This window comes from Microcoleus sp. D3_18a_C4 (assembly GCF_036702415.1).
GTDB lineage: Bacteria > Cyanobacteriota > Cyanobacteriia > Cyanobacteriales > Microcoleaceae > Microcoleus.
In genome coordinates, this window is the sequence record NZ_JAUBTI010000012.1 from 1 (window position 1) to 57,671 (window position 57,671).

Here is a 57,671-nt window from a genome sequence, read left to right on the forward strand (position 1 = left end):
TTTAGGATCGCAAATTAAATAACTTACAATTTTATTTGTTATTGTGGGTTGGGCGTCCCGCCCGTCAAACAAGGACGGGCGGGACGCCCATCCCACAAACTTGTGGAAGTTATTTAATTCTCATTCCTTAGTTCGGAGGAACTATCGGATCGTCCTCTCCAGAACTGCATTTTGTTCTGCGCTCAGCTTGGGCAATTTCCATCAAGGGATAACTACCAACGGCTGATACTAAACTTGCCTCTATATTCGCAATGATTTCTCCCGCAGCATTGGGAACCCCCATTACTAATAAAGTCAGGGGGGTAGATGAAACTATAGGTATCACAGCTCGTTTCTCCGTCAAAGAAAGGGATAAGGGAGAAGCTAGTTGGCCAACTGCGCTCTATTATTAACCAGGGGGTAGGGAAACAATTATGCAAAATTTTCAGAAAAAATTTCCCCTCATCAAGCTGCAAACCTTCTCAGTGCTTGCTTTACGGATTATTAAATTTTCTGTAAATCTTACATTGAGAGGCAATTAAATCCTAGGCCGAGTACATCTCTGAGGTAAAATTCAGTCTAATCCTTTAATTGATCAGGCATAGTCTCATGCCAATTCCCAAACTTAGTGAAGCGACGATCCAGCATAATACCTCTGCCGCATCCCTCAAGCACGGTGAAACTTACTATTTAGCGGGTAATGTTACTAGCGCTGTCCTGCGTGGCAATTATCGTGCAAGCCATAGTGGAGGGTTCTGCTCTGCAACCTTACCGTATTACGATAAACTTTGATGACGCTAATGTGGCATCATCAAATTGCACTTGTGCTTACGATCGCGTTGGGTGGTGTAAACATATTGTTGCTACCATGTTATTATGTCTGCGACAACCACAAATAATTGAGCAGCGCCCCACACTGGAACAGTTACTCGATCGCCTCAACGATATACAAACCCAGCAATTAATACAACATTTAGTAGAAAAGCAACCCTCACTCATCGATCCGATCGAACGATACGTTAACTTAAGTGCTATTCCTACGCCTCCACAGCAACCTACTAAAGCACCCCGTCGTACCTCCATTAATCCGGCTCCTTTTCGACAACAAGTACGACAAATTTTGCGAAATGCTGTGCGTTATTTCGACGAGGGATGGGGGGAAGAAGACCCCATTACAGAAGAACTTTTAGATGTGATTCAGCAAGCGCAGGAATTGATCGCAGAGGGAGATGGTAACAACGCCTTAGTAATTTTACAAGCCATCACCGCAGCTTGCGTTGAAGATTGGGATGATGTAGAAGAATATGGCGCTGAAAGTTCTGATATAGCTAACGCTTTGGATGAAGCTTGGACAGAAGCCATTTTAACGGCTGAACTAACTGCTGAAGAAGAGATCGATCTCCAGGTGATGTTAGAAGCTTGGCAAGATGAATGGGATTGCGATTTCAGCATGAGCTTGAAAGCATTACGCCAAGGTTGGGATGACCCCCTAATTCAAGGAAATATTACGGGGCAAGAAATAGGAGCTAATGACGCACCAGAATGTGCTAAAAGCTTAGCATTAATTCGCTTGCAAATCCTCGATCGCCAGGAACGCTATCAAGAATACTTATACTTAGCGCAAGCAGAAAACTGCCCTCAACAATACTTGACGATGTTAAGTCGTTTGGGGAGAGTAGAAGAAGCAGTAGAATCTGCTGCTACTCAGATGAAATCAGCGGAAGATGCTTTTGCTCTCGCTCAAAGTTTACAAGCACAGGAAGCCCAAGCTGAAGCTCTCAAAATTGCTCAAACTGGGTTGAATTTGTCAGGTAATTGCCTTTATAAACTGGCAATTTGGACGAGTGAGTTGGCTGTTGAGTTGGGAGAAAACGAAGTTGCATTAAATTCTAGAATGCTAGTCTTTGAAATCAAACCATCCTTTGCCGATTATCTTTTAGTGAAGGAGTTTGCAGGAGACAGTTGGTCAACTGTGAAAGCAAATTTGTTAGCAACTCTGAGAAGTGATAGAAGTTGGGGAGTTTCTGAAGCACAGGTTGATATTTTTCTCTATGAGGGACTTATTGAAGATGCGATCGCTGTTGCTGATGGCTTGAGTGGCTACGAATCGGCACTGATTCACCGAGTAATGGGGGCTGCGATCGCCCACCGCCCCGATTGGACGATCGCCAATGCTTGTCGGCTTGCTGAATCGATTATGGATCGGGGAAAATCAGAGGACTACGATCGTGCAATTAAGTGGTTGGAAAAAGCCCGCGCTGCCTATTTACAAATGGGGCAAAATCTTCAGTGGTGTGCTTATCGTTCTCAACTTATGCAAGTACACAATCGGAAGCGGAAGTTAATGGGAATGCTGAAGAGTCCAGATTTAGATTGAGGCTGAAGTTTACCGTAAACCGGAACAAGTGAAAGCGGCCCAATAAAAAGGGTCAGCAAAAGGGAAATCTAAGCAACTAATTATTTGCAGTCGTTCCAAAGTTTTGTAATTGCGTGTTGCTGTTTCGGCCCGCTTTTCTTCCTCTTGTAGCCATTGCAGGTAGTCGGGGGAACCTTCGGGATAGGAATTACGCTGGTTTTCTGCAAACTGGCGATCGCCCTCCGCCTCTTCAAATTTGCGTTCTAATAAATCAGCAAGTTGGGGAGAATAGCAAGCGACAAATTCCGATCCAGAGAGCGATCGCAAATTTATTTGTGCTTGCTGCAAGGCTTTTAGGCGACTGCTTCCTTGCTGCCGAAGTTTGTGATAAAAAATTGAAAATAAGGCTGTTGCTAAATCATCTACAGCCCACAGCGTACTCACAACACTCCGAGCACCCGCACATAAAAACCCCGTCGATAATGTCAAAATATCATCAGTAATTTCCGTAGTTCCTAACCCAGTTTCACAACAGGATAAAAACACATCAACTAGATGAGGAAGCCGCCAGCCCGGTGTCATTAACTGCCCCAAAGTAATGCTACCATCTGCCAATTCCAGTCGGGATTCTAACGGATTATCAAGGCGAGATTGAGCATGATGGCTAGAGATAATTCCCTGGACTTGTAGAGAAAGTTGCCGATAGTTGCTGACCGTTGCTTGGCTACGTCCTCGTAAGTGTTGTTCATTGCGAATATTATACAGTTTGGCAATTTGTTCACCCTCAAAACTTGCACAGGGTAAATCTTCCGTTGCATCTTCCACAATACCATACATCAGTCGATCGTTAACAGGTGGACGTTTGTGGCAAAATTCTAAAACTTGACAACTAGGACTGTAACGAATTAGAAATTTATCTCCTAAATATTGACCATTTTCTAAGGGTAAAGCAGCAAAAGGAATTTGGTGTAGGCAAAGGTGAGGAACAATAATCAGTTCCTCGATATTATTAAGGTACTGACTAATCAGGTTATCGATTTGCAGGCGGCGGGAAAGTTTCGATAAAAACTGCGGAATTCGATTTCTCCACTTAGCTTTACATTGTAATTGCTCTTGGATTAATTTACTTGAATCGCCAGCCTCCAAGTAGGGTTTTAGCCAACCTTCATGAATCCATTGTTGTAAGTTTTTCCCTCGTTTTCTGGTTATTTTGTACAAATTAACTTCGGCTTGTCGCAAAACAAATATATATGTATCTTCATCAGTAGTGTAAAAATTAAGTATTGCTGTAGTAGGGCGATCGATGAGTTCTTGGATCGCCGTTAAATTAGGGGGACTGACTTGAATTTCGCCCGCTAAAACCGGATCTAAACGTCTTAGTTGTTCCCAAATTTGTTGTTTTTCACTTTCTAAACCTTGGATATTTTCACTAATGGCTTCTAAAGCTGCTCTATTGCGTGTACAATCCATATCAATTAGATCCTTAGCTCTAAATGCAATTAACTTCTGCTTTTTACTTGATTTCTTTAAACCGGAACGTTCGCAATCAATCTGTCGTTGAATTCCTTCAAATTCTGCTAAATATTCTTCTACTTCAGAAGGTATATCTCCCTGAGAGTAAAGGTCATTACTGGCAATTAAATCTACTAAGCGACGAGAGCGGGAACGTTCTACATATTCAAAAGCTTGTGGAAAATTTTTCGTATTAACTAATGCTTGTACAATATGTTCATAAAGATATATATCTTCTCCTAAAATTTCTTGGCGGCGTCGATCGGTATTAGCCCAAACTCGCAATTGTTCTAAAGCTTCAATAGCAAGACAATACCCTTCAATGGCTTCTCTCCATAGTCCTAATTTGAAGGCAATTTGACCTAAAACTTGTCCCGAAATCAGACAAAGTTGGGGGAAAGCTTGAGGAGTTCTGACTTTTAATGCTAACTTAAAGTATTGCATTGCTTCGGTAAACTGCTCTAAATTGTGGTAGAGATAACCTAAATTATTTTGTACAGTTGCCCAATTTTCCGGAAAATCTTTGAGAGTATAAACTTCTAAAGCAGCTTGGTAATAGTCCCGCGCCAGTTTTAGGTTTTCGTCAATACTTCCTTGAGTGCGATCGCTATAAGCATAACCTAAGTTTAATTGCACCATAGCCCAATCTTCAGGAAAATCTTTCTGAGTATAAACTTCCAAAGCTGACTTATAGTAAAAAATCGCCATTTCTAAATTTTCAACTTCATTTTCAATACTGCGACTCCTATAGGCATTTCCTAAATTATTTTGCATCATTGCCCAATTTTCCGGGGAAATTTGACGGGTATTTACTTGCAAAGCCCTTTGATAGTAATTAATGGCTACTTCTAAGTTATTATCCTCATCTCCTAGCCGACGTTCGCTATAAGCACTACCAATATTATTTTGCAGCATTGCCCACTGTTCAGGGAAATCTGAACGAGTATATATTAATAAAGCATTTTCATAACATTTGATAGCAGTTTCTAAATTTTGTAAGGAATCGCCATAAATTCGTTCACTATGAGCAACTCCTAAATGCTGTTGTGTTTCCGCCCACTGTTCGGGATAATTTTCAGAATTACGAACTTGCAAAGCATTATTAAAAGCTTCAATTGCTAATTCTATATTTTCGAGACGGCTACCATATTTGCGATTGAGGTAAGCAATCCCTACATTATTTTGAATCATCGACCATTGTTTACGATTAAATGCTTTTTGATAAGATTCAAGACAGGTAAGATAAAGAACAATAGCTTCTTCTACATTTTCTGCTTGATTCCCTTGAGCATTTCTTAAATAAAAAGTTCCTAAGTTATTTTTGAGCAAACCCCAAATTTCAGGAAATTGACTATAACAGCAAGCATCTAAAGCAATTTTATAATAGCCTAGAGCTCGATCGAGGTTATCAAGTCGCTCTCCTTTAACTCTATTTTGATAGCCATACCCTAAATTATTCTGAATTTTCAACCAATTTTCTAAATAACTCTCTGGATTATAAATATTTAAGGCATTTTGAGAAGCAGCAATTGATGCTTCAATATTTTCGGAAAAATCTCCTTTTAGTCTCTCTAAATAAGCAACTCCTAAGTTAAGTTGTATCAGTCCCCACACTTCTGTAAAAGTCTCAGAATTATACACTTGTAATCCTAATTCATAATATGCAATTGCCCGTTCCAAGTTATCCGAATATTTCCCCGTTGTAGAAAGATAATAGGAAAATCCTAAATTATTTTGAGTGTTTGCCCAATTGTCGGGATAGTCCTCACGATTATAAACTTGTAAAGTAGCCTCTATCAAACTCCTACCTAATTCTATATTCTGTTCTTGACTTCCCTTGAATCTGCTGAGATATGTCGCCCCTAAATCATTATGAATAAAAGCCCATAATTCAGGAAATTCTTCTTTTTTACAAAATTGTAGAGCAGTTTGATAACACTCAATCGCTTTCTCAAGATTATCAGCACGATTTTCTATTTTTTGACGGTAAGCATCTCCCATACAAAATTGGATCGTACTCGATTGTTCGGGGAAGTCTTCAGCACTATAAACAGTTAAAGCTGCTTGATAACACTCAATTGCTTTTTGGAGATTGTCGTCTCGATTCTCTTCAATTGTAATATAAGCATTACCTAAGCTCTCTTGAGTTTCTGCCCACTGTATGGGAAAATCAGTATAAGTACGGACTTGTAAGGCATTGTGAAAAGCGGCGATCGCCCTTTCAATGTTATCTAATTTTTCTCCTTGAATACGATTATAATAAGCTAGACCCAAATTATTTTGAATTCTTGCCCAATCTGTAGGATTATCCTCTTTTGGATAAACAGCCAAAGCAGCTTGGTAATATTTAATTCCTAGTTCTATATTTTCCGATTCATCTCCCTTAATACGGTGGAGATAAGCCAAACCTAAATCATGCTGAATTTCCGCCCATTTTAATGAAAAGTCTTGACAATTCCACAGTTTTAATGCTAATTCAAAAGCAGCGATCGCCCTCTCCAGATTTTCTTCTAAATCACCTTCAACTCTGTCAAAATAAACTAAACCTAAGCGATGTTGAATCAAACTCCATAATTCCGGTTCATCGGTATCATTACAACATTGTAAAGCTAATTCATAACACTCTATTGCCCTTTCTAAATTCCTGCTACGGTTCCCAGCAAGGCGAATTTGATAAGCAAACCCCAAATGGTTTTGAGCAATCAACCAATCATCCTGGTAATCTTCCCGATTGAGCGCCGTCGCTACTTGTTGATATCCCGCGATCGCAATTTCAATATTGTTTACACAATCGCCCAGAGTAAATTCTTGAATAAGACTACTAAAAGTGCCAATTACAGTGGCTATATCGTAAGCTTCTTCAGACTCTAATTTCATTAAAACATCAGTTGCCCAACTTCGCAAAAACCAATCAAAATTATCATCTAATTTATCTAAATTTTTCTCTAAAATAGGATACACAACTTCTGCATCTCCTTCACTTGCTTCGATTGCTGCCAAAACTTCTAGGAAAAAATTTAATAACTCTTCAGAATTAGCTAATTCCGACCTAATTTGAATTAAGTCTTTTATCTTCGCCACCGCACTCCGCAGCCACTCATATCCCTCTTCATTTTCCTCAACTAATAATTCCTCTGCTACCTCCTCCATCACCTCTAATAAACCTTCATTAATGAGGTGTGAATAGTCATCCAAAATATCTCGTTCTTCACCATCGGGACAGGTACGTAGCATTTCAATGAGGTGACGATAATCAGAGTTTAGCTGTTCTTTCATGTTACCTTTTTTGGGTTAATCTCATTTTTGGTTTTATATCAATTTCGGTTGCACTCAGACATGATATAGAGGAGACGGCAGTGCCGTTTCCCTACCCGGATTAATTTTAGGGACACGGGGCACTGCGCCGTGTCGAAAGCTGTGGGTAATATTAATTCCGAGGGTAGGGGATTTGATATCACAGGAGTGCAAGTATCTGTATCGTTACAAATATATAGGCAAGCGAGCATGATACTCGCATTCCTAAAAAACGCTTTTTACAAAATGGGGATGTTCTCAGTTTTTTGAAAAAAATATTTAAGTTTTTGTTTCAACATCCCAAATCCCTGCTAATTTATTTAGCATTTTTTGGGCTAATTGTTGGATGTGGAAATCTGCGGAGATAACTTTTTCTTCTCGACTAAGTTCTCCCATAAAAGCCTGTTGTTCAGGAGAATACTCAAGTATTTGATGATGAGGATTAATAGGAATACTAGCGACTAATACATCTGCTCCTGCATACCGCCATTTAATGGGTTTAGTAGTTCGGTAAATGCGCTCTAATTGAGCGATAATTTCTGAAAAATTTTGTGTTTCTAAGAGTTGTCGCACTTCTACGGCTACTGGATCGTCACTTCTCAAAAACTGATTTCCTAATTCCAGACGATAGAGATGATCGATCAGATCATCTAAGTTTTGGAGTTCGGCAATCTGGATCTGGCTTGGCAATGCAGAATTATCCAGTGATGGGGTAAATCCTAGCAGTTTTCCTGAGTCTAATTTTTCCCCAAATTCAACTATTACATAGCCGATTCTGTCTTCTCTGGCTGCTGGTGGAACTACGATCGCACTTTCTCCAAACCAAACCGGGCGGCATTCTAATTTACCCATCCCTGGTAACACTAAATCAGCAATATCCCACTGGGCACGGACGACTGGGTGCCAACTATCGCCTTGAATTAAATCGGGTTCGTAAGCTTGCCATTTGAGGTAACTATAGACAACATAAACTGCTAAAGTATTCACATAAACTCGTTTGGCAGCCTCATGCTTTGTCAATTCAGGAGCGAGTTGCAGAGTTTCGGCCGCAAATTTTCGAGCGGTGCGGTGAGCATCAGTACCTAGTGGAACTGTCAATAGCGTTGGGTTTGTGCTTTGCATAATTTAATCCTCTCTTGTGTATCCTAGCTCTAATGCGATCGCTTGGAGCAAGGGGCGACAGTTCCTTTCCCAGTGTGATTTTAGAGTTTGGTAGTTGATGTTAAATTCTTTGGCGATCGCAGTAAACTTGTCAGGCGTGGTTTTAAACAGTACCTTTAATGTGAGAACTTGACAGTTACACTCTGGATGATTTTTAGGATGACAGGAGCGAAATTTCCCATCGGGGTCTTCTTGGACGTATTGTTCTAGCTGTTGAATAATATTCTGATAATTTTCTTGCTCTAAAAGTGCGATATAGCCATCCAAACCACTGCGGGTAGGAGTATAAAAACTTGTTTCTGAAAGCAAATCCAGCAACGCGGTTTCAGTATCTGAGCTTCCTATGGGGGCATCTAAACTGTAGGTGGGCGGTTGAGAAGGTAAATTCAAATCCTTAATGCGCCACTCTAGGTAACTATTTATCCATTGTCGCAGTCGTCTTGACACATTCGGATCGCTAAGCTTGAAGTTCGAGCAAATGCTTTTGTTCACCCATACCCAGGTTTTATTTAAGGCGTCTAAATAATCGGGATGTGCAGATCGCAGTAGTCCGGGAAGTTCCTGTAGTTCGGCTAGCAATCGGTTCATCGCTTTGCGCCTTTGGGAGCTGTTTTGGGGATACTCGCATACCTCCTCAATTAGTTGGCGCAGCAGTTGATCCATGGGTGTTAAATTAATTATTTGAGTTCTAAACTCATTGTTGCACCGCTTGGATATTCTCCGCTAACCAGAGGATGCTCTGTGTTCTGCGTGCACCCAAAAGTTAGAGTTATATCATGTCCGATCGATTAACCATAATATCCCGGTCGGGGCGGGTTTTTGAGATTGTCCATTATTGGCAGGTATTGTTCGTGAACCCGCCCTTACAAAAATCGCGGCCGCTCGACTAGACATGATATTATATCAATTGCCGTTTGCACTCCTTATGACTGTTAATTGTTGATTCGGTGTCGCCAAACTGAATGATGCTTGAGTGTTGAATGTTGACTCGATTGTACGCCTGACTCCCCAAGCGCGGATTTGATATGACAGATTTCAGATTAATTCAAGTGTCGATCGATCGTCACAATCGAAACAGGCCGCAACGCATCAAAACGAGTTGAATTCCCCCCAGCCACAGAACGCGACAATTGCACTTGCACGATTCGGTAACTCCAGTGCGGTTCCCGGCGCACCCGATCGCCCATCCAGCTCAAAACAATAGCAATATCCTCAAAAGCATCCAAAGCCAGGACGATCGAGCCTCCAGGAAGCAGCCGCAGCGCGCAAACGCCCAAAATTTTAGTCAACCCTCCGCCACTACCGCCAATAAAAATCCGGTGCGGAGCACGCAAGCGGTGCAAGATTTCCGGGGCAGTTCCGTGAATCGAGAACACATTTTGCAGCCCAAAACGGCCATAGTTGAACTCGATCGCAGAAGTACCAGAAACCGTTTGTTCGATCGCATACACCTCAGACTGCGGGAATAAACGAGCAATCTCGATCGACACAGAACCATTACCAGCACCCACATCCCAGACAACTTGTCCCGGTTGCAAAGCCAATTGTGCCAGCACCAACACCCGCACTTCCCGTTCAACCGTCAAACCCGGCTTGTCGCCACAACCGATAAAAGCTGCATCCGGTATTCCCAACAAAGGCAACTTTTCCAAATCCAAAGGTTCCGTCCCCAGCGGGGACTCCCGCAGCATCACAACCACGCTCAGCGGTGCAAAAGACTCTCCCAGCAAAGCTGACAGAGACTTGCGGCTTACCCGTTCCTGGGCCGCCCCCAAATTTTCGCAAACCCAAAACTCGTAGCGTGTAGGCAAATCTAGAGCTTTCACCAAATTTGCCAGTACAGCCGGAGTATGAGTTTCGTCGGCGAGCACCGCAATTTTCTCGACACCGAGTTTGAGTTTTGCCGTCAGTTCCTCAAAATAACGTCCTTGAGAGCCAACAAAATGAGCGTCTTGCCAAGGGATTTGCAAGCGGTTAAAAGCCAACTGCACAGAACTGACGTGGGGGTGAAAACTCAATTTTTCTGCCGGCAATTGGGCAATTAACAACTTTCCCCAGCCGTAGAACAGCGGGTCGCCGGCCACTAAAATTACGATCTGTCGATCGCGGGGTTCCACCGTCTCCGCAGAGGGCTCTAATTCGGGTTCAGTCGCCCACCATCGCCGAATTTCCAGAAGTGCTTCGGTCAAATCTTCCAACGCCCAGCGCTCTCCGTCGTGCTGGGGAAAATAGCTTAAATGGCGCTCGCTGCCTATTAGCAGAGCCGCCATTTCTACAACCTGCCGCGCCGATTCGCTCAGCCCAGCAGCTCCATCTAAACCTATACCAACAACGTTTACTGTCACTTTTCAAGCAAAAAGTAAAAAACCAGAATTACTGATTTTTCCTGGTTTTTCATAAATTTTTTCTTTGACTTTAATGTCAAACAAAAATAATTAAAGCATGTGAACAAACCTGACGGTCAACTGAGTACAGTTAGACCGAAGGCTTCTTTTTCCTTTTTTTTCTCATGCTTTTTATAGTGAGGTAGTTCCACCCCCACTTGCTAATATAGTATCAGAGTATTTCCCGATCGTATTGGGGTATAAAAGAATAATTGTCGGTTCCCGTAGCGAAACCCGACGAGCCTTTCATCACGCGGGCGTAATTCCCAACGGGTACGGGGCACAGCGCTCTGATTAATCCCCTCTAAATATACGCCCGGGACTTCCCGGCTGGTAGTTAATAGGCAATATCCTGACTATGGTCACAGGGGAGAGAGGGAGAGGGGGCGAGAGAGTGGGAGATGGGGAGAGTGGGAGATGGGAAAAAATCTTCCTTCTTCCTTCTTCCCTCTTCCCTCTTCCCTCTTCCTTCGTTAAAACTCAAAAACAGGCCATTCCGGTTGCCGGAGATAGGTGGTCATGTCGTCAAACTTCCGCAGTTCCACTCGGTTTACGGACAGTTCTTGCGGCGTGTCCAGCCATTGCTCGTTTAACTCTGACAGCAAAGCGCACAAGCGAGCGCGGTCAAGGTTCGGCCCGATGTCCCCAAAATAACCCAGAGTAATGTGTGCCGTGAAATGATATTGCTGTTCAATTCCCAAAGCCATTAAATCGGGATTTTGATAGATCGATCGGCGAAACTCCAGAATTTGCTTGTAAGAGTTTTCGTCCGTCGGTGCCAAACAAACACCCACAGCTCTAGTCATCACCATCAACCCCAGCACTATCCAGCGAATGGGAGCGCCGCCCGCCAAGGGTTTGCAGGCGGCAAAACGATCGGCCATGCGCGAGCGCAGTTGCTCCTCAAATTCGGGATTTTTATCAGAGGCATCTCGAAAAGCGCTGCTCCAAATCAAATCGGCTACGGTTAAATGGAAGGTATCAGGAGGCAGTGCCACGATCGCACCCTCCGCTATTTCCTGCAATAGTCGTTGTTGGCTCGAGTGCAAATTACTATAAAATGCAGCATTTTCTGCATCTTCCCCCGCAGGGGGCGTAATCACGGAATAACCTGGAAAAGGTACAGGATCTCTCCGGCCTGCTTCGTCGGGCTTAAATTTTGGAGATTCCTGAATGTGTTCCACCTGGGACTTGTAGGAGTCCAGCAGCGTCATTCGCGCCACCCGATTTACGTAAGCTTGATAAGTATCATCCAATCTTGATTTCCTCGCGGTGACATACTCCCACACCAAATTTTATATTATGGCGCGGGCTTCCAACAGCCCAATTCAGGATATGTTGGACAAGCCTCGCCTGCAACTCGGATTTTTTTGGCTAGTGAGCGTTTATGCAAATTTACCTGTTCTGGGGGGAAGACGACTTTGCGATGGCGCAGGCTGTGACAAGTTTGCGCCAAACAGTCCTCGACCCCAACTGGGCTAGTTTTAACTATGACAAAATTATTGCCGATTCCGCCGGAGCTGTGGTCGAAGGGCTCGATCGAGCCTTAACGCCGCCCTTCGGTACCGGCAGCCGTTTTGTCTGGTTGGCAAATACGACTGTAACGCAGCAGTGCTCTCCTGAACTGTTAGCACAATTTGAACGAACACTGCCGGTAATTCCCCCTACCACCGTGCTGCTGCTGACATCCGTCAAAAAACCCGACAGCCGGCTCAAGTCTACCAAGTTAATTTCCCAGTCCGCCCAAGTGCGGGAATTTTCACCGATTCCGCCTTGGAATGACAAAGAATTAGCCCAGCGGGTGCGCCAAGTCGCGGGCGAAATGAACGTAAAATTGACAGCCACAGCGATCGAACTTTTGGCCGAATCCATTGGCAGCGATACCCGCCAGCTATACAGCGAACTCGAAAAATTGCTGCTGTTTGCGGGCAACCGCAGCCAACCTCTGAACCCGGAGGAAGTTGCCGCACTGGTGCACTGTCACGCCCAGAATACCTTCCAGCTAGCCGATGCGATTCGCGAGGGCAATACCTCCGCCGCTTTGGATTTATTGGCAGGCTTAACTGGCCGCAGCGAGCCTGGTTTGAGGATTGTGGCTGGCTTGACTGGTAAGTTTCGGATTTGGCTGTGGGTAAAGGCGATGATCCAAGCGGGCGAGCGCGATGATAAAATTGCTCAAGCTCTAGAACTCGGCAATCCGAAACGAGTATACTATTTTCGTCAAGAAGTCAAGAACGCCAGCTTAGAAAAACTGCAAAAAAGTTTGCCCTTGCTGCTAGAGTTAGAAGCTTCTTTAAAGCGGGGCCGGGAAGAAATCTCAACCCTGCAAACCAAAGTTATAGAACTTTCTAGCTTGTTTCGCTGATGCGCGACAGGGCACAGGATCGGCCCCTTACTGTAAATTTTTACAACAAATTTCTTTCTTCGGCTATGTGCTTGATGCCGGCTCGCAGGCCAAAAGGTCAATAGATACTAGAAATACTCTCAGAATGCCAAATTAGAAGTTAATGTGGTAAATAAATATTGTCCGCCGAATGCCGATCGGTTAATATTATTTGCCGGCTCTCCACCCCCCCCCAAAAAAGAGCGCTACCCATGACACAACAGAACCCGCGGGAACTGCTCAAGCAAGGCGATCCAAAAGCGATCGCATCTAGCATCAACCGTACACTCAAACCCAAAGGCATCAACGCCGATGTGACGCGGGACAACGGCTGCCTCCACATAACTCTGGAGGCAGACAAAGTACCGGATCAAATGGTATTGGTCGATTTCATCCGCACCGGCATGACGAAGCTGGGACTCGAATCAATTCACACTGTAAAGGTTTACGGGCGTCGAACAGGTGACGGTGAGCCTGCGTGGGAAGATGAAATTGATCTGATGCCTGCGGATTCAATGCCTTACCCCTTGGATAGTGGAATGCCTGACGACTCTGTAGGTTTAGATGATGTCGAGCCCGAAGAGGAAGACTATTATCAAGAAGGAGAATTCGATCGAGATGACGACGAGGAAGACGAAGACGAAGACGAAGATCAAGCCCCGCCTCCGAAAAAACAATTTCCCAAATGGGTAATACCTGTGGGTATCTTAGTACCTCTGGCGGCGATCGCAGGGCTTTTCTTTACTAAAACTTTCCCCTTCGGCGACTCGAACCCAGAACCGATAGCCCCCGAAGCTGCTTCCCCTTCCCCGAAACCCGCATCTCCCCCTTCTAAAGCCGCCGCATCCTCGACCGCCGCATCTCCGGGCACCCCACAGGCAGCCTCCCCTGCACCAAAACCCGCTCCCACTGCGGCTGCGCCAGCAAGCCCAGCTCCAGCTTCTCCTGCACCAAAACCCGCCGCGCCTAAGCCTGACTCTTGGAGGGCAGCCGTTAACACAGCTCAGAAGGCAGCAATTTCGGCCCAGACGGCTCAGTCTCAAAATGAGTGGATCGCAGTAGCAAGCGAGTGGCAGCAAGCGGTTAAGCTCATGAGAGCCGTACCGTCAACCAGCCCGAACTATCAAAAGGCTCAGCAAAAAGCGGCAGAGTATCAGGCTAATCTGATTGTTGCCAACCGCAGGGCGGCAGCAGCGCCTTAAGAGTTTTGATTGGAATACTAAATGTGCTAAAAGTCAAAAGTCAAAAGCCAAAAGTAAAAAATCTTTTTTTACTCCCAGCTTTCTTACTTTTGACTTTTTTCAATTTTAGTGACATATTCATACACCAACTAAGTAAATTATGGCGTAGGCTTCTCAGGGACTCCTCAAAAGCGCATAGGACATTAACTGTTAAATCAATTCTTTCTTGGTAGTTTACTTTGATATAATAATCCTTAAATTCTAAGATCATTGCAGCATATTTGTAGGAACTGGTATAACTCAACAAATACAGCAACAACCGGTTTATCAAAGAAACCGGGTTACTAAACACAGAGCTTGGGTTAAATGTGTTCTTCCCCTTGATTAAAGCGCTGAATTACTTGACTTTCTTCGACCATAACAATAGCATCATTGGGAATATTGAGGATACCTGTAAATTGATCTTGACTTGCTTTCACAGCTTGTTCTTTATTTTTGTATTCGGCGATCTCGTGCTGTAAATTGTCAATAGTCTGTTGAAACCGAGTGGCTTGTCTGAGCATTTCTTGTTCGGAAAAGTCCAGCATTTGCATCAAATTGGCAACTTGATGTTCCAGTAATTGGGTTTCGCCAAAATTGTTATTTGTAACAAAGCTTGTAGGATTTTCTGAATAGTCAAAAACACTTTGTTTGTCGGGCATGGACAATGCAGTTTTGACACTAAGTGCCAAATCTTTAAACATTTCAGCCGTGCTGTGGGGAATTTTAACTTTGAGGAACATCACTACCGCAAACACACTTCCTGACGGCAGAAGTCCCCCAAATCCCAAGACAGACTTGACTTGGTAGGGGATAATTAAGGAATTTTGCTCAGGAATAAAGGGGCTGCCTTTTGCCTCTGATACGTGAAAAATATTTAATACTGCGGGCTCTAATTGCAGGAACCTTTCTCGCTCAATTCCGAGGAATGTAGGAATGTCTAAACCAAACTGCCGGATTATTTCCGAAATCGCCGGCATTTGAGCCACTAATTTGGTGCTAACTAATGGAATAGCTGTATTTTCTGCTGCTGTGTGCCGAGAATTCCACTGCGGTTCTGTGCCTGCGGCTGCTAGCAGAGTCCAACATTTCATGTCGGCGGCGGGGGAATTGCCCTTCATCAAGCGGCGCGCAGATTGTTGCAATGAGTCTTCTAATTCCCCGTAGGGATGAGTTTTGAACAAACGCACTAAGGCACAGGTATTTTCTCCTGTTTGCGAATCGCAAAAATGTCGGTAAATATAGTTAACAATCTTCTGGCTGCTGGCTTCCATACTAGCAGTATTTCTACCTAAATGGCGCAGGACTAAGCTGCATTTCGCCATGTCTTGCGGGGTAAATAAGGTAATATCGTACATTAAAAAATGCTCTCCAAGAGCTCAAACACTGTTTTTCATTTATCGTTAAGGCCGCTAAGCCATCCGGAATCCTAGGGAGAGTTTTCAACAAAGTGTTATATCAAATCCGGTAGCATCGGAATTATTCCTCTCTGTATTCTCTCCCTCTGCGTTCTCTGCGCCCTCTGCGGTTAAATCATTCCGATACAACCGGAAACGATATTAGTTAAAATATGTAGAAAATTTGCCCGCCAAATGCAGCGGTTGTATGCCAGGATACAGAAATTAAGATTAAAAAAAATCTATCCCCTAGGGTAGGCCACAAGGACAGAAAAGCCGATGTATAATTTATGGAATAATTTTTTACGATTACTCGCCCATAGGAATTAAAGAAACAAGGTTTTTCAGCGGATATGCCTCGCGTTGTATTGGGCATTTTCGTAGATAAAAGTCGGTTTCTGGGTCAGCCATCTTCACAGAAATCCTTGAAACTCAAGCGGCAATTTTTGTGGCGGGCGATCGCACGCCGATTCATCAAAAATTGGTACAATTTCCTCAGTCTTGGACGCAGAAACCGGGTTGTGTTACAGAGAAAAAACCCGGTTTCTTTGTTTTGGCTAAGTAGATGCTGTGTTCAAAACTTTTAACTACCCCAAAAAACTCTACTCAGCAGGTGGAGACTTTGCTTCCAGGGCATCTTTAGCAGACAATCCCTGATCTTGAACGCCAAAATACCACAAACTAGCAGCAGCTTCGGCGCGAGTCACTGATTTCTTAGGCTGAAACAGAGTAGTAAAACCAAAAACGCGGCGAATATTCGCCAAATCTCCATTGTTAAAATCAGCTAAAACTGCCCGCGACGCCTGGGAATCAATTTTAGAAGCATCTTGAAAACCCCACTTTTCTTTCACTCCGTCAATGTTAGCTGTCGGTAAAACTTGACGACTATCTAAAGGCACTTTCCAGAGAATCATTGTTTCGCGAGTTAAAGGTGCATCCGGGCGAAATTTCACATCTTTAGTTTCTCCAGAAAGCGAACTCGGAATTACACCTGCTTCTGCTAAACCTTGAATTGCTGAAAAATCCGGGTCTGTTTTGGGTACGTCAGAAAAAGCCGGTTCGCTAGAGTCTACTGCTAATCTAATTTGTTTGGCTTGACGGCTAGCATAAATCTGATTGTTAGCTGCTACTAACCAGCGGGCGTATTCGCGGCGAGTGATAATTTTGTTGGGTTTGGGTAAAGTGCTGCCAGTTTCTAAATTAGCACTTTGTGCCGCTCGCACTTTTAGCACTTCCAACTGACTTAAATCTGCCACATACTGCCGCAACTGTTGAGGAATTTGGCTTTCTTGTTCGCTAACTTTTGCTGATTTTGGCGAGGCCGATGGTGTTGGAGTAGTTCCCTCTGAATTAGATGGAGTTGGTGAAGCGGTTGGAGATGCGCTAGACTCGGAATTATTAGGTTGGGGACTGGCGGCAATTTCGGGGCTTTCTTTGCTGTAGTCGATCGCAAATTCTGTAGAACCCCCTACTTTCTGAGTAGGAGAAAGCGACACTGTTACCCGTAAATTATCTCGCGTTGCTACCAAAGAACCTTGTCCCTCGGCGGTGGGGCGGCTGACTATTTCCCAGTTGCGACGCCCAAACTCTGTGGAGTAAAAGTTTTGAACCGAATTAACCGGATCTGTGCTTTCCCAGCGCAGCCGCACATTTTTTGGCGACGGATCTGTTTGCCCACTAACTTCGATTAACTCAGCATTAGGATAGAGTGGAATCTCTGTTGGGAAATCGGGAGGAAGTTTGGCGGTAGAGTTTGTCTCAATTGCTGTCGCTGGTGGCGGGGAAGAGAAAACCACTGGATTTTGTTTTAATGTCGGATCGGCGGCTAAAGATTCTTCGAGTGCCTTGCTGTTGGGGCTGTTTGCACAAGCTGTGACAGCAGCCAGCAGACACACAGCTAGCCAAGTATTTACAGCAGCGAGTATATTGGTTTTACTGGTTTTACTGGTTTTAGCTGGCGATCGCCCTTGAGAGTTGCGTCGCTGTGGAGTAAATATAATATTCAGCATAAATCCCCCCTTTGCGGATATATTTCTAGGCTAGCGCAGATCGATCGGGCAAATATATTTCTTAACCAAATGAAATTTCTGTATTTACTTCTAGTTACTGCTACATTACTTGTCTCGCCTCTCAAATTGGCCCGTTCCGCTGCATCTCAACCAGCCCCGCTGCGGACAGCCATTCAGACGCCAGAGTGGCAGCCATTTTGCTCAGCGATGGGTCAGTTTGCGATCGATATGCCGGGAAATCCCAAAATTAATTCCGAAATTTTTTCAAATCAAATTATTGCTCATACATACCGATCGAACTTAAAAAATAAAGAAACTTATTTGCTTCAATACTTTGACCTAGATTTTAGGCTGACGAACAATAATATCAATAATATCAGAATAACTTTAAATAATGCCGTTGATTTATTTGTAGTGGGAGCGAATGCTAAATTGTTGCAAGTGCGGGATATTTCCCTCGGAGGCTATCCGGGAAAAGAGTTTGAGTTTCAGCCGCTTTCCCCCACTGAACCGATAGGTGTGGGCCAAGTTTTTTTGGTGGAAACGCGCGTTTACGGGCTGGTAGCCACTACCCCAGAACCAGAAAATGCTCAAAAATTTCTCGACTCTTTTCGTTTGTTTTGAAGCAGGAGGTTCGGCAACGAGCAGTGTATGGGATTTAACGGATTTAATGAATGGATGTTGAGGCAAGAAGTCCCAGGTTCGAGGTTCGAGGGAAAAATTTGTTGGGAGTGGCGATCGCATTTATTAATAAAACTTACGCCTTTAAACTTGGTTCCTAGGAAAATATTGGCTTGAGCAACGAAAAATGGCTTCATCTACCAGGTTTCTGAGGAATAATGCGGTCAAAACTCATTAAGTTAAATGTGACTGAAGACCTTATTTTGTTTTTTGTACTCTATCTAACGGCATAGATAAATTTTACACCCGTGGAGCGATGTAGATACTTCCTCAAGTTTATATATTTGATATAAGGATTTTTAAATCGCAGAAAGCACAAATAAAGATGCTGTCTTGATCCATCTGGCTCCCATCTGGCTCAACGAAGGCAGGGAAGTCAGGCTCATCGAAAGCTTACCCGGAGGGTATTAACATATTATGAACAAACTAACACCCATTCTCCTCAGCGGCATCCTATTATTTGGAGCTGCTGCTTGCAGCGAGGGGGCTAAAACTAGCCCTGATGCTCCTAATACTACCACAGAAAATACCACTACCCCGCCCCCAGCCGAGACGGTTCAAAAAACTCAGGGTGACGCAACTAGCGATATTCGCAGAGCACAAGCAAATTCTGATATCAGGGCCAGAGAACAGCGCAACAATGTGACGGGTGGCGATGCCATAAGAGCCGATGGCGACCTCCAAAGTGAAGTACGATCGAAGTTAGAAGTAAACATCACTAAAGGTCAGCTAACTGTTGATGCAAAAGACGGGGTTGTCACCGTAGGTGGCACAGTTCCCAATCAAACTGATTTAGCTAAAATTGAGCCGCTAGCTAAAGAGATTAAGGGTGTCAAACAGGTGAATGTGACGGCTGTTGTCGCCCCTGCTGCACCCGCATCGCCTAGCAGCAATCAATAAATTAGCAGGAAGAATTGCGAGGGAAAGAAGGGAAAAGGATGTAGTTATCTAGGAGAGAAGTCTGAGGGAAGAGGGTATAGTTGGGCATTGTAAGATTGCTGGCGGAGCGGATTGCAACGCTTAGGTGACTCTCTAGGGAGAGTGGGGTTTTAAGTGAAAGAGTGTAAATTGAATTTAAAATTCACGAACTCAAAACTCGCGCAATACCTGCAACTTCCCCTTCCCAATTTCCGATTTCCCATCCCGGACAATTAGTTGGAAACCAACCTGAAGATAGAGCGGGAAGTTATTCCCAGCGACCGATGAAAATTGTTGGGAAAAAATGACTAAATGTGATTGATGGCAGAGCATAAATTCTGTGGTTGTGTAAAAGTAGTATATTTTTCAGGAGAAAAAAAATGGCTTTAGGTCAACACAAGCGAGCTGTAGGAGCATTTTCTAATTACCGAGATACGGAACTAGCCCTGATGGAACTGCAAAGTACCGGGTTTCCGATGAATAAAGTTTCGGTAGTTGGGGAAAATCTCGATCGCAGCGAAATTGCCGGCGCTAGCACTGGTACTGGTACTGGTACTGGTAAGGGTACCGACGACAAAGTGGGCGGCGGCGCCAAAGCAGGCGCGACAGCGGGAGTCGTGACGGGCGGTTTGATTGGGTTACTCGGAAGCATTGGAGCGCTAGCGATTCCGGGAGTGGGCCCGGTGATGGCGGGGGGTGCGATCGCAACTCTGCTGGCAGATACTGTAATCGGAGGCGCGATTGGGGCAGCAGCAGGCGGTTTGGTAGGCGGTTTGGTCGGTTTGGGAGTTCCCGAAGAAAAAGCTAAAGCTTATAACGATCGCGTCTCGCGTGGAGAATATTTGGTATTCATAGAAGGAACAGATGCCGAACTTGCCACAGCCGAAGGAATTATGAGCGTGCGGGGCATCCAGGATTGGGGCATTTACGATGTGCCTGCAGACACCGGCCGCAGAGCTTCGGGCCGCCAGAAGCGCGCCGTGGGAGTATTTTCAACCCGCCGCGAGACGGAACACGCACTGGGAGAACTTAGAACTGCCGGTTTCGACATGGATCGGGTTTCGGTGATCGCTAAGGATGCTGAGTCTAAAGGGGACATCGCAGGCATTGACGTGCACGGCAGCGCGGACAACAAATCCGATGAAGGGGCCACAAAGGGCGCACTCACAGGTGGTACTTTGGGCGGTTTGACAGGCTTGTTGGTAGGTCTGGGCCTAGTGGCAATTCCGGGAATCGGGCCGATTATGCTGGCAGGAGCCTCAGCTACGGCGATCGCCACTACACTCGCCGGTACGGCTTTGGGTGCGGCAGCAGGCGGCTTGATCGGAGCTTTAGTCGGTATGGGAATTCCCGAAGAGGAAGCTAGAGCATACAACGATCGCGTGGCAAGAGGAGATTACTTGGTACTGGTTGACGGCAGCGAAGCAGAAGTCGCTAAAGCTGAAACCATTCTGAGCCGCGGAGGCATTCAGCATTGGAACACCTACGACTATAATAATCCCAGCGTCGATAGCGCTCGGGCTGATTACGGCGCACCTGGCACTCCAGGGGTTGATACTACCGCTGGTGTTTACGATCCAACTTATGGCACTACCGGCCGGCCTCTGATTTAATACTTCAGAGTTTGTTTGAGTATTGTTTCTACTTCCGGCAGGGTAGTCGCACTCGCGCACTCGGATTGTGGAAAGCGATCCCACCAACACCGGCCACCTAGCGGTTTTACGCTTCGTCGGTAAAATTATCTCAAAAGTCGGCTTTTTCTCTGAAAGCCGGCTTTTGTTTTGTTCTGAAAACTTAAAAAAGCCACCTGTCAAAAGTTTAATTTTGATTAGGGGCCCAGTCCGTGAGCTGGGCTTGGCGCCGGAGGATCGATCGCTTCCCTGAATTTTTTCAGCCGAAATCTGCACCGATTTTTGAGTCTGTAACACTCACTACAGCTCGATTGCAAACCCTGCTGTATTATGAAATTAGATGACATAAATTACAGCAGATATTGCCCAGTTAGTCAAAGAGCGACTATCTTTAATTATGGGGTGTCTAATTTCACCAACTTATACAGGTGAAGTAGCCAGCCCCGCGCGCCCAGAAATGCCTGCCGTGGTCGGTAAATATTAGAAGAATAATATTGTCAGATCCTTCGGGCAAGACTTAGGCTGGTCATTAGTTGGCTGTAGCAGCAGACTTGCCTTTGGCAAAACCTGCTACAGGAATACAGTTTTTCTGGGAATGCCTCAGCGAAACATTTGAGAAGCCCAGGAACAGCTTTTATGTCCGAGCGCGTCTGGTGTAGGGTGGTCTGTTAATTAGAACCGCAAGCGCTCATGGATCGAGTAAAGATTGACAGCAAGCACAGCAGCGCGGGAGCACAATGGCTCGCGGCGTCTTTTTTCGCGAAATCTCAGGCTCAGGGCAGCGTATTGTTTGCTTTGCCTGCGACTCGCTCAGCACTCCGAGGGAAACAGCCTTCCTGTTGGATTTCACTGGCGCGCAGCACAGTGGGGGGAGGTGAAACTAGCTGAGCTGACCGGGCTCTGCTTTCATGGGAGATGGAAGATAGAAGGCACTTATGTAGAAGGCATTTGGGGTTGAAGCTCCGATATCTTGTTTCTTGATTGCACTCATAAATTCGATCGCCTGTACTGGCAAATTATCGGGTCAGAATGCGGCGCGGATGCCGCCAGCAATACCCCAAATATTCGATCGACCTTGACAAGATCGATCGACAACTTCTCGGTATTTTGGTAATTAGTTAGCAGGTAATATTAGTGGTTAGCAGTTAGTATAAATACAACTAACAATTAACAACTAACATCAACGGCTAAATAATTACTAGCCGAATAATACTTACAGGACTTACAGGCGGCGAGAAACGCGATTTTTTCATAACTTCCGCGCTAGCCAACCTCAGATTATACCAGAACCCTGTTTATTTTCGTAAATTATAACTAGGAGAGCAGGGTGATGGTAGGAATCAAGCAGTTTTGACAATTGTTAATGTGGCCGTATTAGTTTAAAAAACTGACTGGCAAACACGATAGTACAAACTTTCACACAACATAGAACATCGAGAAATTAAGGAAACTCACTCAATTTTTTTATGAATTTCACTGAACTTTTAAGTGCCGATGAACTTTTAATTAGACATAGAAACGGGGAACGAGATTTTCGAGGGGCTAACCTCATTGCAGCTCATTTGAGTGAAGCTAATCTCAGTCGAACAAATTTGAGCAACGCTAATTTGAAAGGTGCCAACTTAATTAGAAGCAAACTGATTGGTGCTAATTTAAACGCCGCCGACTTGAGCGGGGCTAATTTGTCTAAGGCGAAATTAATTGAAGCTAACCTGGGGAGTTCTAGTTTCACTGGAACTGTGGCGATCTCCGCAGATTTTAGCGGGGCAAATCTCAGCGGAGCAATATTGTCTCAGGCTGACTTGAGCAAAGCTGTGATGACGGGAGCGAGTTTAGTAGGAGCTTGTTTGCTAAGCGGCTCAAAACTAACTGAGGCTAATTTGAGCGGGGCGACGCTGAGCCGAGCAATTATGAGCGGGGTTGATTTAAGCAGAGCAAATCTGACGAGAGCGATTCTCAGCGAGGTAGATTTGACCGGGGCGAACCTGAGCGGAGCAACTTTAACTCGGGCTTATCTCAATCGCGGAAATCTCAGCGGCGTCAATTTAGTTGGGGCTTGTTTGAGCGAAGCAAGTCTGCGGGAAGCTTCTATTAGCGCTGCTAATTTGAGCGGTGCTGACTTGAGCGGTGCTGACTTGCAATCGGCCAATCTAAATGGCTCTAATTTGAGCGGTGCCGACTTGCAGGGAGCTAATTTGAGTAAAGCTAATTTAAATGGTTTGATTCTGCACAATGCGGATTTGAGGGCTGCGAATTTGAACAAAGCTTCTTTGCGGGGAGCTAACTTGTGCGGTGCAAATTTGGCAGGTGCTAGCTTGCTGGAAGCGGATTTGCGGGGGGCGAATTTGAGTCACGCCAATTTGTCGGGAGCCGGTTTGCTGCTGAGTTCTCTGACAGGGGCGAATTTGACAGGAACTAATTTGTCGGAGGCTAATTTGATTGGGGCCAGCTTGAATGTGGATAATTTGAATGAAGCAGCTTTGGGCGGGGCGATTTTGCCGAATGGAGCTACTCACAGCCGTGATTGATCAGTTGATTAACCATAATTAATTAGGTCAATCTCAACAAAACCGAACACCGAGAAACCCGATTTTTGTATGGGCGGTGCCCAGAGTGCCGGCCCTTCCGGGTTTCTAGCCTCTCCATCGCCCGGAGCTGATTAAGGCGGTTGAGCTTTAACCCAATTCTACGGAAAGCCGATTTTGGCAGGAAATGCAGGAAACATCGATCGCCCCGCTCAAACTCCAATCGAACTCAACCTGCACTCGGTCAGGGCCAAAGCGCCCCAAAAAACCCGGTATCCTCGCGCTCATCGCTATTTGGGAAATATTTTGGGAATTTACTTGAAAATTTATGGACACCGTGCTATGGTTAAAAGGTTTGAGACTTAAAAATCAATAGAGGTAAAACCCCGCAGAATGAAACAATTGGGAACCCATCTGGTCGCTGATGCTTGGCAGTCTCCTGGAGACCTGCTTAACGATCCTGAACGTATCCGCCGCGCTATTCTCGATGCGATCGAAGCCGGAGGAGCTACTCTCATCGATTTGTGCGTACACCAGTTTAGTCCTCACGGAGTGACAGCTACTGCTACTTTGGCAGAGTCTCATATAGCAATCCATACTTGGCCTGAACACGGTTATTTTGCTGCAGACTTATTTTTCTGCGGAGCCGGCGACCCTCACCGAGCCATGAAGGTGCTACAGACAGCTTTGGAAGCTAAACAGGTAAAACTCACTGAGTTCACGCGCGGTTTCGAGCCAGGGGTGGGAATTGTAGGCTCTGCTTGTGAAGAGCAGTATGCCCCTCGTTCAGTAGAAACGAGTGCCGCCAGAGGATGATGGCCTTCTCAGCGTAACTTTGAACAATTTATGCTAGGTTTTGTTTAAAATCCCACGGCTTGAGCCGTGGGATTCTTGTTGGAATTTACTTTTTCATTAATAAAGGGCGGACAACTAAATAACCTGCACCGAAAGCTGCAATCACAATCAGAAAAATCGCGATCGCCAACCACAATCCATTTAAATCTGAGGCTTTTTTGGGTTGAGAGCGCACGCGGTAAGGAGTTTCCGGCACCTCTGTAAATAATTTTTCGGGAAGTGGCTGCGGCATCGAGGGGACTGTTGGCTCCGGTTCCGGTAGGGGGAAGGGGAAAGCCACTGTCTGAGGTGGTTGAGGTATGGCAGAGTTAGTCTGCGAGGTTACAGGTGGTGGGGGCGGAGGTTCAATGCTGAAATTGAATTTGACTGACGGCATTTGAGGCATCCCTGTCTGGGTGACGCTCTGAGCCGAGTTGACTACTTGCTGTAACTGTTGGGATACTTGAACTACTGTTTCTACTTCTCGCCGCAGTTGTTGATTTTGTTGGACTAATTGCTGATTGTGGGTTTTGAGGGAGTCCACCATCGCTTGGGCTGCTTGCAGCTCTGCCGTGACTTCTCGATAGAGGGAAATCGGTACCGATGGAGAGTAACTATTTGAGTTTTCGGGGGAAGTATTGTCAGATAAGGTAGTATTTTGCATAATTGTAGATGGCGAGGGTGAACTTGTTTTAGTGTAGCCTGAGACTATTTGCAATTAGATCGATCGCAACACAATTCGTCAAGATATTTGTTACAGATATTGAAGGTAAATTTAATTTAATGTTACAAGTTTTTAGTCGATCGCTATGAACAACTACGCACCGGAACAAACTATGTCGCAAAAGTCAAGCACCGAGGAAATGAAATACGGCGAGCGCCAGATTTTGGAAGGGGAGTTAATTACTTTCCCTAATCCGCGAGTCGGGCGGCGCTACTCGATTAACATCACTTTGCCGGAGTTTACTTGCAAGTGTCCGTTTTCTGGCTATCCCGATTTTGCGACTATTCACGTTACTTACGTGCCAGACGAGCGGGTGGTAGAGTTAAAGGCGCTGAAACTGTACGTCAACAGTTATCGCGATCGCTACATTTCTCACGAAGAATCGATCAATCAAATTTTAGACGATTTTGTGGCCGCTTGCGCGCCGCTGGAAGCGACAATTAAAGGCGATTTTTCGCCGCGCGGGAACGTGCACACTGTGATTGAGGTGTCGCATCAGAAGTAGGTGCAGTCCCTGTGAGTGTCCGCCCGCTTGAACTGCTTTAGCGGGTAGGTATCTCATCGGAGAGAGATTCTAATGACATAAATTGTTTGACATTTAATATTTCAATCAACACCAGTTCTCCGCTGCTAGAATAGTGCAGAATCATGTTTCCTTCATCTTCGGCATAGGCGATCGGGGCATCGGAAATTTCGATCAGCATCGCATCTACATGGGGGCTGTATCTAATCTTTTTCATATCTTGACTTTCTAGAATCTCTTTAGTAATGCGTGTTAACTGAACTCAATCCTTTTTAGGATCGCGAATTAAATAATTTACACTCTTGAAAGTGGGGAGTAGGGGTTGGGCGTCCCGCCCGCCCTTTCTGGACGGGCGGGACGCCCATCCCACAAGAACCATCAAAATTGTAAGTTATTTAATTCTCATTCCTTATCACATTTATTTCCTGTTTAATTATCCGTTTTTCACCTGGTGTAAGGTGCAGCGCACCCTACGGTTAGTTTTGATTCGCTAGAGAAGTCGGCGCTATTTCGCTCTTTTCTTCCTCTTGTTTCGATTCTGCCAACTTGTCCAAAATCTCCACAACTTCTCTTTCAAAACTCACCTGAGCGCGATTAGTGCGCCCGCCGACGTATAGTTTGCCGTTGGTTTCCAAAGCCCAAATCTGCGAGTGAGACAGATAGCTCATCAGCACACTGAGCATCAGCAACCCGAAGCCAGTATAAACGATCGGAATACCCGGATCGGCTTTAATTTGCAATCCCGTACTGCCTACAACTTCGTCAATAGTCAGCATGACTCCGTTAACTTCTACCGCCGTTCCTGCGCGAACTGTAGTTAACAATTTGCCATCCGTACCGTACACTAACATTGTGCCTTGCAAGTCTTTTGCTAGCAGAGAAACTCCCGCACTCAAATCTGGTTTTGTCGGAATCCAAGCTCCCCAAATTCTGCCTTTACCTTGAGTGTCTAGCTGAGCCATTGGCAATTGTAAAACCGGGCTTTTGTTGAGGCGAACTCGCACGGCGGCTATTGCCCAATCTGCTTGATAAAAAGTGACTCCCCGATATCTGAGGGGCTCGTTAACGTGAATGGTTTTGCGATCGACCTCTTGGCCTGTTTTGTCCAAAACTGACAGGTCAGAGTAAAATTGGTCGATGCCGCCTTCGGGAGTATAATCAATCCAGAACCGATTAACTCGCATCGACCAATCCTTCGGTATTTGCGGCCCGGCCCAAGGCCCCGCATCTAAGATATTCTGCACCTGAAATGTTTCGCCGCTGGGAACAATTTCTTGACCGAGAAATCCCGTCATTGCGCCCCATATCGACCCAGTTAAAATAATTAGCATACTGGCGTGAACAATAATCGGGCCGATTTTGCCAATTATTCCCTTGCGGGCATAAACTTTTTCGCCTTCTCGAAATATGCGGTAGTTTTTTTGCTGCAAAAGTGGTTCTAACGAACTTAAAGCAACTGTTTCTAATTCCGCACTGAGAGCTAATTTTTCAAACTGCTTTGGTTCTTCATAAAATTTCCAGCGGCGGGCGGCTTTTAATGCGGGAAATTGTCGGGTAAATGTACAAGCTGTTAAGCTGCTGCCGAACAAAATTAAGATTGACAAAAACCACCAAGTGCGGTATACGTGGTCAAGTCCTGCAATTAGCACAACTTTCCAAGTTAGGAAGCCGAACAAAGCAGGGTGTTCTGGATAGTTAGATTGGTAAAAGGGTACTGATTGGCCTTGTTCGATGACGGTGCCGGAAATGCTGAAAAATGCGATCGTCAGCAGCAAGATAATTGCCAGCCGCAAATCTGCTAGCACCGGCAAGATTTCTCGCTTGAAAAACTTTTGAGGGGCAGTCGCCCAGTTTGAGAGTTTTGATAGAAATACTTCTTTTGATGTCATTGGTAATTATGGAGGAAGTTCGGCAACGGATTTTGTAACGGATGTAACGGATGTCAGCAAGTTCGGCAACGAAGCAGTGTACAAGATGTAACGGATGGCACAAGGGAGAAGGAAGAAAAAAGAGGGAAAAACAAAAGATGAACAAAATATTATTATGTTTATTGAAAAAGTCTCAATCAATTTTGAATTCTTTCTCTTTTCTTTCTTTCTTCCTTCGTGTTCTTCGCGTCTTCGCGGTTCGTTAAAAAAAACTTAATTCACGCATTCCGTAGTGATTGCTATCTCTCTAAATAAGGGCTGAAGTCCTTACAACGAAACTTACGCGGGCAGTATCCGGGAAAGCAGGGAGAAAACGCCAAATCCTACTAGCAAAACGCCGCTAACAGGCGTAATCCAACTCGACCACCGACGCAATTCTAACAACTTTTTAATGCTAGCAGTGAAAGTACCTGCTATAATCAGCGGAGCGACGTAGCCCGCCGCGTAAAACAGCAGCAACACACCACCTAAAACTGTATCTCCCGTTTTGGAAACCCAAGCTAAGAGGGTAGCTAAAACCGGCGTGCTGCAGGGAGACGCTACTAAACCAAAAGTTAAGCCCAATAAGTACGATCGCACGCCCGCCGGCAAATCTTTCGGCACCCACCCCACAGCGTCGAAAGACGGCAGTTGCAAGGGTAAAGCTTCGAGTAAATTCAGCCCCATTAGAATAGCAATAATGCTGACAAGAATCGGCAAACCCACGCCAATTTTCCCGTAAACTTGTCCGGCAAATGATGCTACAATACCTAAACCCGCAAGGGTGGTGGCTAATCCCAGGGAAAACCACGCAGACTGGGCGGCAGCTTGCAGGCGGCTTTTTGCTTCGTATCCGCCGATGTAGCCGATCGTGATCGGCAACATTGAAAGCATACAGGGCGTTAAGCTCGTTAGCAACCCTGCCAGAAAGATGACTCCGACGCTGACTAAACTGAGGTTTGTCAGTTGAGTATTTACTAAATTATTAGCAAATTGTGCGAGTTCGTAAAGTTGAGTTTGCAGGGTTTCCATCAGTCGATTTTAGATTTTAGATTTTAGATTTTAGATTGACTTCACAGCCCATCGATTTTAGATTTTAGATTTTAGATTATTAGATTTTAGATTGACTCCACAGCCCATCGATTTTAGATTTTAGATTGACTCTACAGATGAATCTGGGAGTTTAAACTAAATATCTAATTTTTTTGCTCTTCAGGACTCCTGTCGGGGGCTTGTAGCCCTAGGCAGGTGACTTCAGGTTCGGGGGTGTTCTGGCTTTGTTGAAAATTGTAACAGATGCGTGCAGGTTCGGTTTGAGATTTAAGATTTTAGCGATATTTACTGGTTGGGAGTTGAAAGGTCGATCGCACCCTGGTTTAAATTGATATCTTGACAGCATCCTCAACAAGCTGTTGGCAATGGGCGCAGCTTGGGAGTTAAAAGGTCGATCGCACCCTGGTTTAAATTGATATCTTGACAGCATCCTCAACAAGCTGTTGGCAACGGGCGCAGCTACACCCGATAATTCATGCACTGCGAAATCAGCCCGAAAGCCTGTTGTTGAAATTATTCAAGCAGACTTTAATTTTACTCTACTGTAAATTCAAGCTACTTTCTTCATTAATAGACCCGTCCGGCATTATTGCCCCTGCCAGCACCGCACCTCTGAGATTTGCTCCCGTTAAGGTAGCGCCTTCTAAATTAGCATTGCTCAAATTTGTGACTTGTTTGGAACCTCGGAAAAAGAAGCTGTGCAAGTCAGCACCTCTCAAGTTACTGTCGGCTAAATTAGCATATTGCAAGTCAGCACCGTGCAGCGTCGCATCCGTTAAATTAGCTTGGGTAAGATTGCTTCCCCAAAGTCGAGAATCTAAGACATTAGCATCTTGTAAATTGGCGCGGCTCAGATTTGCTAAAGTCAGATTAGCATCCCACAACTTCGTGCCGTTGAAATTAGCTTCCGTCAAATTGGCTCGACTGAGATCCGTGCCTAAAATATCAGCATTTGCTAAATTAGCGCTACTGAGGTCTGCACCAGAAAGGTCAGCATTTTTTAAGTTAGCACCGGACAAATTAGCACCGGACAAATTAGCGCCGGACAAATTGGCTTCTTGGAGATTAGCTGCCCGCAAATCGACAGCGCTCAAATCGCATTGCTTCCAGAGAAAGCTGACGCACCAATTATCTTTTAATAGGTGACTCAAATCCTCCGCATTCGCGGCCATCACAGGAGGAGTTAAGTAGAGAGTGAACAGGACGATCGCCAATACGGCCGCGAAGAAAATTTTCAACCTCATAACTCTTTTCATTGACACTAATTTGCGCCATTAATTATTGATGTCTAATCAAAGCATAGCAAATAATCTGCAACTTTCCTCCGCAAGATTACTCAAAAATATTAGTAATTTGTGGAACAGGCCGGAAAGCCTGTTCTTGAGAATGGTGCTCTGGGCGTGAGTAAAAACCGGGTTTAAGATGGCCGTGTTCGATGGACAAATCCCGATCGAATATCGCTACAAAGTAATACTTGCTGCGGGCAGTTGCGATCGCTCCCCCAGGGGCCTACCTGCAAACAATCCCCGTAGGAACTGCTCAATATGGGAAGAAAGAAACCGCCAAGCTAGCCTAAAAACCTTATATTTAAAGGGTTGTAGACGCATTTGTTCTGAATTGCGATCGTCATCACTAACTAAGCCCAACTTTCATCACACAATTCAAGCCCCAGCATCACAAAATCTCATCAAACTTATCACGTTCCTGAGACTACGGATATCACTGTCAGTAGCTGAAGTATGGAGGAAAATAAGAGCATACAGTTGAACACCACTCCTCCCATGCCTACTATCCCCCTTCTCCCAAGCCAATTAGTTGTCACAACTATTTTCAATTCGATCGAATCTTTGGGATTCACTAATATTGCAGGCAAAGTATTTCCGGGGGAGCAAGCTGAATCCCGACAAGAGGCAAATTTAAAAGTTAGTACCCAAAAGTTTTACACTAAGGGTTTAAAAAATCTCGAACAACAAGACTTGCACGGCGCTATTAAAAATTTTACTGCCACAATTAACATTAATCCGCAATTCGCGTCCGCTTACAACGATCGCGGTGTGGCCCGCTACAAATTAGGCTACAAGCAATCGGCGATCGAAGATTTAACTACCGCCATCGAACTCAATCCTTACCGAGCCAAGTATTACAGCAATCGGGGGTTTATGCTGACTGGTTTAAAAGATTATACTGCGGCGATCGCCGATTACAACTCAGCACTCCTGCTCAACCCTAATGTAGCTCAATCTTACTTTAACCGAGGTGCTATCCGCCTGCAAATGGAGAATTCCCTGGCAGCACTAGCTGATTTTGAGTCAGCAATTCGCCTCGATAGCGATTTTGCTAAAGCTTACTTTAACCGAGGAGTGATTAGATATAAATTGAGAGAGGTTCAGGGAGCATTTGAGGATTTTCAGAAGGCGGCCGAGCTTTTTAAGCTGCAGGGAAGAATGGATTCTTATCAAGATGCAGTTTCTAAAATTAGCCAGCTAAGGTATTAGTTGAATTGGGGAATTGAGAATTGGGAATTGGGAATTAGGAATTGGGAATTGATAATCAGGTAAGGTGCACCGAAGAGCACCCTACACCTATAATTATGGCGTCAGTCTGGTTAAAGTTAGCCAACTCTCAAGGCGGCGTCTCCGGGGGGCAAGTTATCGACAAGGAAAGCAGTAGAAAAGTTAATTGCAAAGGCGGCGTTTTGAACTGCTGCAGGGGCGGCATTTTGAACCACAGCCAAAGTCACTCCTCCAAATTGAATGAGTGTGTTGCTGCCAGATTGGGTGAATGAGGTGTTGGATAAAGGGCTGGTTAAGCCAATACGATCGCCATCTCCCGGCCTAAAATCAAGAATTATATCGCTCGTCCCATCCAACTCCAGATTTTCACCCGTAACCAGAACAAAAGTATCTGCCCCCGCGCCACCAGTAAGAGTATCGCTACCAATATCGCCAATCAAAAAATCGTTACCATCGCCGCCGATTAAAATATCGTTTCCTCTGCCGCCTCGCAAAAAGTCGTTACCAGCATCACCATTGACATTATCGTCGCCGAGATTTCCGTTGATAATATCGTCGCCCACACCTCCGCTAATGGAGTCGTTACCTTTGCCGCCTCTGAGAAAGTCGTCACCCGCTTCCCCCGTGAGGGTATCGTTGCCTTGGCTGCCATTAATTGCATCATCCGTCGGCGAACCGAGGATGGCATTGTTGCCGCTACCTCCCACTACACCGCTGGGATTTTGCTGAGAGTCTTGGGAAGTAACTTGATAGTTATTGGTGGTGTTTGGCAGTCTGAGCGCTCCCAAAGATAGATTTACGAAATTGGTACTATTGATTAAAGCGTTGAGCGCATTAACATCGCTAACTATGCTAGAAACCCGGCTGGGAACGATTCCTTGAACGACTTTTGCCGTCGAAATGCGATCGCCCTGCTGCACCGCATTCACCGTTTCAAAACCTTGAATAACGTTGCCAAAAACAGCATAATTACCATCCAAAAATGGCAACTCATCCAAAGCAAAATAAAACTGCGAAGAAGCCGAATTCAAAGCATTAGAACGAGCCATTGCCACAGCCCCGCGAGTGTGCGGCAACTGCGGCGTCTGGGTTACAACTTGGTTGTAAACAGGTTGCGCGGCCCCTTGCGGCTTGATTTCCAAAGGAATAAAACGCGGCTGATTGGTATCCGGGTCAATAAAATTACCCGTTCCCAATTGACTTGCTGGAATTCTCGTATCTCTGCTGCGCGGATCGCCTCCTTGCACCACAAAAGGCTCTGGCTGGCGCACAACTCGGTGAAACATCACCCCGTCGTAAATGCCTCGTTCAACTAAGTCAACAAAATTTCCCCCTGTAATCGGGGCATTAGTGCCGTCTACTTCGATCGTAACGGGTTGACCGTTAATTACCTGGACTACTATAGCTTTGCCTGTTAACGGGAGTGCAGCGCTCATGGGTAAATTGCTATTTGAGTGAGTGATATTTGGGTTTTAGAAGCAATCCGCGAATTGCCCTTACCCATTTAATCAGAAAACTGTAAACTTGTCTTAAGTACAGTTCTACTTCTAAAATTTATGATGTCCCGTCGCAAGTTTTTTAGCACTTTATTGGCAATTTGTCTAGTTGTTCTAAGTTTCAATTTTGCCACACCTGCATTGGCCCTCGGTGGCAAGCTTCCGACGCTGAATGAAGCCGCACCGGATTTTAGTTTGCCGACAAACAGCGGCGACGGACAAGTGTCCCTGTCCGATTATCGCGGTAAGTGGCTGGTAGTCTATTTTTATCCGAAAGACTTTACATCGGGATGTACGATCGAAGCGCGGAGATTTCAGGAAGACTTGCCGAAATACTTGGCAAAGAATACTCAAATTATCGGTATTAGCGCTGATGATGTCAACTCCCACGCGGAATTTTGCGATTCGGAAGGTTTAAAGTTTCCGCTGTTAGCTGATACGGATGGTAAAGTGAGTAAAGCTTACGGTTCTTGGATGAGTTTTATCTCGGCGCGGCACAGTTTTATTATTGACCCTGAAGGAATTTTGCGCGAAACTTTTGTGAAGATTAATCCGGCGATTCACTCCAAAGAAGTGTTGGCTCGTTTGGGGGAATTGCAGGCTAACGGGTAATACCATTTGAGATTTGAGATTTGAGATTTGAATAATTGGGAAGGACTGATGAAGCTTGTATTTGTAGTGAGGACTAAAGTCCTCTGTATTTTCAGAGGATTTTAGTCTTCAGTACACACGTTATCAGGTTGATTTTACTGGAAATGATGGCGGGTAACGTGACAAGCAATATCAGAATAAATCTAAAATCTAAAATCGCCTGTGCTGCCATACTCAGTGAGAATTAAACTTGCTATTGACTGCAAGAGGATCGACAGAAGATTCAGGCTCTGAAAATTTTCTATTTCTGCTAGCCATGCGGCGTTCCGGGTCAATTCCCTCGAAAGTCGGTGGCAACCAAACTCGGACTACCAACAACACTCCCAAAACTAGCAGAAATGCGCCTGTTGATAATATTTGAACCCAGGGAGTTTCCAGCACACCCCGCACGATGACTTCTCGCAAAACTGATACAATACAAACTTCCACAGCCACCCCTATCGAAACGCGCTGCTCTTGCAAGTAAATAATTAGCAGCCGAAATAATTCCACCAAAACCAATAAAAATAGAATGTCGGCCGTCACTTCCTGAAAATTCAAAGGAGGCAGCAGCGAGAAAAACATTTCTCGCAGTTCGAGTACCATGAAACAGAACAAACCAATACACAAAGAAATTACAATTAAATCTTGGACTGTTTCCAGAGCGGTGACTATTAGTTTTAGATTCAACCATTGGGGGGGGTGATTGATCTGGTTATTTGAACGGTTTTGCATAGACGGCTCCTCCAATCTGTTTGACTTGTTTACAGCTTAAGTTAAACTTAGCTTATATTTGACCAAAAATCCGTTTAATTTATTTATAACCCTTATAAAAATTCCCTCTGTTGACAATTTCCCACAAACTTTTATTTACCGCGCTGGCGGGTTGACAGTTCGCCAAAGTTTGTGGTAAATACGACCTCCGATTAGTAGATTTGACTGGTGAAAAGCACAAGTCAAAATCCTAAAATGCTGCAACTGCTATAAAATAGGAAAATTGTAAAGAATTATTTACCACAGCTTGATAAACTCAAGCTAGGGACTCTCGGCTTTAATCATACAAAAGCCGCCAAGTCAACCGAAAAACCAAAAGTAATCCAGAGAGGATTGAACACAATGGCATTTGAACTCGCACCATTACCCTTCGCCCCTGACGCCCTAGAACCAGCTCATATGTCGGCTGAGACGTTTTCCTTCCACCACGACAAGCACCACGCTGCTTACGTCACCAATCTGAATAAACTGATTGAAGGGACTGAAATGGCGAGCAAATCCCTTGAAGAAATTGTCAAGGAATCTGCTAAAGACCCCTCCAAAGCAGGCATTTTTAACAATGCAGGTCAAGTTTGGAACCACAATTTCTTTTGGAATTCCCTCAAACCGGGCGGCGGCGGCACTCCGACAGGACCTTTAGCTGAAAAAATCAACGCTGACTTTGGCAGCTTTGACAAATTCAAAGAAGAATTCAAGACTGCTGCGACAACTCAGTTCGGTAGCGGCTGGGCTTGGCTAGTTTTAGACAACGGCACTTTGAAAGTTACCAAAACTGCTAACGCCGACACCCCGGTTGCACACGGCCAAACTCCGTTGCTGACTTTGGATGTGTGGGAACACGCTTATTATTTGGATTTCCAAAACCGCCGTCCCGACTACATTACTAATTTCTTGGATAATTTGGCTAACTGGGATTTCGCAGCCGCAAATTTGGCTGCGGCTTAGTAGCATCTGAGTTTGAGGACTAAAGTGCTCACTACCAACCTATAAAGTTTCTAGTGAGCACTTTTAAATGAGAATTATTTAACAAAACTTGCTATTAGCACACAAAAACAGCTTTCAACATTCCTTCGCTTCGGTCTGGTTGGAGTTCAAATCCTAGTTTTTTACAGAGGCTCTGCATCTTGTAGTTGCTATTGAGAATGTAGCCGACGATCGCCTCTAATTTCTCTTCCTGACCAATTTGCAGCATCCGCCTCAATAATTCTGTTCCCAAACCGCGCTTCTGATAGCTATCGCTAACGATCAGCGCAAATTCGGCTTGGTTTGTGCCGTGGAGTTTGCTCAGACGCGCTACTCCCAAAACCCGGTGTTCTGAGGTTTCCGGGTCTTGACGATCGGCTACTAATACCATTTCGCTATCGTAGTCAATAAAACAAATCCGGGTCAAACGTTCGTGAGCGATGCGGTGCTTTAACTTTACCATGTGAGCGTAGCGCAAATACACGCTCTCTTCGGAAAGTTCTTGGTGGAAGATCACCATCAGCGGCTCATCTTCTGGGCGAATGGGACGGATGGTGAGGGGACGATCGCCCTCCGTTGACCATGTTTGAACGTATTGCGTAGGATAGGGGCGAATCGCGGGTGAAATGCGGTTTTCTGTTGTCTGGAGAACAACGCGGGCATCAAGAGCGATCGCCCCTTCAGGAGAAACCAACAGCGGATTAATATCAATCTCGGCAATTTGAGGTTGCTCTACAATCAGTTGACTGAAACGAACTAATAACTGTTCGAGTTTTACCAGGTCAATTGCCGATCGACCGCGCACTCCTTGCAAAGCTTTATAGATGCGCGTTTGCTCCATCATCCGCCGCGCTAGGGTGGTATTTAAAGGCGGAAGTGCCAGCGATCGATCTTGAAAGACTTCCACTAATTGTCCGCCGGAACCAAACAGCATCACCGGCCCAAATTGTGGGTCAATACTGCTACCCAAAATTAGTTCATAGCCTTCCAAATGCACCATCGGCTGCACGGTTACGCCAAGAAACGCTGCAGGATCGATCGCCCGTACCCGCTGGGATATCGCCTCAAAGGCACTAATTACAGCGTTAGCATCGCCTAAATTTAGTTGGACGCCCCCCACATCGGTTTTGTGAGTAATCGTCTCAGAATGGAGTTTTAGCACCACTGGATAACCGAGGCGATCGGCAATTTCCACAGCTTCGCGATCGCTGGTGGCTATGGATGTGGCGATGGTGGGAATCCCATAAGCGGAGAGCAACTGCTTTGATTCGTATTCTGTTAACAGAGTGCGATCGCTTTTGCGTGCAGAAGTCACAATATTTGCGACCGCCGAGCGATCGGGACTCCAGACATCGGAATCAGCCGAGAGAGAAGGCGTTTCGTAGATAGCGCGCAGGTTGTATGTGTACCGCCACATATAGTTGAATAACCTGACGGCGGTATCGGGATAGGGGAAAGTCGGAATATTTGCCTGATTGAGAATTTGCGTTCCCGCTGACACTTCCACACCGCCCATCCAGCTTGCTAATAAGGGCTTTCCGAGTTGGCTGTAAGACTTGAGTTTTTCTGCCGTTTGGGTGGGATTTGTCATCGCTTGTGGCGTCAGGATGACCAGCAATCCGTCACTATTGGGATCGGGAGCGACAACTTCTAGAGTTTTGGCGTAAAGATCGCTACTAGCATCGCCCAAAATATCGATCGGGTTGTGATGACTCCACTGAGGCGGCAAAAACTCATCAAGCTTCTGCACCGTCTCCGGTGACAGATTTGCCAGCGCACCGCCGTCGCTAATTAAGGCATCAGTGGCGATCGCCCCTGGGCCTCCTGCATTGGTGACGATCGATAGGCGGTTGCCCTGCGGTCGCGGTTGCTTGGCGAGAATTTCTGCCATGTCGAACAAATCGGAAATCGTATGTACGCGCAACGCGCCACAGCGGCGGAAAGCAGCGTTAAGCACGTCATCGCTGCCGGTCAAAGCTCCCGTATGGGAAGCGGCGGCTTGGGCGGCGGCGGCGGTACGTCCTACCTTGAGAATGATGATCGGTTTGTCGATCGCCACTGGGCGGGCGGCGGACAGGAACGAACGAGCATCACCCATAGATTCCATGTACAAAACGATACTGTGAGTATGTGGATCGTCCCCGAAATACTCGATCAGATCGCCCCAACCGACATCGAGCATAGAGCCGATCGACACAAAGGCGCTAAAACCGACATTTTCCCCCAAACTCCAGTCGAGAATCGAAGTACAGAGGGCGCCGCTTTGACTGATGAAAGCGACATTACCCGGACGGGCGATCGTACCTGCAAAAGTAGCATTGAGTCCAAGCACAGGATTCATCACCCCGAGGCAATTTGGGCCGATAATCCGCATTCCGCCCCGACGCGCCTCGGCCATAACTTGCTGTTCTAAAGCCTCCCCAGCCGCACCAATCTCTTTAAACCCAGCAGAAACAATAATTGCCCCTTTCACCCCAGCAGCGATACATTCGCGGATCACTTGCGGCACCCCAGCAGCAGGCGTAGCAATCACCGCCAGATCCACTCTTTCCGGGACGCTAGCAATGTCAGGATAAGACTTGAGCCCCAAGACGCTGTGGCGCTGCGGATTCACCGGAAAAACTGTTCCGCCAAAGGGATTCCGAATCAAGTTCCACAGGAGAGTTCGTCCGACGCTTCCTTCTCTCTCTGTGGCGCCGATTACAGCCACGGAGCGAGGCCGAAAAATCCGATCGAGCGGATGACGCTGTTCTTTCCAAATATCGTGAGCCCGATCGCTCGCAGTGCTTTGATTCATTGAATTTATCTGCATAGTAACCTACTTCAATTAATCAGCAATTAATATTGCTCTGCTTTCGATAACAATCACCGAATCAAATCCGAACTCTTTTTCGGCTTTTTCTTCATCTTTCTCTCGTGTTCGCGGTTCGTGACCCAAAAATCTCATTTCCCGTTTCCGACCGACCCGCCCTTAAACAACCTTTCCGTTGTCCAAGTGTTAGTTGGGGAGCCAAGTTTGTCAGAGCTTCCTCAACAATAATTCAAGAGGATGCTCTGCCTACTATCTATCGTGAACAAACCTGACGGTCAACTGAGTACAGTTAGACCGCAGGCTTCTTTTTCCTTTTTTTTCTCATGCTTTTTATAGTGAGGTAGTTCCACCCCCACTTGCTAATATAGTATCAGAGTATTTTCAGAGCATCAAGGGGTATAAAAGAATAATTGTCGCTTTGGGTACCTACACCCGACGAGCCTTTCATCACGCGGGCGTAATTCCCAACGGGGTACGGGGCGCAGCGCTGTGATTAATCCCCTCTAAATATACGCCCGGGACTTCCCGGCTGGTAGTTAATTCTTCCCACGGAATTAGCAAGTCAATTTTTGTAACAAATAGCGAACTGAGGATTTAAAATAGTGAAATTAAATATATACTGGATGTAGTGGTCGAAGAAGAAAAGATCGATCGCTAACAAAAAATTGAGGGGAAAGCAAGCTATGTTTGCAGAATGGCACGGCTTTACTGAAGGCAACTGGACAAACGAAGTCAACGTCAGAGACTTCATCCAAAAGAATTACACCCCCTACGAAGGGAATGCAGAATTTCTCGCAGCACCAACCGAAAAAACCCAGCAGCTTTGGCAAAAAGTTCTGGAATTAATGAAGCAAGAGCGCGAAAAAAGTGTATTGGATGTTGATACAAAAGTTCCCACATCTATCACGGCTCATGCAGCAGGATACATCGATCGCGACTTAGAACAAATAGTAGGTTTGCAAACAGATAAACCTTTGAAACGCGCGATTATGCCCTTTGGCGGAATTCGGGTGGTCAAGGCCGGTTTAGAAGCTTACGGCTATCAGCTAGATGAGCAAACAGAAGAAATATTTACGAAATATCGCAAAACTCATAACGATGGTGTATTCGATGTTTACACGCGCTCGATGCGTCTGGCGAGACGTTCTGGTATCATCACAGGTTTGCCAGATGCCTACGGACGCGGGCGGATCATCGGTGACTATCGGCGCGTTGCTCTGTACGGTGTCGATCGCCTAATTGATGATAAAAAAACCCAGCAAGAATCACTCGAACTAGAGGCGATGGACGAGGCAACAATTCGTTTGCGCGAAGAGTTATCCGAGCAAATCCGGGCCTTGTTTGAGTTAAAAGAAATGGCTGCTAGCTACGGCTTTGATATTAGCCGTCCGGCAGCAAACGCACGAGAAGCTGTCCAGTGGGTGTATTTTGGCTACTTGGGAGCAGTGAAAGAACAAAACGGGGCAGCGATGTCTCTGGGGCGCGTATCGACGTTTTTAGACATTTATTTCGAGCGCGATTTGCAAAGTGGCGCGAGTTCCGAAGTGGAATTGCAAGAACTGATCGACCATTTTGTAATGAAACTCCGCATGGTGCGGTTTTTGCGAACTCCCGACTATAACGCTCTGTTTTCTGGCGATCCAACTTGGGTAACAGAGGCGATCGGCGGTATAAGCACTGACGGTAGAACATTGGTAACTCGTAACAGTTTCCGATTCTTGCACACCCTGTCAAACCTCGGTACTGCACCAGAACCAAATCTTACCGTTTTGTGGTCGGAAAACTTGCCGGAAAATTTCAAAGAATTCTGTGCCAAGGTATCCAGCGATACGAGTTCGATTCAATACGAAAACGACGACTTGATGCGTCCTCAATACGGCGATGATTACGCGATCGCCTGTTGTGTTTCCGCCATGCGAATTGGCAAGCAAATGCAGTTTTTCGGCGCGCGAGTTAACTTGGCTAAGACTCTGCTCTATGCGATTAACGGCGGTAAAGATGAGAAGTCCGGCGAGCAAATCGCGCCGCAGTTCCCACCGATTACTACCGAATATCTCGATTATGACGAGGTAAGAGCCAGGTTCCAAGAAATGATGGCGTGGTTGGCAAAAACGTATATCAATACGCTGAATGTCATTCACTATATGCACGACAAATACTGCTACGAACGCCTGGAAATGGCATTGCACGATCGCGATGTTTACCGGACAATGGCCTGCGGAATTGCCGGATTGTCGGTGGTGGCGGACTCCCTATCGGCGATTAAACACGCTAAAGTTAAGGTGAGTCGCAACGAGCAAGGTTTGGCAGTGGATTACTCGATCGAAGGAGAATATCCCAAATACGGCAATAATGACGATCGCGTAGACAGTGTGGCGATCGAACTCGTGCAAAGCTTCATGAACGAAATTCGCCAGCACAAAACCTACCGTGGGGCTGTAGCGACTCAATCGGTACTCACGATTACCTCTAACGTAGTGTACGGCAAAAAAACTGGTAGCACTCCCGACGGACGTAAAGCAGGCGAACCCTTTGCTCCCGGTGCTAACCCGATGCACGGCCGAGATTCCTGTGGGGCGATCGCATCCTTATCTTCTGTAGCAAAACTGCCTTACAGTGATTGTCAAGATGGCATATCGAATACTTTTTCGATTGTACCGCAGGCCTTGGGCAGAATGGAGAGCGATCGGACTAATAACCTAGTTAGTCTTATAGACGGTTACTTCCACGATGGCGGCCATCACATCAATGTTAACGCCCTCGATCGGCAAACATTACTAGATGCGATGGAACATCCAGAAAACTATCCCCAGCTAACAATTCGCGTCTCCGGTTATGCGGTTAATTTCATCAAACTTACCCGCGAACAGCAATTAGATGTGATTAAACGGACTTTCCACGAACGCGTCTAAATCCCAGCCGAAAAAACTCGGCGGTTGAAACCGCTCAATAGTCAAACTTTCATCCGAACAGAGGGGGACTGAAGAAGCTGTTAAACAATTAAGCTCAATCCCCCCCTAGCCTTAAGAAAGAAAGGGAGAACCGGAAACTCGGAAAATCCCCCTTCGTAGGGGCGGTGCGACCCCTACTCCCCGTGCCCGCCCTAGGCGCCGGGGGAGCGAGTCTCGGCTATAAACAAGAGATCCGAAAAGTTTTCCGGCTATTGTTAATCCCGACCTCCCGCTCCTCCGTCCTCTCAAAATCCTTACCAACAAACAGCAAATTAAATGTCTGGAATTGGTCGCATTCATTCAATCGAAACATTTGGTACCGTAGACGGCCCCGGAATCCGGTTTATCGTCTTCACCCAAGGCTGTCCCTTACGCTGTCTTTACTGTCACAATCCCGACTGTCGCAATTCCCACGACGGTAAAGAAGTAACCGTCGATTATTTAATCGATCAAATTACAAAATGTAAATCCTACCTGCGGAAAGGAGGCGTTACAGTCAGCGGCGGCGAACCGTTGATGCAGCCGGATTTTGTCAAAGAAATCTTTACCCGCTGTCATCAAATGGGTTTGCATACAGCGCTGGACACATCAGGATTCTGTGTTTTAGAAGTTGCTAAACCGGTTCTAGAAAAGACCGATCTGGTTTTATTGGACATTAAATCCTACATTCCCGAACTGTATTACAAAGTCACCAACGTTTCCATCGAGCCTACTTTAGCAATGGCCAAATATCTCAGCGAAATTGGCAAACCGACGTGGATTCGATTTGTTCTCGTTCCTCACCTCACAGATCACATCGAAAACGTAGAAAAATTAGCGGAGTTTATTGCCAATCTGAACAATGTGGAAAAAGTAGAAGTATTACCATTTCATAAAATGGGAGAATACAAATGGGAACAATTAAAATTTGATTACGAGCTCAAGGATACACCTCCAGCTTCACCGGAGCTCGTGCAACAAACAGTTGATATTTTTCGCAGTCGCGGGGTCAATGCGATCGGAGCTAGCGGTATATAATAATTAAAAGACCGCGTACACAAGTCACCCACAATCTTGAAATTATCGGCGTCGATCGGCGGGTTCCTTACCAATCAAAGATTGAGGCAATAATTTTTCCGAAATAAACATCAGGCAAAATAACATGAAAGTTACCAATTTAGATGAATTAGAAGTCCTAATTCAAAAAGTGAAAGCAGCCCAAGCTGAATTTGCCACCTACACTCAAGAACAAGTCGATCGCATATTCAAGCAAGCAGCTTTAGCCGCTAATGCCGCCCGCATTCCCTTAGCCAAGGCAGCAGTCAAAGAATCGGGAATGGGAGTCATCGAAGATAAGGCAATCAAAAATCATTTTGCCTCGGAAATGATTTACAACAAATACAAAAACGACAAGACTTGCGGTATCATCGAGTCCGATCGGCATTTTGGCTACGAACGCATTGCCGAACCCGTGGGAGTGCTGGCGGGAATCGTTCCTGTAACTAACCCGACTTCCACCACCATCTTTAAGTCTTTAATCGTGCTCAAGACGAGAAATGGCATTATATTTTCGCCCCACCCCCGCGCCAAATCCTGCACGGCTGCGGCGGCAAAAATCATCCTCGATGCTGCTGTAGCAGCAGGAGCACCACCGGATATTATTGGGTGGATTGATGAGCCAACTGTGCCACTTTCCCAAGCTTTGATGCAGCACCCCGATATCAAACTAATTTTGGCAACTGGCGGGCCGGGAATGGTAAAAGCTGCCTACTCTTCAGGGCATCCCTCCCTCGGTGTCGGCGCGGGAAATACTCCCGCCATCATCGATGAAACCGCCCACATCCAAATGGCTGTCAGCTCAATTTTGCTCAGCAAAACTTTCGACAACGGCACGATTTGTGCTTCGGAACAATCGGTGGTTGTTGTGGATGAGGTGTACGATGCAGTGCAACTGGAATTCATCAAGCGCGGTGCTTATTTCCTGAATGCGGAAGAACGGGAAAAAGTGCGGCAGGTAATCTTAATTGATGGTCGATTGAATGCCGAAATTGTCGGACAATCCGTGCAAAAGGTGGCGCAGATTGCTGGTTTTACAGTGCCGTCAAACATCAGGGTTTTGATTGGAGAAGTGGAGGCGGTAGGTAAAGAAGAACCCTTTGCTTGTGAAAAACTTTCGCCGATTCTCGCCATGTACCGCGCCAAGGACTTTACTGAAGCAGTAGACAAAGCTGAAGCGCTGATAATTTTTGGCGGACACGGACATACTTCTGTACTCTACACGGCTCCGCACAATCAGAAGCACATTCGTTATTTTGAAAGCAAACTAGAGACTTCGCGGGTGCTGATTAATACGCCTTCTTCTCAAGGTGCGATCGGCGATTTGTACAATTTCCGCCTCGATCCCTCCCTTACCCTCGGTTGTGGTAGCTGGGGCGATAATTCGATTTCTGTCAACGTGACACCCCATCACCTGCTGAATATCAAAACCGTAGCAGAACGGCGCGAGAATATGCTCTGGTTCCGCATTCCTCCCAAGATTTATTTTAAGTCGGGTTGTCTTCCTGTAGCTTTGAGGGATCTTGCAGGTAAGAAACGTGCTTTGATCGTGACGGATAAACCTTTGTTTGAATTGGGATTGACTAAGGAAGTCACAGATAGTTTGGAAGAAATCGGCATCGATCACTACACATTTTACGATGTGGAACCCGATCCTTCGCTGGCTACTGTTCGCAAAGGTTTAGAAATCTGCAATAGTTTCCGTCCAGATGCGATTATTGCCTTTGGTGGTGGCTCGCCGATGGATGCTGCTAAAGTAATGTGGCTGATGTATGAGCATCCAGAAATTGAGTTTGAAGGATTGGCGATGCGGTTTATGGATATCCGCAAGCGGGTATACGAACTGCCGCCTTTGGGTTCAAAGGCAATTATGGTGGCAATTCCAACTACTTCGGGAACGGGTTCGGAAGTCACGCCTTTTGCGGTTGTTACGGATGAACGATCGGGGATTAAGTATCCGCTTGCAGATTATGCTCTGACTCCGAGTATGGCGATCGTCGATCCAGAACTTACGCTGAATATGCCCCGAAAACTGACTGCTTACGGTGGCATTGATGCGCTAACCCACGCTTTAGAAGCTTATGTTTCTGTGTTGGCTTCTGAGTATACAAATGGTTTGGCTTTAGAAGCGATTCGTTTGCTGTTTAAATACCTGCCCAGCGCTTACAAAAATGGTGCTAACGATCCGAAAGCGCGGGAGAAAGTACATTATGCTGCTACGATGGCCGGGATGGCATTTGCCAACTCTTTTCTGGGGGTTTGTCACTCAGTGGCTCACCAATTAGGTGCAACTTGCCACGTCCCTCACGGTTTAGCGAATGCGCTGATGATTTCCCATGTAATTCGCTACAATGCAACGGATGTTCCGTTTAAACAAGCGATTTTTTCTCAAAACAAGTATCCTAACAGCAAGTGGCGTTATGCTCGAATTGCGGACTATCTGAATTTGGGCGGCGATACAGAAGATGAGAAAGTTGAGAAGTTGATCGAAGCGGTGGAAGCTCTCAAGCGTGAGGTAGAGCTTCCTAGCACGATTCAGGAGGCGATCGCCAGTCAGGGAATGAGTGATGATTTCTTTTTTGCTCGCGTGGAGGAAATGGCCGATCGCGCTTTTGACGATCAGTGTACCGGAGCGAACCCCCGCTATCCGCTGATTGAAGATTTAAAGCAACTTCTGGTGCAAGCGTATTCTCACAGCGGCGACACTTCTGAGGTCGATCGAGTGTTAACTGTAGTTTAATCGGCGCGGTGCAATAGATTTCTCCTCAAAAGCCTGTCAATGGGGGGTAGGATGCCTAACCCCTACTCCCCACAGGACTTTCTGGAGAAATCTAACGCAGGGCCCGGTGGTGAAAATAAACCCCGAACCGGATCAAAATACCAAGTAGGGGTTAAAAAATTGTGAAATTGTGTTATGATGTTAGAGGTAACTATTTTACAAATCTTGTAGTTTCAGTGGCTGTTCGCGCGATGACCTCTTCACCAACCATAGCACCCGTTCGATCGAGTCAAGTTACCCGCAAACCTTATCCCAACTATCGGGTAATAGTCCTCAACGACGATTTCAACACATTTCAGCACGTTGTGGAATGTTTGACCAAATACATTCCAGGGATGACGAGCGATCAAGCTTGGAAACTCGCCAACCAAATCCACCACGAAGGCCAGGCCACCGTCTGGGTTGGCCCGCAAGAGCAAGCAGAACTTTATCATATGCAATTGAGCCGTGCTGGACTGACAATGGCTCCGCTAGAGTCTATTTGAAAAGTGTCTAGGGGGCCGAAAGTTCGATCTATTTTCGGTAATTAATCTGAAATTGATAGGATGTCCGGTGAGGCGACGGAGATTGGGGTTAAGAGGCGATCGTAATTTTGCCAATCATCCCTGCTTCCGTATGTCCGGCTACCGTACAGCGCAGGTTGTAGGTTCCCGATTTCATCGGCACAAACACCCATTCTGCCATAGCGCCCGGTTTAAGTTCCAATTCGTGAATACTTCCTTTAATTTCCACTTTCCCAGCTTCAACTTTTTGAGTCCAACTCGCATCAGCAAAGTTTTTAGCAGTAAAATAATGTTTCTGCGAACTGGGATTTTTCAGCACTAATTTATAGCGCTTTCCCGATTCAAATTCTAGCAAATTGGGAAAAAACTTAAGTTCCCCAGCTTCGTTACCCAAACTAACAGTAATTTCGGTGACAGGTTGGCGAGACAAATCACCGGCCGCACTAGCAATTGCCGCCGGCATCAAGATTGCGATCAAACATAAAATTAGTCCCAAAATCACCTTGAAAGTTTTTTGTAACCGCTGGCTGCGGTAGAATTTGCCTAATTGCAAACCGAGTAAATTGATCATGGCTGTTCTGACTACTGTTAACTATAGCAATCCTAAATCATTTCATAATTATTGTAGGGGCAATCCCCCCGTGGTTGCCCGATAGATAGGGGGTAGGCTGCTACGCATTTAAATTGAATCCAGAGACGGGCAGGATGCCCGTTCCACAATAATTATAGAAAAATTGACTGTCAAATTAGGTGTACAACAGCTTAGGCAAAGAAAGGCACTACCCCTACAAATTTATCTGAATCATTTAGGATTGCTATATTAACTGACAACTGACTACTGACTAATGACTACTGACTAATGACTACTGACTTAATTCGATCGCCAAACTTCATCCCAAGGCCCGCCCCCAACTTCCAAACCCGATAAAGAACTTTGAGCCTCTAAGATAATTCTAGAACGCTGCTTGCCATTTTTTTCAACATTTCCCCCCAACAACTCTCGCAGTTGCAAGCGCAATTCGCCGTGCGTCGTATCCCGGCAGCAAAAAGCCATGCCTTTTTCTGTAGGAGTTCGCACATAAGTACCAGGACTGTTTGTAGTGCCAATTAACTCAACTTCAAACTGACTGTTTCTCGCCTGCATTTTCCAGCTTCCCCAGGGTTCAATATTCCAACTAACTTGGGAATTCCAAGGCACAAATTCGTAAAATTTGCCTCGGTAATGCAGACAAATCATTGCTACCGATTCCATCCACCACAGCACGCCCCGCTTGCCGCCGCCAGCAGTTAAAGCTAAATCGCTTTCGCCTTGAAAACAATTGCAATTAACCCAAAACCACTTTTGCGGAAAAGCACCGCCCCAGTTTTTTTCGCTGTAAGCAGGAGCATCTTTAAATTCGTAGCGTTCGTCATTCCAATCGATCCAGCCCGTGGCTAAACCGTGAGCCATTAAAATTTGCCATCCCGGTTCAAATATGGGTAGAAAAGATACTATTCCCGCCGTAGATTTCTGGATTTCCTCAGAGTTTCCCCAGCCATAAATAGGTTTAATTTCGTACTGCCAAAAACAGTGGCTGCCGCTTCCGGGATCGTGCAAATAACCTTGATTCAAAGTAGCAGTCGCTTGATAGCCTTCTTCGACGCGGCTGTCGAATACTTGCGGCTCTAAAAATTGGGGTTGAATTTGTAAATCTGTTCTGCCCCAATGTCCGAAACCCAAGCTTTCTCGGTGCGCCCAAAACTTATTTACATCGGGAAAGGTGCGGCACAAATAGCTATCTTTCGGGCCGAGAATCTGAGCAGCACCGCCACTGTAAGGTTGACCGCCTCTGGGGTCTTCGATGGAATACATGAATGCAAAGGATTGTCCGTGAATCGGTAATGTTATTCGGTAGTACCAGCCTTCAAAAAAGCGGCGGGAACTGCCGTCCCAGTGGTAGCCACTGTGGGGAGTTTCAATAGTTTTGAGTTTTGAGAGTGAATTTGACATAGAATTACCAATAGCAGAAAGAAGAGTCATTAGTCAGGAGTCATTAGTTATTAGTTATTAGCTAGCAGTCATTAGTCAGTAGTCAGAAGGAAGAAGGAAGAAGGAAGAAGGAAGAAGAAAAACCCGAAACTATGCCCAATTCCCTATTCCCCATAACTACTGACTAAGGACTAATGACTACTGACTAAGGACTAATGACTAATCCCATTACCAATATGATAGGTTATTAATTATGTCTTTAGCACTTTGGCGATCGCCCTTAGCTCGCGCGCTCCACCGCAACCGGAGTCTTGCTTTTGCCCGCTACTTGCAACTAGCAACTGTTCGGGCTACCGGGCGTCCGGCCAACCGCACTGTGGTGTTTCGAGGCTTTTTAGCAGATACTAATCAGTTAAAGTTTATTACAGATATTCGCAGCCAAAAAGCAGAGGAGATTAATCTCTATCCTTGGGGGGAAATTTGCTGGTATTTCCCGAAAACTCGCGAACAATTTCGGATTGCTGGAAAGCTAGTTTTGGTAGGGGCCGATTATCCAGAGGCCAAGTTGTGCTCATCGCGGTGCACAACTTGGCAGGAGCTTTCTGAGGCGGCTAGATCACAGTTTGCTTGGCCGCATCCGGGGGATGACAAAGCCGAGGCTAGTGCTTTTGATTCTGCTTCCCCAAATGCGATCGAGCCGCTGCCTAATTTTTGCTTGCTGTTGTTGGAACCGGAAACGGTGGATTTGTTGGAGTTGCGGGGGGAACCGCAAAACCGGTCGCTTTATCGCCGCGACGGGGAGGGAAATTGGTCTGTGCGATCGGTTAATCCTTGAAGTCAGTTGACTGTTAACTGTTGACTGTTGACTGTTGTCAGTAGGAAAGTTTTAAGTTGAAAAATTCCCAATGAAAAACTCAACACTCAAAACTATTTTTAGATGCCGCTGCCGTCTAAAAATTCTTGAATTGCTTTATCTTTTAACTTGCAGCTAGGGGTTGTAACTAGCTGTGTTTTTTCGGCTAAGGCTACATTGCTGGCTTGGTTTAAAGCTTCTGATACTGAGTAGAAATTGTGGGAATTGGGATCAGAAGTTAAGGAGACAGATGGTTGAGGAAGCAAACTTTTTACTTGCTGTTCCAGGGACTCGATACGATCGAGCAAAGAGCGAATTACCACAGCTTCCGAATCCGGCAAACTGCCGTGTTCTAGGGGATTGACGCGCACTCCCGATCGATAGACGATGCGGCCGGGAATCCCTACTACGGTGCAGTCAGATGGTACGTCGCGGAGCACGACGGAACCGGCGCCGATGCGAACGTTATTGCCAATTTGCAGATTGCCGAGTACCTTGGCGCCGGCACCGACAACTACATTTTCGCCGACGGTAGGGTGACGCTTGCCGCTTTGTTTGCCAGTTCCGCCAAGGGTGACACCTTGGTAAATTAGGGCAAAATCCCCGATAATCGCTGTTTCGCCGATCACAACCCCCATACCGTGGTCGATGAATACGCTTTTGCCGATGGTTGCCCCTGGGTGGATTTCAATTCCGGTCAAAAAGCGAGCAATGTGGGAAATCAAGCGGGGGATGAAGGGAAGCCCCAACACATAAAGCCAGTGTGCGAGGCGGTGCAGCACTAGGGCCTGAAGACCGGGGTAGCAAAACAAAACTTCCAGCCAGTTGCGAGCGGCAGGGTCGCGATCGAAAATTATACTGAAGTCAGCTCTAAGAGTCTTTAGCACTTTCGGAGTTACCTATTTTGGTTAAACACGCCACTTTCGATTTTACATTTTACTGGATGGCGGAAGTGAGCGGTCGATCGGGAGGGGGGAGAGGGGGGTAGAATTTGACTACATTTTATTGTCACCATCCAACAGCGCCGCTGCGTTCTATTCCTGTACTGAGATTGTATAGTTAGACTGGACTCCGGGTTCGAGAGTACCTACCCAAATCCTGTAAGAGCCTGCTTGCCAGTTTGAATCAACTATGCCAGCATCTTTATTCTGACCTATATCGTCTCCGCAGCGCACCGCATTACCGGGGCCTTGTACGAGTAAGGTTGTGTCCTTGCCTCCGCTGTTGATTTGGAGTGTGAGTTTTGAAAATTTTTGCTGCAAGACTATGATGTGGTCGGGAGTTGGGGTGGCAAAACCCAAACATTTGTTTTTGTGGCGATCGGCGTTGGCTATGACAGATAGAGAGTACGATCCGCCTGTGGAACCTCTCAAAACTGCTGTTGGGGCTGCAAAACCTCGCGATAAAGTTAAAGTGCCGAAATTGGCTGTTTCTGCTAAAACTGGTAGGGCGGCGATCGCCGCGATCGCACCCAAGAGCGCACCGTTTTTGAAATTGGCTCCCTGATTAAACCACATGGCAATACTCCTCGGTCAGAACTTAAAATCACAACTCAGAATTTACCCATCGCAGCCCCTAGAATAAAAACTATGGAGGAAGAATATTTTTTAAATTAGTTCAAAACCTCCTGGCTTCTCTTCCTTATGTCTATCAGGACAATCCCTGTACGATCGCGCTCGCTTGTGCCAGTCGGATTTCTGCCACAGGCGATCGACTCATATCCGAAATTGTACGGTGTCAAGATGATAAATTTGATACTTCTAGTCTTGCTGTTGGCGATCGGTTCCCTATTGACACAGGCCTTGGTATTGTTACCTATAGGTCTATCGGGCTGGCTCCACATCCCTAATTGGCTGAGCCTGGCCTTGATTTTTCTGGCTATTTCTTGGTGCTTGGGGGATTAGTCAACAGTCAGCAGTCAACAGTCATGAGTGATGAGTTATTAGTTGTTAGTCAAAAAATTATCAATCATTCCGCTTCCCCCAAAGGTCAAGGCCAGATTGGGCCCGGTTTGATGATGTATACTTCACAATTGACAATCAGAAACCTAAAATCTAGGATTTGACATCTACCTATAGAATGATGCAACGACAAGTTTATTCGATATCAGCATTTCACTCTTCTGACAAAACCCTGGGGGAAACTCCTAAGAAACACGATCGCCCGATACACCGGGCGATCGTGTTAATGCTGGTGGCAACAGGTTTGCTGGGCCTGCACGCTAGTCGGCTGGTGGAATTGCAACTGATACAAGGCAAGCAACACCGGGAACGAGCCGAAAACAATCGCGTTCGCCTAGTGCCCATGCCGGCGAATCGCGGACAAATTATCGATCGCAAAGGCAAGTTGCTAGCGGCAAACAATTTAGCTCGATCGGTATATTTGTGGCCGAAAGAACAAACGCCGGAACAGTGGAAAGCGACAGCAGAAAAGTTGAGTCCGCTGGTTAAAATCCCGGTCGAAGAAATTTTAAAAAAAATAAAAGAGGTCGATCCTCAATCCTATAGACCGGTGCGGCTCAAGCAAGCAATGCCGCCAGAGGTGTTTGTGCCACTAGCAGAAGAGGTGGGACAAATGCGGGGAGTGGAAGTGAGGCCAGAAGCGAACCGCTACTATCCCGAAGGCAGTTTGGCGGCTCACGTTATTGGATATATTGGCGAAGCTACCGCAGCAGACTTGGAAGCTCATCCTGAATATCCGATGGGGATGATTGTAGGTCAGATGGGCATAGAAGCGAGCTCTAACCAGAAGATTGCCGGAGTTTGGGGCGATCGGCTGATCGAGGTAAATGCCCAAAATCAAGAATTGCGGCTGATGGGAGAGACACCGCCCAAACCCGGTGAGGCGGTGCAGCTAACCATAGACTTGTCCATGCAAAAAGCAGCCGAAAAAGCCCTGGGGAACCGCCGGGGAGCAGTAGTGGCGCTGGATGTCAAAACCGGGGCGGTATTAGTTATGGCCAGCCACCCGACTTTTGACCCCAATCTGTTTACGCGAAAAATCACTAAGGATGAGTGGGAAACTCTTCAAGACCCGGAAAATCCATTTTTGAATCGGGCCACGCAAGGCTATCCCCCCGGCAGTACCTTTAAAATTGTGACTTCCGTCGCGGGCCTGGAGTCGGGCAAATTTTCGCCGGACTCAATTCTGGGTACTTCGTCTTACATTACTGTGGGGGGAATTGATTTTAACGAACACAGCGGCGGTTTCGGCGACATCGGCTTTCGGGAGGCCTTGGCTTTCAGCAGCAATACGTTTTTTTATCAAATGGGGATTAGTACCGGGCCGGAGCAAATTTCTAAGTGGGGACACCGCCTGGGAATTGGCAAGGAGACGGATTTGAATCTTTTGGGGCTAGGCGGCGGCGATCACGGTCAAGCCCCGACGCCGGCCGAGAAGGAGAAAATATATAAAGAACCTTGGTATGCGGGTGATACGGTAACGATGTCGATCGGGCAGGGGTTGGTGTTGATGACTCCTTTGGAGGGGGCGGTGATGGTGGGTTCGATCGCTAATGGGGGCTATCGCGTGAAGCCTCATCTTTTGACTTCCATGACCGGCACAGCGGAGACTCAACGGGTACATACGGGGATGAAACCTTCAACAGTTCAGGTGGTTAAGGAAGGACTGATCGCGGTGGTTGCCCAGGGTACGGGACAGGGATTGAATGACGGTTCGATTCCGCTGACAGCGGGCAAAACAGGGACTTCGGAGGTCATCGGACAGGAGGATCACTCTTTGTATGTGGCCTTCGGGCCCGCTGACAAGCCGGAAATTGCGATCGCCGTGGTTGTGGAAAATGGCGGTTATGGTTCTGTTGCCGCGGCCCCGATCGCCAAAGAGGTATTTCAAGCTTATTTTGGGCCACAGAAAAATGTGAAGCAGCCAGTAGTTATTAGTCCTTAGTCCTTAGTCCTTAGTCCTTAGTTATTGGGAATTGGGCATTGGCCAAACAGGGCATTGGCCAAACAGGGCATTGGGCATTGGCCAAACAGGGCATTGGGCAAACAGGGCATTGGCCAAACAGGGCATAGTTTCTTGTTTTTCCTTCTTCCTTCTTCCTTCTTCCTTCTTCCTTCTTCCTTCTGACTACTGACTACTGACTACTGACTACTGACTAATGACTAATGACTACTGACTAATTGAGCCGCATAAAGATTGTAGCTTTGCGAATTCCTGTTATTTCTCCCGTACTGGTGACAGTGAGCGATCGCAAGTGATCGAACAATGGTCTTGCCGAAAGTTCAATTAACCTCAACAGCGGGATTTGTTTTTCCCAAATTGCCCTGCTGGAGGGCCAGTCTAAATAAAAATAGCCGTCGTTAGATGGCGGTAGCGGTTCAATGCTGGTTTGAAAATCTTGATTGGCAACTAAAGAGCCTGTTTCTGCTGCTTCTAGTGCTGCGTCCATTGCTTCTACTGAAGTGGTGAAAATTTCGTATTTGCCAACAGTGGCTCGGACTCCTTTTGCCTCGGTTTCGATCGCACTTTTTCTATTATTTTCTTTACCATAATTGGGACTCGTTGTCAACTGCGTCCAAGCGGTAATTTTCTGGTTTCTGAGAGTGAAGCTGCCGATGCTGTATTCTTTGCTGCGGGCAATTTCATCGAGTTTGTCGAGATCCTTTTGGGAATCAGCAGATTTTTCGGCTGCGAAAATCCAGTCGGCACTATTTGACGAATTCGGAACCACTGCTAAAGCGTATTCTCCTTGTACCCAGTTAAATATATCCTGCGGCAGGTTGACGCCCCAAACTTGCTGAATATCTCCCAGGGTGCGATCGACTAAATTTGAGACTTCAGTGTTAGTGGACACCGCCGATGACAAATCAGCCCAAAAATTCCTTAAATCGGTGCTGGCGACCGCGAAAGGACTCGCTGAGGGAATGTATTGCAAGGCTTGCACTGGTTCGGAGAGTGTTGGAGAAGCTGTGTTTTCTCGCGATGTCACTAAAGCAGTTTGAGCCAGCAATCCCCGTCGGTTGACTCCGACAGCAACTGCGAGGGAATTAAGAGAAACTTGGGGATTTTGCTCGGTTGCTGATTGCGGGAGATTGACAAATGCTAAAGCGATTCTGCCTTGAGTTAGCTGCTGCAAAGCTTTTTGATATTCCGGGGTATTGTTGAGACTTAAGTTGGCTGATTCAACGTTATTAATTGCATCTCTAATCACAATCGGGTTATTGGAAAATAAAACAAAATTTTGATTATTCCCAGAATTAAAATTACCGCCGATGGCTGCTGTTGCGAAGCTGGATGGCAACTTGGAAGTCGGCAGAGAAAACGGGTTAAAAGGCGAAAGCGAAGCAGATTTTTTCTGGGATATTGGTGCTTGTTTATAATTAATTTTCACGCCTTTATATATTTCCGACTGCACTGTTTTATCGCCACGAGATTGTTTGCGCCAGTAGGAGTCGAGAAATTGTTGGCTGCGATCGACATTTTGGGAGGAAACGGCCAGCAAAAACCCGGCTTGTTGGCCGTTACTGCCGTCGCCATCGAAATCTGGGTTTGTGACGGCGAGGGTAATTTCGTCACCTATCCAAGGTTGGATATCTCGACTGTAATCGAGGCCTGTATTGCCGAGGAGACTTTTTTTGATTTGCTCAAATTCTGCGTGCGATCGACTTCTTTCTTCGGGAGTGGCAAAAACTTGTCGCAATGCTTCGAGGCGATCGGGATTTACCAGCATTGAAGCTAACAAAGGTGTTTGTTTCGAGACAAACACAGCCGCAGCAGGAGTAGTTGTCGGCCCGCCGGCGAGCAAATTCAGGGGAGTTTGAGTTGTCAGCCAGTAAAAACCACCGGCACTCAAGCCTAAGAGTGCCAAGACGCCAGCAATGAGGAAAGAAAAGAACGATCGCAACTTCATACAACAAGGACTAATGACCACAGTCTATTATTAACTAGAGTAGCGCATGACCGTAGCTGTCGGCAGATACTTTTTGTTCAGTTCGCAAAACAAAAAGATCAACTAAAATATACTCAAGCTTTAAAACCCAAGTAAAATGCTAACAATATCAACGCCCCCCGAACAGCGAGTTTTACTGCCCAATATCAGTTGGCAGTTATATGAAAGCCTGCTAGGGGAACTGGGCAACCAACGTTCCACCAGAATTGCTTATCATCAAGGTCAATTAGAAATTATGGTGCCACTACCGGAACATGAAAATCGCAACAGGCTGATCGATCGCTTAATTGTAACTCTGATAGAAGAACTTAATCTAGAGTACAACCCCTTTGGTTCGATGACTATTAAAAAACGCCCAAAAGCAGCGGGGAAAGAACCAGATTCCTGTTATTATATCCAGAATGAAGCACTGGTCAGAGGGAGAACAGAATTAGACTTTGCTCAAGATCCGCCGCCAGATTTAGCACTGGAAATTGATATTACCAGCAGTTCCTTAAATCAATTCGATTTATATGCAGATTTAGGCGTACCAGAAATTTGGCGGTACGACGGACGAAGCATCAAGTTTTATCAATTGCAAAATGGCGAATATGCCGAGTGCAATTTTTCGCGGGCTTTTCCGATGCTACCCACTGCAAAAGTTGACGAATTTATCGATCGGTGTCAAACTACAGGCGCAACCACAGCAGTGCGAGAATTCCGGGAATGGGTAAAAAATCAGTAATTGTGCAGTCTACCACCGCACTCCTCGCGCGTCGGAAAAATCTGCATCTAGAACCGCCCCCGGATCGAATACAGCATCAGTTAAATCAGCTTTTCTAAACGACGTTACCGACAATTTTTCTATCTGTTCAACAGCGATAAAAAATCCGATCGCCGTTAACCCAAGAATTACCCCAGAAACCAAAAATAAGACAATTCCCCTGAGAGTATCTCCGCCCAAAAATGTCACAATACCGCTAGCGCCGATCGCAGCAGCAGCCCCAGCCACAGCCCCAGCCACAATTCCAGCCTCGCACCGAGTCGCAGCAATCGCCGTAGCAGCGGTTCCAGCCACCGCCGCAGCCCCCGCATCCGCCCCGGCTATCAGTCCCGTCAAAGCCCCAGCCGCCGTCACTGTCACCGCAGTCACCCCAGCCCTAGCAATCAAATTTCTCACCCGCCTGCGGCTTTGTCCGGTTCTGACACCCTGAAAATTTGCCCCCCTCAAAATCGCCCCGGTGAAATTGCAGCCTCGAATGTCGGAACCGCTGAAATTCGCCCCTGACAAGTCAAGCCCTTTAAAAGAACGGTTCCGCAAGTTTTGGTTAGCAAAATTGAGATTTCGAGGTAAAGTCATTCGATTTTAGATTTTAGATTTTAGATTTTAGATTCACAACCCAAAGGGCTGGGATTATAGATTTTAGATTATAGATTTTAGATTAACCAACCAAAGGGCATTTAAAATAAAGCCTGTGGTTTATAACGAGTTTCCATGTCTCCCATCTCCGAATCCCCATTTTCCCCGGAACAAATTGCCGGTGAAAGACTCACACCTGAAGAATATCAAGAAATCGTTCAGCGTCTTGGCCGCCACCCTAATAAAGCTGAATTGGGAATGTTCGGCGTCATGTGGAGCGAACACTGCTGTTACAAAAATTCGCGGCCACTATTAAAACAGTTTCCCACAGAGGGCGATCGAATTCTCGTCGGGCCTGGAGAAAATGCCGGCGTCGTAGACTTGGGAGACGGCTTGCAACTCGCCTTCAAAATTGAATCCCACAACCACCCGTCAGCAGTCGAACCTTTCCAAGGTGCAGCAACCGGTGTAGGGGGGATTCTCCGCGATATCTTCACAATGGGTGCTCGTCCCATCGCACTTTTAAATTCCCTGCGTTTCGGCAATTTAGACGATGCTAAAACTCAGAGGTTATTCAAAGGCGTAGTATCGGGAATTTCCCATTATGGAAATTGCATCGGCGTGCCCACAGTTGGCGGCGAAGTTTACTTCGATCCTGCTTATTCCGGCAACCCGCTAGTTAACGTCATGGCCTTGGGTTTAATGGAAACTCAAGAAATCGTCAAATCCGGGGCATCGGGAATCGGAAATCCAGTGCTTTACGTCGGTTCAACTACGGGGCGAGATGGCATGGGAGGAGCAAGTTTTGCCAGTGCAGAATTGACCGACAAATCAATGGACGATCGCCCCGCAGTCCAAGTAGGAGATCCATTTTTAGAAAAATCCTTAATTGAAGCTTGTTTAGAAGCATTCAAAACCGGTGCAGTCGTCGCCGCCCAAGACATGGGTGCGGCCGGAATCACCTGTTCCACATCAGAAATGGCAGCCAAAGGCGGCGTCGGCATTGAATTCGATTTAGACAAAGTTCCCGTTCGAGAAAGCGGCATGATTCCCTACGAATACCTGCTTTCAGAATCCCAAGAACGGATGTTGTTTGTTGCCCAAAAAGGACGCGAACAGGAATTAATCGATATTTTCCACAGATGGGGATTGCACGCGGTAGTAGCAGGGACAGTCATCGAAGAGCCGATCGTCCGAATTCTATTTAAAGGCGAAATCGCTGCCGAAATTACCGCAACTGCTTTGGCAGATAACACGCCAATTTATCACCGAGAACTGTTGACAGAACCGCCAGAATATGCTAAAAAAGCATGGGAATGGACGGCGGATTCGCTGCCACAATCCACAGTTAAAGGTATCGAAATTAACGGCCATTTCCAAACTTGGAATCAGATTTTGCTGACGCTTTTAGATACTCCCACCATCGCTTCTAAACGCTGGGTTTATCGCCAATACGACCATCAAGTGCAAAACAATACTGTTGTTTTACCGGGAGGCGCTGATGCTGCGGTTGTCAGATTGCGTCCGCTAGAACCTTGCCAATCTTCCCTTGCTAACGGGCTAGAAGAACCCCCCCAACCCCCCCTTGCTAAGGGGGGGCTAGAAGAGGAAGCAGATGCTATCCCCTTATTTAAAAAGGCACAGAATAAAGAAACTCCCGACCTTTCTCCCCCCCTTAGCAAGGGGGGGCCGGGGGGGGTTATTCCCGGAGTTGCTGCAACGGTTGATTGCAATTCTCGTTATGTTTATCTCGATCCTTATGAAGGTGCAAAAGCAGTCGTAGCGGAAGCAGCGAGAAATTTAAGCTGTGTGGGCGCTGAACCTCTCGCAGTTACTGATAATTTGAATTTTGGCAGTCCTGAAAAGCCGATCGGATATTGGCAGTTAGCGTCAGCTTGTCGCGGGATTGCTGATGCTTGTCGCGAGTTGGGAACGCCTGTTACTGGCGGCAATGTTTCTCTTTACAATGAAACTGTTGATGCTGAGGGGAATCCTCAACCAATTTATCCGACTCCGGTAATCGGAATGGTGGGGTTAATTCCCGATTTGACCAAGATTTCTGGCCAAGCTTGGCTAAAGAAAGGTGATTTAATTTATGTGCTGGGAATGGGGCGGCACGACACGGATGATGACACGGATACACGGATGGATTTGGGCGAATCTTCGCTATCTGAAAATTCCCAAGCGCACGACACGGATGATGACACGGATACAGGGATGGATTTGGGTGAATCTTCGCTATCTGAAAGCTCAAAAATCGAAACTTCTCCTACTTTGGGAGGTTCGGAATATTTAGTGGCAATTCACGGGATTGTCGCTGGGAAACCGCCAAGGATAGATTTTGAGTTGGAAAGAAAAGTGCAATCGGTTTGTCGCGATGGAATTCGGCAAGGTTGGGTAGGTTCGGCCCATGATTGTGCGGAAGGTGGAATTGCGATCGCCCTCGCGGAATCTTGTATTTCTGCTAAAATGGGTGCTGAAATTCATCTCAGTTCTAATTCAGCAAATGTCAACCGCTGGGATGAAATTTTGTTTGGTGAAATGGGCAACTGCATTGTAGTTTCAGTCGCACCGAAAAATCAAGAAATTTGGGAGTCTTACCTGCAAGAACATTTGACCAAAATGTGGCAGAAAATTGGTTTAGTTTGCTGT

The 57,671-nt window shown here is 46.1% G+C and carries 45 protein-coding genes (1 of these 45 running past the window's edge); 21 read left to right on the forward strand and 24 right to left on the reverse strand.

What is annotated here, in order from left to right; translation table 11 throughout:
• Window positions 1-127: 127 nt before the first annotated feature.
• Window positions 128-325, reverse strand: coding sequence for a hypothetical protein (locus QUB16_RS08620; RefSeq protein ID WP_333154971.1), 198 nt, complete (start codon window positions 323-325; stop codon window positions 128-130).
• A 354-nt stretch (window positions 326-679) separates the two neighbouring features.
• Here QUB16_RS08620 and QUB16_RS08625 point away from each other — a divergent pair, with 354 nt between their 5' ends.
• Window positions 680-2,356 carry an SWIM zinc finger domain-containing protein gene (locus QUB16_RS08625; protein ID WP_333315518.1) on the forward strand — a complete coding sequence of 559 codons (1,677 nt, stop codon included), beginning with the start codon at window positions 680-682 and terminating at the stop codon, window positions 2,354-2,356.
• A gap of 9 nt (window positions 2,357-2,365) precedes the next feature.
• Here QUB16_RS08625 and QUB16_RS08630 read toward each other — a convergent pair whose 3' ends face one another.
• The 5 genes from QUB16_RS08630 to QUB16_RS08650 form a co-directional block, all read right to left on the reverse strand.
• Window positions 2,366-7,123 carry a CHAT domain-containing protein gene (locus QUB16_RS08630; protein WP_333315520.1) on the reverse strand — a complete coding sequence of 1,586 codons (4,758 nt, stop codon included), beginning with the start codon at window positions 7,121-7,123 and terminating at the stop codon, window positions 2,366-2,368.
• Window positions 7,124-7,420: 297 nt separating this feature from the next.
• The gene (locus QUB16_RS08635; protein WP_333315522.1) at window positions 7,421-8,263 is read right to left on the reverse strand and encodes a DUF1822 family protein; all 843 of its coding nucleotides are present in this window, start codon (window positions 8,261-8,263) and stop codon (window positions 7,421-7,423) included.
• Window positions 8,264-8,266: 3 nt separating this feature from the next.
• Complete coding sequence (locus QUB16_RS08640; protein ID WP_333315524.1) at window positions 8,267-8,965, reverse strand: hypothetical protein; 699 nt, start codon at window positions 8,963-8,965, stop codon at window positions 8,267-8,269.
• A gap of 377 nt (window positions 8,966-9,342) precedes the next feature.
• Complete coding sequence (gene cbiE, locus QUB16_RS08645) at window positions 9,343-10,647, reverse strand: precorrin-6y C5,15-methyltransferase (decarboxylating) subunit CbiE (RefSeq protein WP_333315526.1); 1,305 nt, start codon at window positions 10,645-10,647, stop codon at window positions 9,343-9,345.
• A gap of 512 nt (window positions 10,648-11,159) precedes the next feature.
• Entirely contained in the window at window positions 11,160-11,900 is a 741-nt protein-coding gene (locus QUB16_RS08650) for a DUF1868 domain-containing protein (RefSeq protein ID WP_333315661.1), read from the reverse strand.
• 173 nt (window positions 11,901-12,073) lie between these two features.
• Between QUB16_RS08650 and holA the strand changes: the two genes are divergently transcribed.
• The gene (holA, locus tag QUB16_RS08655) at window positions 12,074-13,051 is read left to right on the forward strand and encodes a DNA polymerase III subunit delta (protein ID WP_333315527.1); all 978 of its coding nucleotides are present in this window, start codon (window positions 12,074-12,076) and stop codon (window positions 13,049-13,051) included.
• Between the two features lie 230 nt (window positions 13,052-13,281).
• Window positions 13,282-14,271, forward strand: coding sequence for a hypothetical protein (locus QUB16_RS08660; protein WP_333315528.1), 990 nt, complete (start codon window positions 13,282-13,284; stop codon window positions 14,269-14,271).
• Between the two features lie 341 nt (window positions 14,272-14,612).
• On the opposite strand, the gene QUB16_RS08665 is transcribed toward QUB16_RS08660, so the two are convergent.
• Both QUB16_RS08665 and QUB16_RS08670 read right to left on the reverse strand, forming a co-directional pair.
• Window positions 14,613-15,647, reverse strand: a complete 1,035-nt coding sequence (locus QUB16_RS08665) for a histidine kinase (RefSeq protein WP_333315530.1) — start codon at window positions 15,645-15,647, stop codon at window positions 14,613-14,615.
• A 641-nt stretch (window positions 15,648-16,288) separates the two neighbouring features.
• A complete protein-coding gene (locus QUB16_RS08670; protein ID WP_333315532.1) occupies window positions 16,289-17,695 on the reverse strand; it encodes an S-layer homology domain-containing protein in 1,407 nt (468 codons plus the stop codon).
• A 69-nt stretch (window positions 17,696-17,764) separates the two neighbouring features.
• Here QUB16_RS08670 and QUB16_RS08675 point away from each other — a divergent pair, with 69 nt between their 5' ends.
• The 4 genes from QUB16_RS08675 (at window position 17,765) to QUB16_RS08690 (ending at window position 23,453) form a co-directional block, all read left to right on the forward strand.
• Window positions 17,765-18,319: a hypothetical protein gene (locus QUB16_RS08675; RefSeq protein ID WP_333315533.1), complete on the forward strand. Its 555-nt coding sequence runs from the start codon at window positions 17,765-17,767 to the stop codon at window positions 18,317-18,319.
• Between the two features lie 474 nt (window positions 18,320-18,793).
• On the forward strand, window positions 18,794-19,276 hold the full coding sequence (locus QUB16_RS08680) for a BON domain-containing protein (RefSeq protein ID WP_333315534.1): 483 nt from the start codon (window positions 18,794-18,796) through the stop codon (window positions 19,274-19,276).
• Between the two features lie 398 nt (window positions 19,277-19,674).
• A complete protein-coding gene (locus QUB16_RS08685) occupies window positions 19,675-20,907 on the forward strand; it encodes a histidine kinase (RefSeq protein ID WP_333315536.1) in 1,233 nt (410 codons plus the stop codon).
• Between the two features lie 1,484 nt (window positions 20,908-22,391).
• Window positions 22,392-23,453 (forward strand): pentapeptide repeat-containing protein, encoded by a 1,062-nt coding sequence (locus tag QUB16_RS08690; RefSeq protein ID WP_333315538.1) that lies wholly within the window; start codon window positions 22,392-22,394, stop codon window positions 23,451-23,453.
• A gap of 147 nt (window positions 23,454-23,600) precedes the next feature.
• Here QUB16_RS08690 and QUB16_RS08695 read toward each other — a convergent pair whose 3' ends face one another.
• Window positions 23,601-23,738, reverse strand: a complete 138-nt coding sequence (locus QUB16_RS08695; protein WP_333315540.1) for a hypothetical protein — start codon at window positions 23,736-23,738, stop codon at window positions 23,601-23,603.
• Between the two features lie 105 nt (window positions 23,739-23,843).
• Here QUB16_RS08695 and speD point away from each other — a divergent pair, with 105 nt between their 5' ends.
• Window positions 23,844-24,266 carry an adenosylmethionine decarboxylase gene (gene speD, locus QUB16_RS08700; RefSeq protein ID WP_006633984.1) on the forward strand — a complete coding sequence of 141 codons (423 nt, stop codon included), beginning with the start codon at window positions 23,844-23,846 and terminating at the stop codon, window positions 24,264-24,266.
• A gap of 85 nt (window positions 24,267-24,351) precedes the next feature.
• Here speD and QUB16_RS08705 read toward each other — a convergent pair whose 3' ends face one another.
• The gene (locus QUB16_RS08705; protein ID WP_333315542.1) at window positions 24,352-24,948 is read right to left on the reverse strand and encodes a hypothetical protein; all 597 of its coding nucleotides are present in this window, start codon (window positions 24,946-24,948) and stop codon (window positions 24,352-24,354) included.
• A 145-nt stretch (window positions 24,949-25,093) separates the two neighbouring features.
• Here QUB16_RS08705 and queF point away from each other — a divergent pair, with 145 nt between their 5' ends.
• Complete coding sequence (gene queF / locus QUB16_RS08710) at window positions 25,094-25,513, forward strand: preQ(1) synthase (RefSeq protein WP_006633986.1); 420 nt, start codon at window positions 25,094-25,096, stop codon at window positions 25,511-25,513.
• Between the two features lie 37 nt (window positions 25,514-25,550).
• Here queF and QUB16_RS08715 read toward each other — a convergent pair whose 3' ends face one another.
• The 5 genes from QUB16_RS08715 to QUB16_RS08735 form a co-directional block, all read right to left on the reverse strand.
• Window positions 25,551-25,748, reverse strand: a complete 198-nt coding sequence (locus QUB16_RS08715; protein WP_333315543.1) for a DUF2283 domain-containing protein — start codon at window positions 25,746-25,748, stop codon at window positions 25,551-25,553.
• Between the two features lie 259 nt (window positions 25,749-26,007).
• Window positions 26,008-27,420, reverse strand: a complete 1,413-nt coding sequence (locus tag QUB16_RS08720) for a cytochrome c biogenesis protein (RefSeq protein WP_333105948.1) — start codon at window positions 27,418-27,420, stop codon at window positions 26,008-26,010.
• A gap of 318 nt (window positions 27,421-27,738) precedes the next feature.
• Window positions 27,739-28,470, reverse strand: coding sequence for a cytochrome c biogenesis protein CcdA (locus QUB16_RS08725; RefSeq protein WP_445251107.1), 732 nt, complete (start codon window positions 28,468-28,470; stop codon window positions 27,739-27,741).
• A 208-nt stretch (window positions 28,471-28,678) separates the two neighbouring features.
• The gene (locus tag QUB16_RS08730; RefSeq protein ID WP_333315545.1) at window positions 28,679-28,972 is read right to left on the reverse strand and encodes a hypothetical protein; all 294 of its coding nucleotides are present in this window, start codon (window positions 28,970-28,972) and stop codon (window positions 28,679-28,681) included.
• Between the two features lie 58 nt (window positions 28,973-29,030).
• Complete coding sequence (locus tag QUB16_RS08735; protein WP_333315546.1) at window positions 29,031-29,747, reverse strand: pentapeptide repeat-containing protein; 717 nt, start codon at window positions 29,745-29,747, stop codon at window positions 29,031-29,033.
• A gap of 525 nt (window positions 29,748-30,272) precedes the next feature.
• Between QUB16_RS08735 and QUB16_RS08740 the strand changes: the two genes are divergently transcribed.
• Window positions 30,273-30,986, forward strand: a complete 714-nt coding sequence (locus QUB16_RS08740) for a tetratricopeptide repeat protein (protein WP_333315548.1) — start codon at window positions 30,273-30,275, stop codon at window positions 30,984-30,986.
• Window positions 30,987-31,102: 116 nt separating this feature from the next.
• On the opposite strand, the gene QUB16_RS08745 is transcribed toward QUB16_RS08740, so the two are convergent.
• Complete coding sequence (locus QUB16_RS08745; protein ID WP_333315549.1) at window positions 31,103-32,440, reverse strand: peptidylprolyl isomerase; 1,338 nt, start codon at window positions 32,438-32,440, stop codon at window positions 31,103-31,105.
• Window positions 32,441-32,560: 120 nt separating this feature from the next.
• Here QUB16_RS08745 and QUB16_RS08750 point away from each other — a divergent pair, with 120 nt between their 5' ends.
• Entirely contained in the window at window positions 32,561-33,112 is a 552-nt protein-coding gene (locus tag QUB16_RS08750; protein ID WP_333286220.1) for a peroxiredoxin, read from the forward strand.
• 213 nt (window positions 33,113-33,325) lie between these two features.
• Here QUB16_RS08750 and QUB16_RS08755 read toward each other — a convergent pair whose 3' ends face one another.
• The gene (locus QUB16_RS08755; RefSeq protein WP_333315551.1) at window positions 33,326-33,865 is read right to left on the reverse strand and encodes a phosphate-starvation-inducible PsiE family protein; all 540 of its coding nucleotides are present in this window, start codon (window positions 33,863-33,865) and stop codon (window positions 33,326-33,328) included.
• Window positions 33,866-34,246: 381 nt separating this feature from the next.
• Here QUB16_RS08755 and QUB16_RS08760 point away from each other — a divergent pair, with 381 nt between their 5' ends.
• A complete protein-coding gene (locus QUB16_RS08760; RefSeq protein WP_333315553.1) occupies window positions 34,247-34,849 on the forward strand; it encodes a superoxide dismutase in 603 nt (200 codons plus the stop codon).
• Window positions 34,850-34,943: 94 nt separating this feature from the next.
• Here QUB16_RS08760 and QUB16_RS08765 read toward each other — a convergent pair whose 3' ends face one another.
• A complete protein-coding gene (locus QUB16_RS08765; RefSeq protein ID WP_333315555.1) occupies window positions 34,944-37,664 on the reverse strand; it encodes a bifunctional acetate--CoA ligase family protein/GNAT family N-acetyltransferase in 2,721 nt (906 codons plus the stop codon).
• Window positions 37,665-38,362: 698 nt separating this feature from the next.
• On the opposite strand from QUB16_RS08765, the gene pflB reads away from it, so the two are divergent.
• The 4 genes from pflB (at window position 38,363) to clpS (ending at window position 44,929) form a co-directional block, all read left to right on the forward strand.
• Window positions 38,363-40,591: a formate C-acetyltransferase gene (pflB, locus tag QUB16_RS08770; RefSeq protein WP_333315557.1), complete on the forward strand. Its 2,229-nt coding sequence runs from the start codon at window positions 38,363-38,365 to the stop codon at window positions 40,589-40,591.
• Window positions 40,592-40,906: 315 nt separating this feature from the next.
• Entirely contained in the window at window positions 40,907-41,647 is a 741-nt protein-coding gene (pflA, locus tag QUB16_RS08775) for a pyruvate formate-lyase-activating protein (RefSeq protein ID WP_333315559.1), read from the forward strand.
• Window positions 41,648-41,771: 124 nt separating this feature from the next.
• A complete protein-coding gene (adhE, locus tag QUB16_RS08780) occupies window positions 41,772-44,405 on the forward strand; it encodes a bifunctional acetaldehyde-CoA/alcohol dehydrogenase (RefSeq protein WP_333315561.1) in 2,634 nt (877 codons plus the stop codon).
• 230 nt (window positions 44,406-44,635) lie between these two features.
• Complete coding sequence (gene clpS, locus QUB16_RS08785) at window positions 44,636-44,929, forward strand: ATP-dependent Clp protease adapter ClpS (protein WP_333315563.1); 294 nt, start codon at window positions 44,636-44,638, stop codon at window positions 44,927-44,929.
• Between the two features lie 88 nt (window positions 44,930-45,017).
• Here the strand turns inward: clpS and QUB16_RS08790 are convergent, their stop codons facing one another.
• Both QUB16_RS08790 and QUB16_RS08795 read right to left on the reverse strand, forming a co-directional pair.
• Complete coding sequence (locus tag QUB16_RS08790; RefSeq protein WP_333315565.1) at window positions 45,018-45,518, reverse strand: plastocyanin/azurin family copper-binding protein; 501 nt, start codon at window positions 45,516-45,518, stop codon at window positions 45,018-45,020.
• Window positions 45,519-45,818: 300 nt separating this feature from the next.
• Window positions 45,819-46,937: a tocopherol cyclase family protein gene (locus QUB16_RS08795; RefSeq protein WP_333315567.1), complete on the reverse strand. Its 1,119-nt coding sequence runs from the start codon at window positions 46,935-46,937 to the stop codon at window positions 45,819-45,821.
• 232 nt (window positions 46,938-47,169) lie between these two features.
• Between QUB16_RS08795 and QUB16_RS08800 the strand changes: the two genes are divergently transcribed.
• Window positions 47,170-47,751: an Npun_F5749 family FMN-dependent PPOX-type flavoprotein gene (locus tag QUB16_RS08800; protein ID WP_333315568.1), complete on the forward strand. Its 582-nt coding sequence runs from the start codon at window positions 47,170-47,172 to the stop codon at window positions 47,749-47,751.
• 98 nt (window positions 47,752-47,849) lie between these two features.
• Here QUB16_RS08800 and cysE read toward each other — a convergent pair whose 3' ends face one another.
• Window positions 47,850-48,656 (reverse strand): serine O-acetyltransferase, encoded by an 807-nt coding sequence (gene cysE, locus QUB16_RS08805; protein ID WP_333315570.1) that lies wholly within the window; start codon window positions 48,654-48,656, stop codon window positions 47,850-47,852.
• A 147-nt stretch (window positions 48,657-48,803) separates the two neighbouring features.
• Window positions 48,804-49,286 (reverse strand): hypothetical protein, encoded by a 483-nt coding sequence (locus tag QUB16_RS08810; protein ID WP_333315572.1) that lies wholly within the window; start codon window positions 49,284-49,286, stop codon window positions 48,804-48,806.
• 126 nt (window positions 49,287-49,412) lie between these two features.
• Here QUB16_RS08810 and QUB16_RS08815 point away from each other — a divergent pair, with 126 nt between their 5' ends.
• Together QUB16_RS08815 and mrdA are read left to right on the forward strand one after the other, a co-directional pair.
• The gene (locus QUB16_RS08815) at window positions 49,413-49,673 is read left to right on the forward strand and encodes a hypothetical protein (RefSeq protein ID WP_333315574.1); all 261 of its coding nucleotides are present in this window, start codon (window positions 49,413-49,415) and stop codon (window positions 49,671-49,673) included.
• A 175-nt stretch (window positions 49,674-49,848) separates the two neighbouring features.
• Entirely contained in the window at window positions 49,849-51,675 is a 1,827-nt protein-coding gene (gene mrdA, locus QUB16_RS08820; protein ID WP_333315575.1) for a penicillin-binding protein 2, read from the forward strand.
• Window positions 51,676-51,907: 232 nt separating this feature from the next.
• On the opposite strand, the gene QUB16_RS08825 is transcribed toward mrdA, so the two are convergent.
• Window positions 51,908-53,662: a DUF3352 domain-containing protein gene (locus tag QUB16_RS08825; RefSeq protein WP_333315577.1), complete on the reverse strand. Its 1,755-nt coding sequence runs from the start codon at window positions 53,660-53,662 to the stop codon at window positions 51,908-51,910.
• Between the two features lie 115 nt (window positions 53,663-53,777).
• On the opposite strand from QUB16_RS08825, the gene QUB16_RS08830 reads away from it, so the two are divergent.
• Window positions 53,778-54,404, forward strand: coding sequence for a Uma2 family endonuclease (locus tag QUB16_RS08830; protein ID WP_333315578.1), 627 nt, complete (start codon window positions 53,778-53,780; stop codon window positions 54,402-54,404).
• Between the two features lie 9 nt (window positions 54,405-54,413).
• Here QUB16_RS08830 and QUB16_RS08835 read toward each other — a convergent pair whose 3' ends face one another.
• A complete protein-coding gene (locus QUB16_RS08835) occupies window positions 54,414-55,019 on the reverse strand; it encodes a pentapeptide repeat-containing protein (protein ID WP_333315579.1) in 606 nt (201 codons plus the stop codon).
• Window positions 55,020-55,154: 135 nt separating this feature from the next.
• On the opposite strand from QUB16_RS08835, the gene purL reads away from it, so the two are divergent.
• Window positions 55,155-57,671: the 5' portion of a phosphoribosylformylglycinamidine synthase subunit PurL gene (purL, locus tag QUB16_RS08840; protein WP_333315581.1), read on the forward strand. The gene runs 117 nt beyond the window's last position; the window shows 2,517 of its 2,634 coding nt (coding positions 1-2,517); it begins with the start codon at window positions 55,155-55,157; the stop codon falls past the right edge of the window.

Coding starts and splice junctions, on each gene's coding strand:
- QUB16_RS08625 (WP_333315518.1), top strand. CDS start 680: ATGTTACTAGCGCTGTCCTGCGTGGCAATTATCGTGCAAGCCATAGTG.
- QUB16_RS08630 (WP_333315520.1), bottom strand. CDS start 7,123: ATGAAAGAACAGCTAAACTCTGATTATCGTCACCTCATTGAAATGCTA.
- QUB16_RS08635 (WP_333315522.1), bottom strand. CDS start 8,263: ATGCAAAGCACAAACCCAACGCTATTGACAGTTCCACTAGGTACTGAT.
- QUB16_RS08640 (WP_333315524.1), bottom strand. CDS start 8,965: ATGGATCAACTGCTGCGCCAACTAATTGAGGAGGTATGCGAGTATCCC.
- QUB16_RS08650 (WP_333315661.1), bottom strand. CDS start 11,900: ATGACGCTGCTGGACTCCTACAAGTCCCAGGTGGAACACATTCAGGAA.
- holA (WP_333315527.1), top strand. CDS start 12,074: ATGCAAATTTACCTGTTCTGGGGGGAAGACGACTTTGCGATGGCGCAG.
- QUB16_RS08660 (WP_333315528.1), top strand. CDS start 13,282: ATGACACAACAGAACCCGCGGGAACTGCTCAAGCAAGGCGATCCAAAA.
- QUB16_RS08665 (WP_333315530.1), bottom strand. CDS start 15,647: ATGTACGATATTACCTTATTTACCCCGCAAGACATGGCGAAATGCAGC.
- QUB16_RS08670 (WP_333315532.1), bottom strand. CDS start 17,695: ATGCTGAATATTATATTTACTCCACAGCGACGCAACTCTCAAGGGCGA.
- QUB16_RS08675 (WP_333315533.1), top strand. CDS start 17,765: ATGAAATTTCTGTATTTACTTCTAGTTACTGCTACATTACTTGTCTCG.
- QUB16_RS08680 (WP_333315534.1), top strand. CDS start 18,794: ATGAACAAACTAACACCCATTCTCCTCAGCGGCATCCTATTATTTGGA.
- QUB16_RS08685 (WP_333315536.1), top strand. CDS start 19,675: ATGGCTTTAGGTCAACACAAGCGAGCTGTAGGAGCATTTTCTAATTAC.
- QUB16_RS08690 (WP_333315538.1), top strand. CDS start 22,392: ATGAATTTCACTGAACTTTTAAGTGCCGATGAACTTTTAATTAGACAT.
- QUB16_RS08695 (WP_333315540.1), bottom strand. CDS start 23,738: ATGAGCGCGAGGATACCGGGTTTTTTGGGGCGCTTTGGCCCTGACCGA.
- speD (WP_006633984.1), top strand. CDS start 23,844: ATGAAACAATTGGGAACCCATCTGGTCGCTGATGCTTGGCAGTCTCCT.
- QUB16_RS08705 (WP_333315542.1), bottom strand. CDS start 24,948: ATGCAAAATACTACCTTATCTGACAATACTTCCCCCGAAAACTCAAAT.
- queF (WP_006633986.1), top strand. CDS start 25,094: ATGAACAACTACGCACCGGAACAAACTATGTCGCAAAAGTCAAGCACC.
- QUB16_RS08715 (WP_333315543.1), bottom strand. CDS start 25,748: ATGAAAAAGATTAGATACAGCCCCCATGTAGATGCGATGCTGATCGAA.
- QUB16_RS08720 (WP_333105948.1), bottom strand. CDS start 27,420: ATGACATCAAAAGAAGTATTTCTATCAAAACTCTCAAACTGGGCGACT.
- QUB16_RS08725 (WP_445251107.1), bottom strand. CDS start 28,470: ATGGAAACCCTGCAAACTCAACTTTACGAACTCGCACAATTTGCTAAT.
- QUB16_RS08735 (WP_333315546.1), bottom strand. CDS start 29,747: ATGAAAAGAGTTATGAGGTTGAAAATTTTCTTCGCGGCCGTATTGGCG.
- QUB16_RS08740 (WP_333315548.1), top strand. CDS start 30,273: ATGCCTACTATCCCCCTTCTCCCAAGCCAATTAGTTGTCACAACTATT.
- QUB16_RS08745 (WP_333315549.1), bottom strand. CDS start 32,440: ATGAGCGCTGCACTCCCGTTAACAGGCAAAGCTATAGTAGTCCAGGTA.
- QUB16_RS08750 (WP_333286220.1), top strand. CDS start 32,561: ATGATGTCCCGTCGCAAGTTTTTTAGCACTTTATTGGCAATTTGTCTA.
- QUB16_RS08755 (WP_333315551.1), bottom strand. CDS start 33,865: ATGCAAAACCGTTCAAATAACCAGATCAATCACCCCCCCCAATGGTTG.
- QUB16_RS08760 (WP_333315553.1), top strand. CDS start 34,247: ATGGCATTTGAACTCGCACCATTACCCTTCGCCCCTGACGCCCTAGAA.
- QUB16_RS08765 (WP_333315555.1), bottom strand. CDS start 37,664: ATGAATCAAAGCACTGCGAGCGATCGGGCTCACGATATTTGGAAAGAA.
- pflB (WP_333315557.1), top strand. CDS start 38,363: ATGTTTGCAGAATGGCACGGCTTTACTGAAGGCAACTGGACAAACGAA.
- pflA (WP_333315559.1), top strand. CDS start 40,907: ATGTCTGGAATTGGTCGCATTCATTCAATCGAAACATTTGGTACCGTA.
- adhE (WP_333315561.1), top strand. CDS start 41,772: ATGAAAGTTACCAATTTAGATGAATTAGAAGTCCTAATTCAAAAAGTG.
- clpS (WP_333315563.1), top strand. CDS start 44,636: ATGACCTCTTCACCAACCATAGCACCCGTTCGATCGAGTCAAGTTACC.
- QUB16_RS08790 (WP_333315565.1), bottom strand. CDS start 45,518: ATGATCAATTTACTCGGTTTGCAATTAGGCAAATTCTACCGCAGCCAG.
- QUB16_RS08795 (WP_333315567.1), bottom strand. CDS start 46,937: ATGTCAAATTCACTCTCAAAACTCAAAACTATTGAAACTCCCCACAGT.
- QUB16_RS08800 (WP_333315568.1), top strand. CDS start 47,170: ATGTCTTTAGCACTTTGGCGATCGCCCTTAGCTCGCGCGCTCCACCGC.
- QUB16_RS08810 (WP_333315572.1), bottom strand. CDS start 49,286: ATGTGGTTTAATCAGGGAGCCAATTTCAAAAACGGTGCGCTCTTGGGT.
- QUB16_RS08815 (WP_333315574.1), top strand. CDS start 49,413: ATGTCTATCAGGACAATCCCTGTACGATCGCGCTCGCTTGTGCCAGTC.
- mrdA (WP_333315575.1), top strand. CDS start 49,849: ATGATGCAACGACAAGTTTATTCGATATCAGCATTTCACTCTTCTGAC.
- QUB16_RS08830 (WP_333315578.1), top strand. CDS start 53,778: ATGCTAACAATATCAACGCCCCCCGAACAGCGAGTTTTACTGCCCAAT.
- QUB16_RS08835 (WP_333315579.1), bottom strand. CDS start 55,019: ATGACTTTACCTCGAAATCTCAATTTTGCTAACCAAAACTTGCGGAAC.